Raw genomic sequence first — 55,952 nt, 5'->3', positions numbered from 1 at the left:
CGCCTGGTAGGCATCCTTGTAGGGCAGCTTCGGGTCACGCTTGTCCCACTCTTCGGCGAGGATGTTGTCCATGCGCTGGTAGGCCTGCTTCAGCAGGTCGACGTCCCGGGTGCCGCGGACGAAACGGTAGGTGTCCGGGAAGAACCGCCCCTCGGGAAAAACGCCCGGCTTGCCCAGCCTGGCCATCGCCTCGGCATCGCTGAGGCCGGCCAGGCTCTGGCCGAGCTTGGGCTGGCGGGCGAGCAGGTCGCGCACCTGGTGGAAGGTCCAGCCTTCGACCAGGGTCAGGTCGTACTGCACCACGTCGCCGTCGCGCCACAGCTCGAGCAGCTCGGCGGCGGTCATGCCGGGCTTGAGGCGGTATTCGCCGCTGTGCAGGGCCTCGCCGGACAGATTGAAGCGCCAGTACAGGCGCAGCCAGAACGCGCCATGCAGCACGTCCTCGTCCTGCAGCCGGGTCAGCAGCCCGCCCGGCGTCGCTCCGGAAGGCGCATCGAGCAGGCGCTCCTCGGTGAGCTGGAGCGGCTGTTGCAGCGCGCGGTGCTGCTCCCAGGCCGCCAGGCCCAGCACGAGCCCGACCAGCAGCAGGCCGCCTTCCAGCAGCACCAGCAATTTGCGCATCACGTGTCAGGAATCCAGAAGTTCGCGAAGTTGGTCTTGCAGTTTACGGGTCAGCGGCCCGACCGGCCAAGCACGGCCGGCGGCGCCGCGTACCGGCCAGATACCGTAGAGGCTGTTGCAGAGAAAGACCTCGTCGACCTGCGCCAGTTCGGCGAAGTCGATGTCCCGCACGATGACCGGTAGCCCGAGCCCGGCAGCGCGCTCGATCACCTCGGCGCGCATCACGCCGGCGACACCGCAGCGGCTGAGGTCGGCGGTGATCAGTTCACCGCCCCGGACCAGGAACAGGTTGCTGAACACGCCTTCGATGATCCGGCCGGACATATCGCGCATCAGACCTTCGGCAAAGGCCGGATCGTCCCACTCGGCACGGGCCAGCACCTGCTCCAGGCGATTGAGGTGCTTGAGACCGGCCAGCAGCGGTTGCTCGGCCAGGCGAGTGGCACAGGGGAAGAGCCGCACGCCCTCCTCCCGGTGCTGCGCCGGATAGGCCGGCGCCGGCGAGCCGAGCAACAGGCGGCGCACCTCGGCGTTCGCCTGTGGCGCATAGCCGCGCGCGCCTTCGCCACGGGTCAGCATCAGCTTGGCGACGCCGTCGCCCAGGGCCGTACAGAAGCGCAGCATCTCATCTTCGACCCGCTCCAGCGAGACCGGCAGGGACAGGCGCTGCACGCCCTCCTCCAGCCTCGCCAGGTGGCGTGCCAGCAGGCGCGGACGGCCCGCCGACACGCGGATGGTTTCGAACAGGCCGTCGCCGTAGGCCAGTCCGCGATCTCTCACGGACAGCGCCTCGGCGCAGCGGCCGTCGACCCAGCTCAGCATCAGCCGTGGAACCGGCGGAACACCAGGGAGCCGTTGGTGCCACCGAAACCGAAGGAGTTCGACAGCGCGACCTCGACCGGACGCTCCTTGGGATGGTGGGCGACCAGGTCCAGGTCGCAGCCTTCGTCGGGGTTGTCCAGGTTGATGGTCGGCGGAGCGATCTGATCGCGCATCGACAGCACGCAGAAGATCGCCTCCACCGCGCCGGCGGCGCCCAGCAGGTGGCCGGTCATGGACTTGGTGGAGCTCATCGACAGCTTGTAGGCGTGGTCGCCGAAGATCGACTTCACCGCGGCGATTTCCGCGATGTCGCCGGCCGGCGTGGAAGTACCGTGGGCATTGATGTAGTCGACCTGCTCCGGGTTCACGCCGGCATCGCGCAGCGCCGCCTTCATGCAGCGCGCGGCGCCCGCGCCATCCTGCGGCGGCGAGGTCATGTGGTACGCGTCGCCGCTCATGCCGAAACCGACCAGCTCGGCGTAGATCCGCGCGCCGCGGGCCTTGGCGTGCTCCAGTTCTTCCAGCACCAGGGCACCGGCGCCGTCGGAGAGCACGAAGCCATCGCGGTCCTTGTCCCACGGACGGCTGGCCTTGGCCGGCTCGTCGTTGCGGGTGGACAGCGCGCGGGCAGCGCCGAAGCCACCCAGGCCGAGACCGCAGGCGGCCATCTCGGCACCGCCGGCGACCATCACGTCAGCCTCGCCATAGGCGATATTGCGCGCGGCCATGCCGATGTTGTGGGTGCCGGTGGTGCAGGCGGTGGTGATGGCGTAGTTGGGGCCCTGCAGACCGAGGTTGATCGACAGGAACCCGGAAACCATGTTGATGACCGAGCCGGGCACGAAGAACGGCGAAATGCGCCGCGGGCCCTGCTCGAACAGCGAACGGCAGGTGTTCTCGATATTGGTCAGACCGCCAATGCCCGAGCCGATGGCGACGCCGATGCGCTCGCGGTTGGCGTCGGTGACTTCCAGGCCGGAATCGCGAACCGCCTGGTAACTGGCGGCCAGGCCGTACTGGATGAACAGGTCGAGTTTGCGAGCTTCCTTGGCGGACATGTACTGCTCGACGTCGAACCCCTTCACCGAGCCGCCGAAGCGGGTGGAAAAGGCGGACAGGTCCATGTGTTCGATCGGGGCGATACCACTGCGCCCGGCGAGAATGCCTTCCCAACTGCTCGGCACATCCACACCCAGGGGCGACAGCATGCCCATGCCGGTGATGACTACGCGTCTACGCGACACTGTGACTTCCTCTCTAGCGGTTCACCGCCGGCACCGTGCCGGCGTTAAAGAAAAGCCGCACGCCTTTGCAGGCCGTGCGGCTTCTTTCGTCGGGGAACCGACGACTACGTCTTATGCCTGGTGGGCAACGATGTAGTCGATGGCTTCCTGAACGGTGGTGATCTTTTCGGCTTGCTCGTCGGGGATTTCGGTCTCGAATTCCTCTTCCAGAGCCATCACCAGCTCAACGGTGTCAAGGGAGTCGGCGCCCAGGTCTTCAACGAAGGAAGCGCTGTTGGTGACTTCTTCTTCCTTAACGCCGAGTTGCTCAGCAACGATCTTCTTGACGCGTTCTTCGATGGTGCTCATACCTTGTTTTCACTCCTATGGAAAATCCGTACAGCTGGGCTGCGGGTAAGTGTATAGAAAGGGTTTTCTGCATTTCAAGCTGAACGCTGACGCCCCTTCGCGGCTACCCGAATGCTCTGTCTACTCCCAGTTGCAGTGCTGTGGGAATTTTAGACAGCGCATATGACATCGCCACGAAGGAACACGTCACATCAACTCATGTACATTCCGCCATTCACCGGCACCGTGGCACCCGTTACATAAGCTGCGCCCTCGGAAGCGAGGAATGCTACCACTTTGGCGATCTCTTCGGCTTGCCCCAGTCGACCCAGCGGAATCTGACCGAGCAGCGCCTCACGCTGCGCTTCGGGCAGCTCACGTGTCATGTCGGTGTCGATGAAGCCCGGCGCAACCGCGTTGACAGTGATAGCACGGGAACCGACTTCGCGCGCCAGGGCGCGGGTGAAGCCTTCCAGACCGGCCTTGGCGGCAGCGTAGTTGGTCTGCCCGGCATTGCCCATGGCGCCGACCACCGAGCCGATGTTGATGATGCGGCCCCAGCGTGCCTTGGTCATGCCGCGCAGCACGGCTTTCGACAGACGGTAGAGGCTGTTGAGGTTGGTGTTGACCACATCGAACCACTCGTCGTCTTTCATGCGCATCAGCAGGTTATCGCGGGTGATGCCTGCGTTATTGACGACGATCAGCGGCGCGCCGGCGTCTTTCTGGATGGCCTCGAGGGTGCTGGCCACGGACTCGTCATTGGACACGTCGAGCACCATGCCCACGCCCTCGATGCCGTTGGCCTTGAGGTATTCGGAAATCTTCTGTGCACCGGACTCGCTGGTGGCGGTGCCGATCACTTTGGCACCCATGCGGCCCAGTTCCAGGGCGATGGCCTGGCCGATACCGCGGCTCGCGCCGGTAACCAGTGCAACCTTACCTTGCAGACTCATGCTTTATCTCCTGTTAAGCCAGCGCCGCGCGTGCCGCCCCGAAGGCGTCCGCGGAGTCCAGATTGTGGGTGGTCACGCCCTTGGCGCAACGCTTGTTCAAACCTGCCAGCACCTTGCCCGGGCCGCACTCGACCAGGTCGGTGATGCCTTTCTCGGCCAGCAACTGCACGCTCTCCACCCAGCGCACCGGGCTGTACAGCTGCGCCAACAGGTCGCGCTTGAGCGCGGCCAGATCAGCCGGAACCTGGGCGGTGACGTTCTGCACCAGGGCAATCTGCGGCATCTGCCACTGGATGGCTTCGACGGCCTCGGCGAAACGCTCGGCAGCCGGACGCATCAGCTCGCAGTGCGACGGCACGCTGACCGGCAGCGCCACAGCGCGCTTGGCGCCACGCGCCTTGCAACCCTCGATGGCGCGCTCGACGGCCTTGGCCGCGCCGGCGATCACCACCTGGCCCGGTGCGTTGAAGTTCACGGCGCTGACCACTTCGCCCTGGGCCGCTTCGGCGCAGGCCGCCAGCACATCAGCGTCTTCCAGGCCGAGAATGGCCGCCATGCCGCCGGTACCGGCCGGAACGGCCTCCTGCATCAGCTGACCGCGGCGCTCCACCAGCTTCACCGCATCGGCGAAGGCCAGGCTGCCGGCAGCGACCAGCGCGGAATATTCGCCCAGGCTATGGCCGGCAACGTAGGCCGGCTGCGCGCCACCTTCGGCTTGCCACAGGCGCCACAGCGCAATGGAAGCGGCCAGGATCGCGGGCTGGGTCTTGTCGGTCTGGTTCAGGCGCTCTTCCGGCCCCTCCTGCACCAGAGCCCAGAGGTCATAACCCAGAGCGGCGGAAGCTTCGGCAAAGGTATCGCGCACGATGGCGTGCTGGGCGCCCAGCTCGGCGAGCATGCCGAGGGACTGCGAACCTTGACCGGGGAATACGAAGGCGAGGGATGCGGACATTGCAACAGGTCCCTTTTGTCTGATTCATCAAATGGATAACGCCGGCACAAGGCTGGCGTATCGAACTGACAGTTGGATGACGGCCTGACGGCCGCGGTCACACATTAGAGCAGATGTTCCAGGCGGCCATGCAGCCGCTGGGGCAGATTCTCGCGAACTTCCAGCAGCGCTCGACGCAATGCACTCTGGATTCCCTCCTCCTTCGCGCTGCCGTGGCTTTTCACCACGATCCCCTGCAAACCCAGGAAACTCGCGCCATTGTGTTGCGATGGCGTGAGATCGCCGCGCAGACGACGGAGAAACGGCATCGCCATCAGCCCCACCGCCTTGGCGGCCAGGCTGGAGTTGAACAACTCCTCCAGGCGCGACGCGACCATGGCCGCCAGACCCTCGCTGGACTTGAGCAGGATATTGCCGACGAAGCCGTCACACACCACTACATCCGCCAGCCCACGGTACAAGCCGTCACCTTCGATGTAGCCGATGTAGTTCACGCCCCGGGCCTGCTGCAGCAGACTGGCCGCCAGCTTCACCTGCTGGTTGCCCTTGATGTCCTCGGTACCGACATTCAGCAGCGCCACCCTGGGGTTCTGCTTGCCCAGCGTCTCGGCCGCCACGGCGCCCATGATGGCGAACTGGTACAGATGCTCGGCACTGCAATCGACATTGGCACCCAGGTCGAGCAGATGGCAGTGGCCGGTCTGCGTCGGCACGGCGGTGACCATTGCCGGCCGATCGATGCCGGGCAGCGTCTTCAACAGATAACGGGACAGCGCCATCAACGCACCGGTATTGCCGGCGCTGACGCAGGCATGGGCCTTGCCATCCCGAACCAGTTCGAGGGCAACACGCATGGAGGAATCGGGCTTGCCGCGCAACGCCTGGGACGGACGCTCGTCCATCGTGACGATTTCGCTGGCATGGTGAACATGAAGACGCTGGCGCTCGACCGCCGAGAGGTCGCGCAGGTGTTCTTCGATCAGGGAAGCCTGGCCGACGAGGACCAGTTGGAGAGAGGCATACTCGGCCAGAAAGGAAATGCAGGCCGGAACAATGCAGTGGGGACCGTAGTCCCCACCCATTGCATCAATCGCGATGATTGGTGCGGACAAGGATTACTCGTCGGAGCCCTTGTCTACGACCTTGCGGCCGCGATAGAAACCGTCCGGGGAGACGTGGTGGCGCAGGTGAACTTCACCGGTGCTCTTTTCCACGGACAGAGCGTTCGCGTCCAGGGCATCGTGGGAACGACGCATGTCACGAGCGGAACGGGATTTTTTGTTCTGCTGAACAGCCATGATTGATTAACTCCTAAACGTTTGGGTCACGCTTCAACTGCGCCAGTACGCTGAACGGGTTGGGTCGCTCTTCCTCGTTCTCGCTCGGATCGGGCGCTGTTGCATATCCCACCGGCTGCTGGCATTCCTCAGGGTCATGGACCGGCACGATGGGCAAGGCGAGCAGCAGCTCGTCCTCGACCAGCGAGGTCAGGTCGAGGGGGTCTTCCCCCACTTCCAACGCATCGTAGCCACTGGGCAGATCATCGATCGGCTTGCCTTCCGGGATGATGACGTAATCGTACTCACCACCCACATGGAATTTGGCCGGCTCGAGACAGCGCTGGCATACCATGCTCACCTCGGCGTCGAGTTCGACGTGCATGACCGCCAGCTTCTGCTCGTCACGGAAGAAGGAAAACTTCGCGTGAACATTGCCATCACTGCTGGTCAGTTGCTCGTTGAGACGTGGCATCCTGGCGATCGGCAGCTCACCTTCGAGGGTGGCGGCGCGCTCAACCAGTTTGCGCGGATCAACGTGAGGTGGTATCGGTCCATTCAACATAAGCGCGCCATTATAGGGATGCCCCCGAAGCTGTCAAAGGAATTTAGCCATAAACCGCTGTATGGACAGCCCTTTTCGCTAGAATCGCCGCGACGCTCCAAAGGAATCCCTCATGCTCCCCCTGATCCTTGCTTCCAGCTCACCCTACCGCCGCGAATTGTTGCAGCGCCTGCGCCTGCCGTTCGAATGCGCAAGTCCCGACATCGATGAAACCCCGCTCCCCGGCGAAAACGCAGAGCGACTGGTGCAACGTCTGGCGGAGAGTAAAACGCGCGCCCTGAGCCAGCGCTATCCCGGCCACCTGATCATCGGCTCGGACCAGGCCGCGGTGAACGGCACCCAGATCCTCGGCAAACCCCACACCCTGGAACGCGCCGCCGAGCAGCTGAACGCCGCCAGCGGCGCCAGCGTCAGCTTCCTAACCGGACTCTGCCTGCTGAACAGCCGCAGCGGCCGCAGCCAGGTCGACTGCGTGCCATTCACCGTGCATTTCCGCGAACTGGACGAAGCGCGCATCCGCCGCTACCTGGAAGCCGAACAGCCCTTCGACTGCGCCGGCAGCTTCAAGGCCGAAGGGCTGGGCATCAGCTTGTTCCGCTCGACCGAAGGCGAAGACGCCACCAGCCTGATCGGCCTGCCGCTGATCCGCCTGGTGGACATGCTGCTGGCCGAGCAGGTGCAAATCCCTTGAAACGGAAAGCCTGAAAACGCAGAAGGCCCGGCAATCACCGGGCCTTCCTATATATAGAAGGAAATCAGCGCAGAGCTGGCCCCTGCCAACCCATCCACAGCGCCAGGCGCTCGGCGACACTGGCACCCAGCTTCTTCGCAAAGCGGTCGAAAGGCGTTTCCTGGACGGTGTAATCCACCACTTCCTTCTCCTTGATGACCTCGCGCGCCACATAGCTGGTGCTGCCCAAGCCATCGACCAGCCCCAGCTGAAGAGCCTGCTCACCGGACCAGATCAGACCGGAGAACAGCTCCGGATGGCCCTTGACCTTCAGGCGGTCGCCACGCCCCTTCTTCACGCTATCGATGAACTGATTGTGCGTGGTGTCCAGCACCTGCTGCCAGAACGCGGTTTCATCTGGCTTCTGCGGCTGAAAGGGATCAAGGAAGGCCTTGTGCTCGCCCGAAGTGTAGATACGGCGATCCACCCCAAGCTTCTCCATGGTGCCGACGAAGCCGAACGTGGCCGCGGTCACGCCGATGGAGCCAACCAGACTGGCCTTGTCCGCATAGATCTCATCGGCGGCGCTGGCGATGTAATAAGCCCCGGAAGCACCGAGATCACTGATTACCGCATAGACCTTGATATCCGGATGCTCACCACGCAGACGCTTGATTTCATCGTAGATATAACCGGACTGCACCGGACTGCCGCCCGGACTGTTGATGCGCAGAACGATGCCCTTGGTGCCGGTATCCTCGAACGCCGAACGCAGCGCGCCGACGACGTTGTCGGCACTGGCCGGCTCATCGTCAGCGATCATGCCCTTCACTTCGATCAGCGCCGTGTGACTCGCACTGCGCGAAGCGGACTTGGACAGACCACCGAACGGACTGAACAACGCCAGGGCAATGAACAGATAAAGGAAGGTCAGCAGCTTGAAGAAGATGCCCCAGCGGCGCGCCCGGCGCTGCTCCTGAACCCCGGATAGCAGCGCTTTCTCCAGCAGCTTCCAACTCTTGTCGTCACCCGCCTTGGGCTCTTCAGCTTTCCATTCATCCGACATCGTTACCTACCTCGAGCACCGGCTTCACCGAGCGCCCGGCCAGCCAGGCGCGCAATTCATTGAAATGCTCCACTTCCAGCGCCGGAGCATACTCCCGCAGAGCCTCCAGCGACTGCGCACCATAGCCCACCGCCACCGAATCCATGCCGGCACGGCGCGCCATTTCCAGATCGAAAGGCGAATCCCCCACCATCAGCGCATCGCGCGCATCCACCCGGCAGTGCCGGAGGATTTCATGCAGCATGCGCGGATCGGGCTTGCTCGCCGATTCGTCGGCCGCACGGGTGATATCGAAGAAATCGGTCCAGCCCTGCCCCGCCAGCACGCGATCCAGACCACGGCGATTCTTGCCAGTGGCCACCGCCAGGCAATAGCCCGCACGGCGGAACTCGACCATCGCCTCGGCAACCCCCGGAAACAACGGCGACGGCCGCACTTCCAGTGCCAGATAGTGCTCACCGTAGTCACGACGGAAGCGCTCCAGCGGCTCACCTTCCTCCACTTCGGGGTAGAGCGTCTGGATAGCCTCGGGCAGGCCGAGCCCGATGATGCCCTTGATCGCCGCGTCGCTGCGCTCCGGCAGGCCGGAGTTGACCGCTGCGACACGCATCGACTCGACGATGCGGCCAATGGAGTCCACCAGCGTGCCATCCCAGTCGAAGATCAGCAGGGAATACTCACGCATCCAGACGCTCCAGGGTCTGCCGCCAGATTTCGTCCACCGGCGCATCCAGCTCCAGCACCGAGCCATCGGGCATCGGCACGCGCAGCTGCGCCGAATGCAGGAACAGGCGCTTGCCGCCAAGCTCGCGAATCTCGCGGGTGAACTCGTCGTCGCCGTACTTGGAGTCGCCGGCAATGGAATGGCCGGCGTGCTTGGCATGCACGCGAATCTGGTGAGTGCGGCCGGTGATCGGGCGCGCCTCCACCAGCGTGGCGAAGTCGCCGAAGCGGCGCAGCACCTTGAACTCGGTCAGCGCCTCCTTGCCCTCGGGGTTCACTTCCACCATGCGCTCGCCGGAGCGCAGATTGTTCTTCAGCAGCGGCACGGCGATCTGCTTCTTCGCCGCCGGCCAGCTGCCGCGCACCAGGGCGTGATAGCGCTTGTCCACCACCCGCTCGCTGCGCAGGGCATCGTGCAGATGGCGCAGCATGCTGCGCTTCTTGGCGATCATCAGCAGGCCGGAAGTATCACGATCGAGGCGATGCACCAGCTCCAGGTCCCTCGCTTCCGGGCGCAACTGACGGAAGGCCTCGATGACCCCGTAACTGAGACCGCTACCGCCGTGCACGGCGATGCCCGCGGGCTTGTTCACCACGATCAGCGCCTTGTCCTCGAAGACGATGGCAGCCTCGAGGCGCTCCAGCAGCCCCTGGGCGAGCGGCACGGGCTCGTCGCGCTCGGCCAGGCGCAGCGGCGGCACGCGCACCACGTCGCCGGCCTGCAGCTTGTACTCGGGCTTGATGCGCCCCTTGTTGACCCGCACCTCACCCTTGCGAAGGATGCGGTAGATCAGGGTCTTGGGCACGCCCTTGAGCTGGGTGCGAAGGAAATTGTCGATACGTTGGCCGGCATACTCCGGCGCGACTTCAAGCAGCTGAACGCCGGAAGTCGGAGAGGCGGGATTTGTCATCCGGACATAATAACAATTTTTCATTCAATTGAAGCACTTAATCATTGCTGCTATATTCGGGAGGCCGCCAAAAGTGGCCAGGCCCGCGGATGATCGCGTAATCGCCGTCCCCAAACCGCCTGCAAACACATTGAACGGACACGAGGCAGTCCCCTGAAGCGTTGCAACGGCATGAGCGATTCGCCCGCCGACAGCGCCTCGAAACCCAGGCCTTGAGACATGACCACGGCCACCAAGGTAGCCGTGATAAAAGCCAACCCCGCTCCCGGATTCTGCGAGCGGCACCCGGCTCTTAGGGAAATGTGCAGGGCGGAGATGCACAACTGTCGGATTGCGTTGCTTTCATGCCTTGATCGTAGACGCACTTCATCGTCCGCATCTGACAGTCGATTCCTCCTCCTGATGAGTGCTTGTTCTTACTCGACAAGCAGGAAACGTAGTCGCGGCACAGCAGAATTCGCCTGCTGCCGCTGGACACGGGAATGGCCCGCCATTCCTGAGTACGTGCCTTAGCACCGACCGTGAGAGTCGTGTGTGCCGATTGCCGTTTCCGGTGGCCCCGGAAACCATTGGTACTACATGAAAAGAATGCTGATCAACGCAACTCAACCCGAAGAGTTGCGTGTAGCGCTGGTAGACGGCCAACGCCTGTTCGACCTGGACATCGAGTCCGGCGCGCGCGAACAGAAGAAGGCCAACATCTATAAAGGGCGCATCACCCGCATCGAACCCAGCCTCGAAGCCGCCTTCGTCGACTTCGGCGCCGAGCGCCACGGCTTCCTCCCCCTCAAAGAAATCTCCCGCGAATACTTCAAGAAGAACCCCGAAGGCCGCATCAACATCAAGGATGTGCTCAGCGAGGGCCAGGAAGTCATCGTCCAGGTCGAGAAAGAGGAGCGTGGCAACAAGGGCGCAGCCCTGACCACCTTCATCAGCCTCGCCGGCCGCTACCTGGTGCTGATGCCCAACAACCCGCGCGCCGGCGGCATCTCCCGCCGCATCGAGGGTGAAGAGCGCAACGAACTGCGCGAAGCCCTGAACGGCCTGACCGTCCCCGGCGACATGGGCCTGATCGTCCGCACCGCCGGCCTGGGCCGCAGCGCCGAAGAGCTGCAATGGGACCTGGACTACCTGCTGCAACTGTGGGGCGCCATCAAGGAAGCCTCCGGCGAGCGCAGCGGTCCGTTCCTGATCTACCAGGAAAGCAACGTCATCATCCGCGCCATCCGCGACTACCTGCGCCAGGACATCGGCGAAGTGCTGATCGACAGCATCGACGCCCAGGAAGAAGCCCTGAACTTCATCCAGCAGGTCATGCCGCAGTACGCCAGCAAGGTGAAGCTGTACCAGGACAGCGTTCCGCTGTTCAACCGCTTCCAGATCGAAAGCCAGATCGAAACCGCCTTCCAGCGTGAAGTGAAGCTGCCGTCGGGCGGCTCCATCGTCATCGATCCGACCGAAGCCCTGGTCTCCATCGACATCAACTCGGCGCGCGCCACCAAGGGCGGCGACATCGAGGAAACCGCGCTGCAGACCAACCTGGAAGCGGCCGAGGAAATCGCCCGCCAGCTGCGCCTGCGCGACATCGGCGGCCTGATCGTCATCGACTTCATCGACATGACCCCGGCGAAGAACCAGCGCGCCGTGGAAGAGCGCGTGCGCGAAGCCCTGGAAGCCGACCGCGCCCGCGTCCAGGTCGGCCGCATCTCGCGCTTCGGCCTGCTGGAAATGTCCCGCCAGCGCCTGCGTCCGTCCCTCGGCGAGACCAGCGGCATCGTCTGCCCGCGCTGCAACGGCCAGGGCATCATCCGCGACGTCGAATCCCTGTCGCTGGCGATCCTGCGCCTGATCGAGGAAGAGGCCCTGAAGGACCGCACCGCCGAAGTTCGCGCGCGCGTGCCGTTCCAGGTCGCCGCCTTCCTGCTCAACGAGAAGCGCAACGCCATCACCAAGATCGAGCTGCGCACCCGCGCGCGCATCTTCATCCTGCCGGATGACCATCTGGAAACCCCCCACTTCGAAGTGCAGCGCCTGCGCGACGACAGCCCCGAACTGCTGGCCGGCCACTCCAGCTACGAGATGGCCCACGTCGAGCACGAGGAAGTCCAGCCGATCAGCTCCACCCGCACCCTGGTCCGCCAGGAAGCCGCGGTGAAGACCGTTTCCCCGCAGACTCCCGCTCCGCAGCAGACCGCTGTGGCCGAGCCGGTCGTCGAAGCGCCCAAGCCGATGCCGGAGCCGAGCCTGTTCCAGGGCCTGGTGAAGTCGCTGGTCAGCCTGTTCGCCGGCAGCAAGCAGGAGCAACCGCAACCTGCCGCCGCCGAGAAGCCGGCCGAGCGCAGCGAAGGCCAGGGCGAACGCCGCAACGGCCGCCAGCAGAACCGTCGCCGCGATGGCCGCGAAGGCGGTCGCCGTGATGACGAGCGCAAGGAACGCGGCGAGCGCCGCCGTGACGAGCGCGCCGAGCGTGGCGAGCGCCCGGCCCGTGAAGAGCGTCAGCCGCGTGAAGAGCGTGCCGAACGTCAACCGCGCGAGGAGCGCCAACCGCGCGAAGAACGCGCCGAGCGTCAGCCCCGCGAGGAGCGTCAGCCGCGTGAAGAACGTGCCGAACGCCAGCCCCGCGAGGAGCGCCAGCCGCGCGAAGAGCGTGCCGAGCGTCAGCCCCGCGAAGAGCGCCAACCGCGTGAAGAGCGCGCTGATCGCCAGCCGCGCGAAGAGCGTCAGCCCCGTGAGGAGCGTGCCGAGCGTCAACCGCGTGAAGAGCGCCAGCCCCGCGAAGAGCGCGGCGAGCGTCCGGCCCGCGAGGAACGTCAGCCGCGCGCTGAACGCGCCGAGCGTCAGCCCCGTGAAGAGCGCCAGCCGCGCGAGGAGCGTCAGGCCAGCGATGCCGCCGCCCTGGAATCCGAAGAGCTGCTGAACGAGGAACTGCTGGACCAGCAGGACGACCAGGAAGGCGCCGATGGCGAGCGTCCGCGTCGCCGCTCCCGTGGCCAGCGCCGTCGCAGCAACCGCCGCGAGCGCCAGCGTGAAGCCGGCGTGGATGGCATGGAAGGCGCCGAAGAGACCGGCGAGCAGGCCGAACCGGCTGCTGGCGAAGCTCCGGTCGCCGCTGCCGCAGTTGCCGCCGCCGTCGTTGCCGAAGTTGCCGCTGAACAGCAGCCGGCCGCCGAGGCGCCGACCGAAGCCACTCAGGTGGTCGAGGCCGTGCGTACCGAAAGCGCCCTGGAGCAGACCATCGAGTTCCTGGCCAAGCCCAGCGAAGCCGTCGAGCAGGCTGAAGCCAGCGAAAGCGTGGCCGTGGAAGCCGTCGCCGAAGCCGTAGCCCCGGCCGCCGAAACCCAAGTGGAAGAGGTCGCCCCGGCCGCCGCCGAAGCCCAGCCCGAGCCGGCCGCTGAAGCACCGGCCGAAGCTCCGGCCACCGACGCCGCAGTTCCGGCCAACGCCACCGGCCGCGCCTCCAACGACCCGCGCGAGCGTCGTCGCCTGGAGCGCCTGGCCCGCGAAGCCGCCGCAGCCGCGGCTGCAGCTCCGCAGGTTGTCGAAGCAGCTCCGGCCGCCGAAGCCGCAGCCGAAGAGACCGCTGCCGTGGAAGCTGAAGTCGAGGCCGAGCCGGCCACTGAAGCCGCCGCCGAAACCGTTGCGACTGAAGTGGTGAGCGAAACTGAAGCCGTCGAGCAGACCGAGCAATCGGTTGCCGAGCAGGCTGAACACGAGAAGGCCGAGAAGACCGAGGAAGAGGAAAGCAACGTGGTAGAAAAACACCACAGCTGATCGCTTCGGGCATGAAAAAGGGGATGCAGCTGCATCCCCTTTTTTATTGCCCGGCTATCGGGTTCAACCCACCTCTGTAGGAGCAACTGTCTTTTACTCGAAGTCAGTTCTCCAGCAAGTGCCGTCCCGGACCATCGCATTGAGCCGTACGATCAGAACTCGCATGCAGGCCACCAACGCGACTTTGGCGCATCGGCCGTTTTCGCGTAGGCCGTGATAACGAAGAGCGAAGCTCTTCTGGTAACGAATGACCGACCAGGTTGCCATGTAGAGGATGCGTCGAATCATGCCGCGCCCTCCGCGGATACGGCGTTGCCCCGATTTCTGGCCGCTGTCGCTGTTGTAAGGGGCCAAGCCGACCAGGGCGGCGATCTGGCGACGGTTGAGTTGTCCCAGTTCTGGCAGGTAAGCCAGTAATCCTGCGACGGTTACCGGGCCTACGCCCTTGACCTGACTGAGTTGCTGGACCTGCTCGGAGTCCACCGTAGCCATGGCCTCGGCGATTTGCTCGTCATAGCTGCAAATTCTGGCCTTCAAGGCCTTGATGGCGTCCTCCAGGCATTGGCGAACGAAGGGGTCGTTGGCCTGCTGCAGGCGCCGGCGCTCATCATCGCGCTGCCCAACCAGTTGCTCGCGACGTTGCACCAGCTCTCGCAGCCGCCGGCGCTCCGGCGAAAGAACCGTACTGGGGGCTTCCTCCAGCGTTTGGGCCAGATGCGCCAGGACGGCCGCATCGATGGGGTCGGTCTTGGCCAACTTGCCCATGGCGGTAGCAAACGCCCGAACCCGTGTGGGATTCAAGCGAGAGACTGCGTGGCCGGCTCGGGACAAGGCATGCAGGACGCCTCGCTCATATCCACCGGTAGCCTCCAGCACAATGCGGCCGGGCTTCTCCTCGGCGAAGAGCGTCACTAACTGCTGATGTCCCGCTTCGTCATTGGAAACGCTCAAGCTCCTGCCCTGTGGGCGGAACCATACGGCCAGCGAGTCCTTGGCAACATCGATACCGATCCAACACGTCATGCTTCAACCCTCGTAAACTACATGGCGAGAGCGCTCTGACTGCCCACGCTTGTGGTTCGAGGTTGTACTCGTTCAACTGTTCGGGCTTTGGTCAGAGGACGGCGGGAGGCAGCTTGGGCTCCTACTCGTGCTGCTAACACTGCGGACCTGCAGCTTGCTTCCCGCCGCTCTCACCTTCGATCCTACCGAAGTCAGCAGACACAAGCGGACCTTGTCCGCGATAGCCGGATACCCCGGCGCGACTCGCGGATAGGATCCGCTCCTACGAAAGCCCTCGCGCCGACGTCTTGGGGCGGTTCGCGAGCAAGCTCGCTCCTACGAGTACGCATGAAAAAGGGGATGCAGCTGCATCCCCTTTTTTGTAGAACCCGGCGCCGCTCTCAGTAGAGATTCGGCTCCATCTCCAGCTCTACGCCAAAGCGTTGCCGGATATCCTCGCGGATGCGCCCCGCCAGTGCATGCAACTGTGCGCCGGTAGCCCCGCCGTAGTTGACCAGCACCAGCGCCTGTTGCGCATGCACACCCGCCGCGCCGTCGCGGAAGCCTTTCCAGCCAGCCTTGTCGATCAGCCAGCCGGCCGCCAGCTTCACCAGGCCGTCGCCCTGCGGATAGGCCACCAGATCGCTGAAGCGCGCACGCAGCTCATCCACCTGCCCGGTGGACACCACGGGATTCTTGAAGAAGCTGCCGGCATTGCCGAGCACCGCCGGGTCGGGCAGCTTCTTGCGGCGGATGGCGCAGATCACCCGGGAAACGTCAGCCGGCGTCGGCGCGGTGACGCCCTCCTCCGCCAGGCGCTGGCGCACCGGACCGTAGTCCAGGTGCAGCTGCGCCGCACGGCTCAGGGCGAAGCGCACCCGCAGGATCAACCAGCGGCCCGCTTCGCGCTTGAAACGGCTGTCGCGGTAGGCGAAGGCACAGTCGTCCAGGCCGAACTCGCGCAGCTCGCCGCTTTCGCGGTCCAGGGCGGTCAGGCCGGCGAACACATCCTTGATCTCGACGCCATAGGCACCGATGTTCTGCATCGGCGCGGCACCCACGGTGCCGGGGATCAGGCTGAGGTTCTCCAGCCCGCCCAGGCCCTGGGCCAGGGTCCAGCGCACGAAGTCGTCCCAGACCTCGCCGGCCTCGGCCTCGACCACCACGCGCACGCCGTCATCGCCGAGGACGCGGATGCCACGGGAAGCCATGCGCAGGACCAGCGCCTCGACGTCGCGGGTCAGCAGCAGGTTGCTGCCGCCGCCGATCACCATCAGCGGCAGGCCCATTCCGGCAGCGGCGGCGAGACCTTCGCGCACCTCGGCGTCGTCATGGGCCTCGGCGAACCAGCGCGCGGAGACATCGACGCCGAATGTGTTGTAGGGCTTGAGGGACAGGTTTTCTTGCAGTTGCAGCGTCACAGGCGCCTCTTCACGTCCAGGAGCAGGCCGTCGCAGGCCCGCTCCACCAGGTCCAGCACCCGTTCGAAACCGTCCTCGCCGCCATAGTACGGGTCGGGCACTTCGTCGATTTCCAGCTCATAGCGGCGCAGGAACAGGTCCAGTTCGGCCTTGCCGTTGCCGGCGCGCAGGTGCTTCAGGTCGCGCAGGTTGGCGTGGTCCATGGCGAGGATCAGGTCGTAGCGGGAAAAGTCCGCCACGCTCACCTGCCGCGCCCGCAGGCTGGACAGGTCATAGCCCCGGCGCAGCGCGGCGGCGCGGGTGCGTGCATCCGGCGCCTTGCCCACGTGCCAGTCGCCGGTGCCGGCGGAGTCGATCTCGATCCGCGCCTCCAGGCCCGCCTCGCGGACCTTGTGGCGGAACACGCCCTCGGCGGTGGGCGAACGGCAGATATTGCCCAGGCAGACGAACAGGACCTTCATCAGGCCCCCAGGATGCGCCGTACGCGCTCCAGGTCTTCCGGGGTGTCGACGCCGGCCTGCGGCGCTTCCAGGGCGTCGGCCACGTGGATGCGCACGCCGTGCCAGAGCGCGCGCAGCTGCTCCAGGCACTCGGTGTCCTCCAGCCAGCACGGGCCCCAGGCGACGAAGTCGCGGAGGAAGCGCGCGCGGTAGGCATAGATGCCGATATGGCGGCGGTACGGCACGCCGGCCGGCAAAGCTTCGCGGTCCTTCGCGAAGGCGTCGCGCGCCCAGGGCAGCGTGGCGCGGCTGAAGGTCAGGGCCAGGCCGTTCCTGTCGCTGACCACCTTGACGATGTTCGGATTGAACAGCGCGGCCGGGTCATGGATCGGCTCGCACAGGGTGGCGATCCCCGCTTCCGGGTGCGCCGCGAGATTGGCGGCCACCTGGTCGATGATCGACGGCGGGATCAGCGGTTCGTCGCCCTGCACGTTGACCACGATGGCGTCGTCGGCCAGGCCCAGCGCATCGGCCACTTCCGCCAGGCGGTCGGTGCCGGAGTTGTGGTCGGCGCGGGTCAGCAGCGCCTGGGCGCCGAAGCCCTGGCAGGCGTCGAGGATGCGCGGATCGTCGGTGGCGACCACCACCCGGGTGGCGGCGCTCTTGCCGGCCTGCGCCCAGACGTGCTGGATCATCGGCTTGCCGGCGATGTCCTGCAGCGGCTTGCCGGGCAGGCGGGTGGAGGCGTAGCGGGCGGGAATGACGACGGTGTAGGCCTGACTCATGGGGTTACTTGTCCAGGCGCTCGTCGACGTTCAGGGTACGTGCCTCGCCTTCGAGCATCACCGGGATGCCGTCGCGCACCGGGTAGGCCAGGCCATCGACCTTGCAGATCAGCTCGGACTTGTCGTCGGTGAGCTTGAGCGGGCCCTTGCACAGCGGACAGGCGAGGATATCGAGGAGTTTCGGGTCCATGGTGCGTTCCTTGAACTTGGCAGGTAATGAATGCGTGCGCCGCCGGATCAGCGGGCGACCAGTCGCTCGAGCCGGGCGTCGAACCAGGCGACGAAGGCCGGCGAGGGCTGCGCTTCGACAGCGAGGTACCACCAGTCGGGCGCGGCGAAGGACCGGCATTTCACCGCATCCTTCTCGGTCATGACCAGCGGCAGCGTCGGGGTGAAGAGCAGCTGCTCGGCGCTGTAGGCCGCGTGGTCGGCGAAGGGATGCGGAATCGGCCGCCAGTTTAGCGCCTCGAGCGTCGTGAAGAAACGCTGCGGGTTGCCGATCCCGGCCAGGGCGTGGAGCGCTTGCCCTGCGGGGAAATACTCGACGCCGCGCCGTTCGCCGCTGGCCAGGTTGACCAGGGCGGAAGGTCGCAGGACGAAGGAGAAGGCCCCCGGCGGATCGGCCGGCGCGCCGTTGTGCAGCACGGCGTCGACTTCCCGCAGGCGCTCGGCCGGCTCGCGCAGCGGCCCGGCGGGCAGGCAGCGGCCATTGCCGAGGCCGCGCGCGGCATCGATCAGCACCAGTTCCAGGTCGCGGGCCAGGCGGTAGTGCTGCAGGCCGTCGTCGCAGAGGATCAGGTCCAACGGCTCTTCGGCGAGCAGCGCGCGCACGGCGCTGGCGCGGTCCGGGTCGATCATCAGCGGCACGCCGCTACGGCGGACGATCATGAGCGGTTCGTCGCCCGCCTCCGCCGCCGACTGCTCGGCGCGCACGCGCCAGGGCGTCTGCGGCGGTTTGGCGCCATAGCCGCGGCTGACCACGCCGACCTTCAGGCCACGGGCGCGGCAGTGTTCGATCAGCCAGAGGATCATCGGCGTCTTGCCGGTGCCACCGACGGTGATGTTGCCGACCACGATGATCGGCACCGGCGCGCGGTAGGCCGGCCTGGCGCCGGAGAGGAAGTCTTCCCGGCGGCCGCGGGCGACGCGCCGGTAGAGCAGTTCGAGCGGCCTGAGCAGGGCAAGGGCCGGGTGGCCCTTGTACCAGGCGTCGAGCAGGCGGTCGGAGAACGCCATCAGGACTTGTCCGGACGGGCCTCGATGGTGGTGATGCGCAGGTGGGTGAAGCCCAGCTTGCCTGCGGCGTCCATCGCGGTGACCACGGCCTGGTAATCGACCTTGCCGTCGGCGGTGATCACCACCGGCAGGCTGTTGTCCCCGCCGGATTCACGCTGCATGGCATTCATCAGGTTCTCCAGGTCGTCGCGGGCCAGGCTCTGGCCGTTCAGGGCGTAGTGGCCTTCGAGGCTGATGGAGATTTCCAGCTGCTTTATCTCGGTGGCTTCCGGCGGCGTGCCGCTGACCGCCTCGGGCAGTTCGACCTTGAGCTGCGACGGCTTGGTGAACGAGGTGGCGACCACGAAGAACAGCAGCAGCACGAAGATCACGTCGATCAGCGACGCCAGGTTGATGAAGACGTCCTCGCGGGCCGCTCCGCCCGCTCTGCGGCGGAATTTCACGCTTTGCCTTCCTCGACGAAGTCGACTTCGCGGTCGCCTTGGGTCACTTCCACCAGCTTGATGGCTTCCTGTTCCATGGCGATCACCAGCTCGTCGACGCGGCGCAGCAGGTAGCGGTGGAAGAACACCGCCGGGATCGCCACGATCAGACCGGCTGCGGTGGTGATCAGGGCCTTGGAGATACCGCCGGCGAGCATCGGCGCATTGGCCATGCCGTCGCCCATGAAGGCGCTGAAGATCTGGATCATGCCGAACACGGTACCCAGCAGGCCGAGCAGCGGCGCCATGGCGGCGATGGTGCCCAGGGCGTTGAGGTAGCGCTCCAGCTCGTGGATGACGCGGGATGCGGCCTCCTCGATGCACTCCTTCATGATGTCGCGGCCGTGCTTGGAGTTGGCCAGGCCGGCAGCCAGGACCTCACCCAGCGGAGACGACGCGCGCAGGTCCTTGAGGGCCTGGCTGTTCATCTTCTTGTCCTTGATCTGTTTCCACACCTGGCCGAGCAGCTGCGGCGGGGCCACGCGGCTCTTGCGCAGGGTCCAGAGACGTTCGGCGATGATCGCCATGGCAGCGACGGAGCTCAGCACGATCGGCAGCATCATCCAGCCGCCAGCTTTGACCAGTTCCCACACAGTGGTGAATCCCCTGAAAAAAAGTGGCGCCACTCTAGCACAGGGCCCGTTGCGAACCGACCGCCCCGGGCTCATTTTTCCTGCCAGAAATGTGCGCCTTCCCGCACTCCCCGGAGCTCGCCATGGGCACCGAGCATCAGGGTCAGCGCACCCTGTTCCGCCGTATCGTGAATCCGCATGCCCAGCGCCCGGAAGCGTTCGACGACCGACGGATGGGGATGACCGTAGGGGTTGTTGGCGCCACGCGAAATGAGCGCGGCGGCAGGCCGGATGGCGCGCAGGAATGCCGGACCGGACGAACCGCGGCTGCCGTGGTGGCCGGCCACCAGCCAGTCGACATGGATGCCCGGGTGCTGCGCCAGCCAGGCCAGCTCGGCGGGCTGCGGCAGGTCGCCGGTGAGCAGGAGGCTCTCGCCGTTGGCTTCGACCAGCAGCACGCAGGAGCGCTCGTTGCTGTCCCGCGCAGCGTCCCAGGACCAGGCCGACAGGCGCACGCCATCGATGAGCCACTCCGCCGTCCGGCAGGGCCGGGCGTGCAGTCCGGGGGACAGGCGATCCGGCTCGCCGCTGATCACCTGCGCGGGATGCAGCGAGCGCTGCACCGCCAGGGCGCCGCCGGCATGGTCGTTGTCGGCATGGCTGAGCAGCAGCAGATCAAGCTGCCCGATGCCCAGGCTGCGCAAGGTCGGCACCACCACCCGCTCGCCGATATCGAAGTCACCGTTGCGCGCGCCGGTGTCGTAGAGCCAGGTGTGGCCGTGGGTGCGGATCGACACCGAGAGCCCCTGGCCGACATCCAGCACGCGGACCTCGGCCATGCCCGCGGGAGGCAGCGCTACCGCAGGCCAGAACACCGGCAGGAGCATGGCCAGCCCAAGCCCCCGCAATGGCACGCCGGCCGGCGCCAGCAGCAGGAGCGCGCCGAGCATCGCCAGCGCCAACGCCCAGGGCGGCGCCGCCACCGGCTGCCAGGCGGGCGCCAGCGCGGCCATCCAGCCCAGCAGGTGGAACAGCCACTCCAGCAGGCCGCCGGCCACCCACAGCAGCGCCTCCCCCAGCCAGGGGATGCCGAGCAGCAGGCTGCCCAGCAGGGCCAGCGGCACCACCAGCATTTCCACCCAGGGCACGGCGATCAGGTTGGCCGCCACGCCGGAGACACTGAGCGGCAAGCCGAGGGCCATGGACACCGGCAGCAATCCGAGCACCATCAACCATTGCGCGCGCAGCCAGGTGCGCCAGGCAGTCCAGCGCCCGAGCCGCCCGGAGAAACCGAAGATCAGCAACGCCACGGCGGCGTAGGACAGCCAGAAGCCCGGCAGCAGCACCACCAGCGGCTCGGCCAGCAGCACCGCGAGCAAGGCACCGCACAGGGGCGTCCACAGGCCGCTGTGGCGATAGCGCAGGCGCCAGACCAACACAATCGACACCATGATGCAGGCGCGCTGCAGCGGGACATCGAAGCCGGCCAGCAGGCCGTATCCCCACGCACCGGCGGCAGCCAGCAGGCAGGCGCACGGCAACCAGGGCAGGCGCGGCGGCCAGCAACCGAATCGCGCCAGCCCGGCGACCAGCGCGTAAAGCAGGCCGGCCAGCAGGGAAACATGCGAGCCGGAAATCACCATCAGGTGCAGGGTTCCGGTGTCCTGCAGCACCTGCCAGTCCGCCGGGGTCAGTCCGGACGCATCGCCCAGCACCAGCGCCGCCAGCGCGCCGGAGCGCCCCCGGGCATCCACCGCCAGCAGACGCTGCCGCCAGGCCTCGCGCCAGGCCCGTGGACCGCTGGCCGCCTCCAGCCGCTGGCCGTCCTTCACGCTCCCCGTGGCGCCAATGCGCTGCGCGGTGAGCCAGGCTTCGTAGTCGAAGCCCGCGCCATTGGCCATGCCGTGGGGCCGCTTGAGCTTTACCGCCAGGCGCCAGCGCTCGCCGCCTTCGACCGGCGGCCCGCCAAACCAGGACAAGCGCAGCGTTCCAGGCACCGGCGCACGGGGACTGGAGACCTCGCCCAGCATGAAGCGCACGGAAGGCCCGGAACGATCGGGCAAGCCCTCCACCCTGCCCTCCAGCCACAACGTGCGGCCATCAAGGTCCCGGGCCAGCCGGTCATCCAGCGCCCATTGCGCGGATTGGCAGGCCCAGGCGAAGCCCAGCAGGAACAGGCCGATGAAATATCCACGGGTGAAGAGCAACGGCAGCGCGAACACGGCGAGCAGCCCGAGCACCCAGGCGGGCGGCAATGACGGCAGCCAGCGCAACGCCAGCAGCCCGAAGGCCAGCGCGAACATCCCTGTACGAGGCAAACGACTTTTCCCCAGAGCCCGGCGCAACCGCCGCTCCGAGGAGCGCTGGCGGTTACACACGGACATACTTGGCAACGAATGACTGTCATCCAGCTAGGCATAATGTCGTGTCGTCCGTCTGTCAGAGGCTTCCTCCATGCCGCGCCGAATCTTCAAGCGCTACATGCCGGATCCGGAAAGCATCAGGAACCACAAGGGCCTGCGCTTTCTCGGACCGCTGCTCCAGTCGCCCAACCTCTGGCACCTGAATCGCCGCTCCATATCGCGCGCCATGGGCATGGGGCTGTTCGCCGCGTTCATCCCGATCCCGCTGCAGATGCTGCTGGCCGCCTCGCTGGCGGTATGGGTGCGGGCCAACCTGCCGATCTCGGTCGGCCTGGTCTGGCTGACCAACCCGATCACCATGCCGCCGGTGTTCTACTGCACCTACAAGATGGGTGCCTGGGTCATGGGAACCCCCGCACGCGCCCTGCCCGACCACCTGACCTGGGAATGGATCAGCGGCGAGCTGGCGATGCTCTGGCAGCCCTTCCTGCTCGGCTCGGTGATCTGCGGCATCGCGGTGGGCATCCTCGGCTACCTGGCCACCGAGGGCTACTGGCGCTGGTGGATCGGCCGCAGCTGGCGGCGGCGCCGGGCGCTGCGCAATCTGCAGCGCGGGCTTTAACGTCTTGCTCTCGCAGGAGCGGATCTTATCCGCGATAGCCGAAATACCCGGCGCGATTCGCGGATAAGATCCGCCCCGACAAAAGCGCCGCGTCGCAGACATGAAAAAGCCGCCCCGAGGGGCGGCTTTTTCATGGGCCGGTGGATCACTCGTAACGCAGCGATTCCGCCGGCTGGGTGGAAGCGGCGCGCCAGGCCGGATAGAGCGTGGCCAGGAAGCTCATCGCCAGTGCCGCCACGCAGATCAGCACGATATCCAGCACCTGCGGGTCGGACGGCAGGTAGTTGATGAAATAGATGTCCGAGTTGAACACGTGGGTGCCGGCGATGCGCTCCAGGGCCGCGACGATGGTGGTGACGTTGTACGCCGCCAGCACCCCGAGCACGCAGCCGATGACGGTGCCGATGAGACCGATCACCGTGCCCTGGACCATGAAGATCGCCATGATCTCCCCCGGCGTGGCGCCCAGGGTGCGGAGGATGGCGATGTCCGCACGCTTGTCGGCCACCACCATGATCAGGGTGGCGATGATGTTGAAGGCGGCGACCGCGACGATCAGCAGCAGCAGCAGGCCGATCATGGTCTTTTCCATCTTCATCGCGCTGAACAGGCTGCCCTGGGTGTGGGTCCAGTCCACCGAACGGTAGCCGTCGCCCAGCTGCCCGGCGATGCGCGCGCCGACGTCCGGCGCCTGGAACAGGTCCTTCAGGGCGATACGCACGCTCTGCACCTGCCCCGGCTGCCAGCGCATCAGGCTGGCGGCGTCATCCATGTGGATCAGCGCCAGCGAGCTGTCCAGCTCGGCGCCGACCTTGAACACGCCGACGATGTTCAGGCGCTGCATGCGCGGGGTGATGCCACCGGGTGCGGAGCTGGCCTCCGGGACGATCAGCAGCAGGCTGTCGCCGACGTTGACGTGGAAGCGCCGCGCGGTGATCTCGCCGATGACCACGCCGAACTCGCCGGCCTTCAGGTCATCGAAACGCCCCTGGACCATGTGCTGGCCGATGATCGACACCTGGGTTTCCAGCGCCGGGTCGACGCCGTCCACCTCGATGGGCTGCATCATGCCCTTGTAGGACAGCATGCCGTCGACTTCGGTGAAGGGCACCGCGCCGGTCACCTGGGGATTGCGCTTCGCTGCATCGGCCACGCGCCGCCAGTCGTCCAGCGGGCCGCTGAGCGGCTGCAGCACGGCGTGCGGGACCATGCCGAGGATGCGCGAGCGCATTTCCTTCTGGAAGCCGTTCATCACCGAGAGCACCACGATCATGGCCAGCACGCCCAGGGCGAGGCCGATCATCGAGGTCAGGGAAATGAACGAGATGTAGTGGTTGCGCCGCTTGGCCCGGGTGTAGCGGGTGCCGATGAAGATCGATAGGGGTCTGAACATGGTGGGCGGTTCCCTCAGGCGGCGACCAGCCGGCCCTCCTCCAGGCGCAGCACGCGGTCCATCTGCTGTGCCAGGTGGGTGTCGTGGGTCACCACCAGGAAGGCGGTGCGCAGGGACTGCGACAGCTCCAGCATCAGCTCCTGGATACCGTGGGCGGTGTGCTGGTCGAGGTTGCCGGTGGGCTCGTCGAGCAGCACCAGCTGCGGGGTGTTCACCAGGGCGCGGGCGATGGCCACGCGCTGGCGCTCGCCGCCGGACAGTTCGGCCGGCTTGTGGCTCAGGCGGTGCTTGAGGCCGACGCGCTCCAGCAGCGCGGTGGCGCGCTGGCGTGCCTCGGGGATCGGCGTCCTGCCGATCAGCAGCGGCATGCAGACGTTCTCCAGGGCGGTGAACTCCGGCAGCAGGTGGTGGAACTGGTAGACGAAGCCCAGCGCGCGGTTGCGCAGCAGGCCGCGCTGCTTCTCGTTGAGCGCCGACAGTTGCTCGCCGGCCAGCCAGACGCTGCCGGTGCTGGGCGTATCGAGGCCGCCGAGCATGTTCAGCAGGGTGCTCTTGCCCGAGCCGGAGCTGCCGACGATGGCGACGCGCTCGCCGGGCAGCAGTTCCAGCTGCACGCCGGAGAGGACCTCGACCGACTGCGGGCCCTCCTCGTAGCGCTTGCCGAGGTCGCGGCAGCTCAGGACGGCCTGCTCGTTGGGGGTCGGCTTACTCATAACGCAATGCCTCCGCGGGCTGGGTGCGCGCCGCACGCCAGGCCGGATACAGGGTGGCGAAGAAACTCAGGATCAGCGCGGCGCTGCACACCAGGATCACGTCCTCGCTCATCAGCTGCGAGGGCAGGTAATCGATGAAGTAGACGTCCGCGTTGAGGAATTTGTGGCCGAGCAGGCGCTCCAGCAGGGCGATGGCGTCGCTGACGTTGAGCGCCGCGAGCACGCCGAGCACGCCGCCGATCAGGGTGCCGATCACGCCGATCACCGTGCCCTGGACCATGAAGATCGCCATGATCTGCCCCGGCGTGGCGCCCAGGGTGCGCAGGATGGCGATGTCGGCCTTCTTGTCGGTGACGACCATGACCAGGGTGGAAATGATGTTGAACGCGGCGACCGCGACGATCAGCAGCAGCAGCAGGCCGATCATGGACTTCTCCATGCGGATCGCCTGGTACAGGTTGCCGTGGCTGCGGGTCCAGTCACGGGCGAAGTAATCGTTGCCCTTCAGGGTGCGGGCGATTTCCCAGGCGGTACGCGGCGCCTGGAACAGGTCGTCGAGCTTCAGGCGCAGGCCTTCCACCTCGCCGTCCTTGAGGCGGCGCATGCGCGCGGCGTCATCGACGTGGACCATGGCGACGTAGCCGTCCAGTTCGCCGGCGCCGACGTGGAAGGTGCCGACCACGGTGAAGCGTTTCATGCGCGGGAACATGCCGGCCGGGGTGACCGAGATTTCCGGGGCGATGAAGGTGACCTTGTCGCCCAGCTTCACGCCGAGGTTCTTCGCCGCCTTGTCGCCGATCAGGATGCCGAACTCGCCGGGCTTGAGGCTCTGCAGCGAGCCCTCCTGGAAGAACTGGTCGATGATCGAGACCTTGCTCTCCTCGTTCGGGTCGATGGCGTTGATCAGTACCTTCTGCACCGTTCCGCCGGCGCTGAGCAGGCCCTGCATCTGGATGAAGGGCGCGACTTCCAGCACGTTGGGGTGCCGGCTCTTGATCTGGCCGGCGATGCCGCGCCAGTCCTCGATGGGCTGGTAGGACTCGACGGTGGCGTGGGGCACCATGCCCAGCACGCGCGTGCGCATCTCGTGGTCGAAGCCGTTCATGACCGAAAGCACGACGATCATCACCACCACGCCCAGCGCGAGGCCGATCATGGAAGTGAGGGAAATGAAGGAAACGAAATGGCTGCGGCGTTTGGCGCGGGTGTAGCGCGTTCCGATATAGACGGAAAGTGGTCTGAACATGAGGGGCCGGTTGAGAAGATGAAGAGTGCGTCGAGTCCTTCTGGCGATCGACTTCCGTGTGGCGAGGCTCGGCAGGCGGCTTTACACTCAGACCATCACTGCCGCCGTGGGTTCGCCATGTCCACTCCAGACGCGGATGACCGCCGCGAATACTATCGTATTGAAGACAGCCTCGCATTGGAATTTCGCCCGCTGCGCGAGGGCGAAATCCAGTCGGGAGAAGTGCTTCAGGATGATTCCGCGCTGTTCAATCTGCTCAGCGACCTGCACCTGGCCGACTTCGAGTCGCAGCACCTGCTGCGCCATATCAACGAGCGCGACCGCCCGCTGGCCAGCTACCTGAAGGTGCTCAACAAGCGCATCGACCTGATCGCCCAGGTCCTGGCCCAGAGCCTGCTGCGCGAGATCGGCCCGCCTCGCCGGGTCGCCCTGTCCGAGGGCGGCATCGACTTCCGCGACGCCCAGCCGCTTCCGCCCGGCCAGGCACTCGCGCTGAAGATCGTCCTGCTGCCCCAGGGGCTGGGCCTGCTGCTGCGCGCCCGGGTCACCCGCTGCCAGCAGCAGCCCGAGGGCGACTACGAGATCGGCACCGAATTCGAGATACTCGGCGATACCCAGCGCCAACTGCTGGCCCGCCACATCCTCCAGCGCCAGGCCCTGGAACGCCGCCTGGCCAAGGCACGCGGCGAATGAACGAAGGAACATCCATGCGCCACCTGCTGCTCCTGCTCTGCCTCGCCACGCCGCTGCCGGCACTGGCCGATACGCTGTCGATCCCCGTGGGCGAACAGGGCGATCCGCACATCGCCCTGCCCGCTCGCGGCGAGAGCCAGAACGCCGTGCTGGAGCGCTTCGGCCTGCCGGACGAGGAACATCCGGCGGTGGGCAAGCCACCGATCAACCGCTGGGACTATCGCGAGTTCAGCGTCTATTTCGAGAGCGGCCGCGTCGTCGACGCGGTGCGCCAGCACCATTCCCAATACCTCAAAGACCTTTCCCCCCGGAACCCGTCCCCCAAGGAGCCCCAGTGACTCTGATCTATGGCCATCGCGGCGCCAAAGGCGAAGCGCCGGAAAACACCCTGAACAGCTTCCTGCGCTGCCTGGAACACGGCGTGACGCGCTGCGAACTCGACCTGCACCTGTCCCGCGACGGCGAACTGATGGTCATCCACGACCCGACGCTCAAGCGCACCACCGGCCGCCGCGGCAAGGTCTCCGAGCAGCTGGCGGAAGACCTGGTGACCATGGACGCCCGCGCGGGCGGTCCGGGCTGGGTGCGCCCCTGCCCCATCCCGCGCCTGGCGGAACTGTTCGAGCGCTGCGAGTTCGAGCACTGGCAACTGGAAGTCAAGAGCGCCTCGAAGGACCGCGCGGGCCGCACGGTGCAGGCGATTCACCAACTGGTCGGGCGCTTCGGCCTGCGCGACCGGATCAGCGTGACGTCGAGCTCGCGCACGGTGCTGCGTGCGCTGGAAGAACTGGCGCCGGAGCTGTCCCGCGGGCTGGTGGCCGAATACGCCTGGCTCGACCCGCTGAAGGTCGCCGCGCACTACGGCTGCGATCTGCTGGCGCTGAACTGGATGCTGTGCACCCCGGAGCGGCTGCTCAAGGCGCAGAAGCAGGGGCTGCATGTCTCGGTATGGACGGTCAACGAGCCGGCCCTGATGCGCCGGCTCGCTGATTTTGGCGTGGATAGCCTGATTACAGACTTTCCCGGTTTGGCCACTGCCACGATCGGGAATCGCTGAGCAGATTCCCCCCGACCGGCTCAGGCCGCCGGTCGGAGTACTTCAAAAAAGCCGGTTCAGGCCGTCGAACGCCGCTACGCGGTAGGCTTCGGCCATGGTCGGATAGTTGAAGGTGGTGTTGACGAAGTACTTCAGGGTGTTCTGCTCGCCCGGCTGGTTCATGATCGCCTGGCCGATGTGCACGATCTCCGAGGCCTGGTCGCCGAAGCAGTGCACGCCGAGGATCGCCAGGGTGTCGCGGTGGAACAGGATCTTCAGCATGCCCACCGGCTCGTTGGAGATCTGCGCGCGGGCCATGCCCTTGAAGAAGGCCTTGCCCACCTCGTAGGGAATCTTCGCCGCGGTCAGCTCGTGTTCGGTCTTGCCGATGGAGCTGATCTCCGGAATGGTGTAGATGCCGGTCGGCACGTCGTTGACGAAGCGCCAGCCATCATGCTCGACGATGTTGCCGGCGGCCGAACGGCCCTGGTCGTAGGCGGCGCTGGCCAGGCTCGGCCAGCCGATCACGTCGCCGGCGGCGTAGATGTTCGACACCGAGGTGCGGTAGTTCTCGTCCACTTCGATCTGGCCACGGCTGTTGACCTTGATGCCGATGTTCTCCAGCCCCAGGCGGTCGGTGTTGCCGGTACGGCCGTTGCACCACAGCAGGGCGTCGGCCTTGATCTTCTTGCCCGACTTCAGGTGCAGGATCACCCCGTTGTCCAGGCCTTCCACGCGCTCGTATTCCTCGTTGTGACGGATCAGCACGTTGTTGTTGCGCAGGTGGTAGCTCAGCGCATCGGAGATTTCGTCGTCGAGGAAGCTCAGCAGCTGGTCGCGGGTGTCGACCAGGTCCACCAGCACGCCCAGGCCGCTGAAGATCGAGGCGTACTCGCAGCCGATCACGCCGGCGCCGAAGATGATCAGGCGGCGCGGGGTGTGGCTCAGGGACAGGATGGTGTCGCTGTCGTAGACGCGCGGGTGGTTGAAGTTGATGTCCGCCGGGCGATACGGGCGCGAGCCGGTGGCGATGACGAACTGGTCGGCCACCAGGCGCTCCACGGCGCCGCTGGGAGTCACCACTTCAACGGTGCGCTCGTCGATGAAGCTGGCGGTGCCGTTGAACATGTCGATGCGGTTGCGCGCGTAATAGCCGGTGCGCGAGGCGACCTGCTTGGAGATGACCTTCTCGGCGCTCTTCAGCACATCGGGGAAGGAGAACCAGCGCGGCTCGCCGATCTGACGGAACATGGGGTTGGTGTTGAACTCGATGATCTGCTTCACCGAGTGACGCAGCGCCTTGGACGGGATGGTGCCCAGGTGCGTGCAGTTGCCGCCGACCACGCGACGGCTGTCCACCACCGCCAGCTTGCGCCCGTACTTGGAGGCGTTCATCGCCGCCCCCTCGCCTGCCGGGCCCGTGCCGAGAATCACCACGTCGTAGTTGTAGACAGCCATGCGTACTCCTTCAGAACAGGCCGGGACGCCCGCTCGGCGCTCCCGGCGAAGCCCCGGCACCACATGCGCCGAGGCGGATCGAAATCATTGGCGCAGCTTAGCCCTGCGGCAAAAGGCTGCACATTAGCGCTTGGTCGGCAGGTAGGCGAATTTTGCCATCACTACAAACCATCCGGCCCGGCGAGCCGTTCATTCGGACTTCGCGAACAACGCCTCGAAGCGCGGCGTGGCGCGGGTGATGAAGCCCTCGCCCTGACGCACGATGAACAGCGCGGCCAGCCCGTTGCGCTCGGCGAAGGCATAGCCCTCCTCCGGCCCCAGCACCATCAGCAGGGTCGACAGGCCGTCGGCGCGCAGCGCCTGCACGTCGGCCACGGTGACCGCCGCCAGCGCGTGCCTGACCGGCGTGCCGCTGCGCGGGTCGAAGGTGTGCGAGTAGCGCTGCCCACCCTCCTCGAAATAGTTGCGGTAGTCACCCGAGGTGGATAGCCCGTAGCCGTCCAGCACCACCGCGCGCTCCACCTGGCGCTCGCGCTCGCCGTTGGGGACTTCCAGGGCGATGCGCCAGGGCGAGCCGTCCGGCTTGTGGCCCACGGCCTTGAGTTCGCCGGTGATCTCCACCAGGTAGTCCTTCAGCCCCAGTTCGGCCAGGCGCGCGCTGACCCGGTCCACCGCGTAGCCGGCGACGATGCTGTCGAAGTCCAGCTGCGCGTTCACCGACTTGCACAGGCTCTCGCCCTCCAGGTGCAGATGCTGGTGGCCGACCCGCGCCCGTTCGCGCTCCAGCGCAACGGCGTCCGGCACCCGCTCCTGGCGCGACTGCGGGCCGAAGCCCCAGAGGCTCATCAGCGGCTCGACGGTCAGGTCGAAGGCGCCGCCGCTCTGCTGTGCCAACTCCTCGCCGTAGCGCCAGAGCGTCAGCATGTCCGCCGGAAGCACCATGCAGGAGCCCGCCGGCAGGGCGTTGAAACGCGAGATCACCGAGTCGTCGCGATAGGTGGAGAACTGCTGGTCCAGGTCCGCCAGGATGGCGTCGACCTCGGCCTTGAGCTGCGCCGTCTGCGGCGACTGGCCCGTCGTCACGTACTGCACGGTGTAACTGCTGCCCATGGTCGGCCCACCGAAGCGCTCGACCGACTGCCCGCAACCGCCAAGGACCGTCACCAGCGCCAACACCAGCCAGCTCCCACGCACCACTCGGTACCTCCTGTCGCCCTCATCCGCCCGGCGCCGGGCATTCTACCGCAAGCCCCCTGCCGCACTGTTTCCGCTGCGGCAAAGGTGCGTTACCAAACAAAACGGGAGCCGAAGCTCCCGTTTTTCCTGCCGCGGCTCAGGCGTTGGCCTTCGCCAGGGACTTGTGCTTGAACAGGTAGCAGATACCCATCAGCACGACCCACACCGGGATCGCATACACCGACACATCGATGCCCGGGATCTGCAGCATGATGCCCAGGATGAACACCACGAAGGCCAGGCACAGCCAGTTGCCGAAGGGATACCAGAGGGCCCGGAAGACCGGCTGGACGCCCTTGGCCTGCATGGCCTTGCGGAACTTCATGTGGGCCAGGCTGATCATCGCCCAGTTGATCACCAGGGCAGCGACCACCAGGGACATCAGCAGCTCCAGCGCCTTCTGCGGGATCACGTAGTTGACCACCACGCAGGCCAGGGTGATGAAGGCGGAAACACCGATGGCCAGCAGCGGCACGCCACGGTCATCGACCTTGGCGAAGGCGCGCGGGGCGTTGCCCTGCTCGGCCAGGCCGTAGAGCATGCGGCTGTTGCAGTACACGCAGCTGTTGTAGACCGACAGCGCGGCGGTGAGCACCACGAAGTTCAGCACGTTGGCCGCCGTGTTGCTGCCCAGCAGCGAGAAGACCTTCACGAAGGGGCTGCCGCTGTACGCGTCGCCGGCACTGTTGATGCTCTGCAGCAGGGCATCCCAGGGGTACAGCGAGAGCAGCACGGCCAGGGCGCCGATGTAGAAGATCAGGATCCGGTAGATGACCTGGTTGATCGCCTTGGGGATCACCTTCTTCGGCTCCGCCGCCTCGGCCGCGGTGATGCCCACCAGCTCCAGGCCGCCGAAGGAGAACATGATGATCGCCAGGACCATCACCAGCCCCTTGAGGCCATTGGGGAAGAAGCCACCGTGGCTCCACAGGTTGCTCACCGAGGCCTGCGGGCCGCCGGTGCCGGTGACCAGCAGCCAGATGCCGAGCAGGATCATGCCGATGATCGCGCCGACCTTGATGATCGCGAACCAGAACTCGGTCTCGCCGAAGGCCTTCACGTTGAACAGGTTGATGGCGTTGATCAGGACGAAGAACACCGCCGCGGTCGCCCAGGTGGGGAAGTCCGGCCACCAGAACTGGATGTACTTGCCGACCGCCGTCAGCTCCGACATGCCCACCAGGATGTACAGCACCCAGTAGTTCCAGCCCGACATGAAGCCGGCGAAGCCGCCCCAGTACTTGTGCGCGAAATGGCTGAAGGAGCCGGCCACCGGCTCTTCGACGATCATTTCACCGAGCTGGCGCATGATCAGGAAGGCGATGAAGCCGCCGATGGCGTAGCCGAGGATCATCGACGGGCCGGCCGATTGCAGGACGCCGGCCGAGCCGAGGAACAGGCCGGTGCCGATGGCGCCGCCGAGGGCGATCAGCTGGATGTGGCGGTTTTTCAGGCCGCGCTTCAGCTCGCCTTCGTGCAGATGATGTCCTTCCATTTAGGGTCTTTCCACTTTCAGGAATTGGCAGATTTTATCGTTGGTATGGGAATGCCACTAACGAAAAACGGGAGCCCGAGAGCTCCCGTTTCCCTGGCCCGCCTGGATCAGCGCGGGAAAGCCGGCGGGTTGACGCCAGCCATGTCTTCCATCACGCGGACGACCTGGCAGCTGTAGCCGAACTCGTTGTCGTACCAGACGTACAGGACGACGCGGTTGTCGTTGCAGATGGTGGCTTCGGCATCGACGACGCCCGCGTGGCGGGAGCCGACGAAGTCGCTGGAGACCACTTCCTGGGAGGCGACGAAGTCGATCTGCTTCTGCAGGTCCGAGTGCATGGCCATCTGGCGCAGGTACTCGTTGATCTCTTCGCGGCTGGTGGACTTCTCCAGGTTCAGGTTGAGGATCGCCATGGAGACGTTCGGCGTCGGAACGCGGATCGCGTTGCCGGTCAGCTTGCCTTTCAGGACCGGCAGGGCCTTGGCGGCGGCGGTGGCGGCACCGGTCTCGGTGATCACCATGTTCAGCGGAGCGCTGCGGCCGCGGCGGCTGCCCTTGTGGAAGTTGTCGATCAGGTTCTGGTCGTTGGTGTACGAGTGAACGGTCTCGACGTGGCCGTTGACGATGCCGAACTCGTCATTCACCGCCTTGAGCACCGGCACGATGGCGTTGGTGGTGCAGGAAGCGGCGGAAACGATCTTGTCGTCGGCGCTGATCTCGCCATGGTTGATGCCATGCACGATGTTCTTCAGTGCGCCCTTGCCCGGAGCGGTCAGGATCACGCGGTCGATGCCCGGGCACTTCAGGTGCTGGCCCAGGCCCTCGGCGTCGCGCCACTTGCCGGTGTTGTCGACCAGCAGGGCGTTCTTGATGCCGTACTGGGTGTAGTCGATCGACGCCGGGTCGTTGGAGTAGATCACCTGGATCAGGTTGCCGTTGGCGGTGATGGTGTTGCTTTCTTCGTCGATGGTGATGGTGCCGTCGAACGGACCATGCACGGAGTCGCGGCGCAGCAGGCTGGCGCGCTTGACCAGGTCGTTCTCGGCGCCCTTACGGACGACGATGGCGCGCAGGCGCAGGCCGTCGCCGCCACCGGTCTTCTCGATGAGGATGCGCGCCAGCAGGCGGCCGATGCGGCCGAAGCCGTACAGCACGACGTCGGTGCCTTCGCGGGCGCCGCCGTTCTGCTTGCCGACCACGTCGGCCAGCTCGTCCTTGGTGAACTGCTCGATGCTGCGGCCGTTACCTTCGGTCTTGAACTTGGCGACCATCTTGCCCAGGTCGACGGAAGCGGCGCCGAGCTTGAGTTCGCTCATCGCCTTGAGGATCGGGAAAGTGTCGTGAACCGACAGCCCGCCTTCTTCGGCCAGGCGGTGACGGGCGAAACGGTGCGCTTTGAGGATCGCGATCACCGAACGGTTGATCAGGCCACGGCCGTAGATCGAGGTCACCACGTTGTTGTTACGGTAAAGCTGGCCGATCAGCGGAATCATCGCTTCCGCGAGGGCTTCACGATCGATCCACTCACCGAGACACTGGTCGGGCTTCTGGGTCACGGGCAATACCTTCCACATGTAGGAGAAGAAAAAAGGGGCTACATTATGACGGCGCGAACAATCGCCGGCAATCCGCAGCGGTCGTATGACTGACATCCGTCAATCGGGATAGTTACAATCCGACCGGTCAAATTCCTCGACCGGAGCCACGACCGCCCGTGTCCGTATTGCGCATTCCTTCGCTGCCGAGCGCCGCCGGCAAGCAATCCTGGGGCAACCTGCCGGGCGCCGCCCTGAGCCTTGCCATTGCCGAAGCCTCGGCGTCCGCCAATCGTTTCACCCTGTTGCTGACCGCCGACAGCCAGAGCGCCGAGCGCCTGGAGCAGGAACTGAGCTTCTTCGCCCCGGACCTGCCGGTGCTGCAGCTGCCGGACTGGGAAACCCTGCCCTACGACGTCTTTTCGCCGCACCAGGACATCATCTCCCAGCGCGTCGACACCCTGTACCAGCTCCCCGAGCTGCGCCGCGGCGTGCTGGTGGTGCCGATCACCACCGCCCTGCACCGCCTGTCGCCGGCCCGGTTCCTGCTCGGCAGCAGCCTGGTGCTGGACGTCGGCCAGAAACTCGACATCGAGCAGATGCGCGGCCGCTTCGAGGCCGCCGGCTACCGCTGCGTCGACACCGTCTACGAACACGGCGAGTTCGCCGTGCGCGGCGCGCTGATCGACCTGTTCCCGATGGGCAGCGAGCTGCCCTACCGCATCGACCTGTTCGACGACGAAATCGAGACCCTGCGCACCTTCGACCCGGAAAACCAGCGCTCCATCGACAAGGTGGACAGCATCCGCCTGCTGCCGGCCCGCGAGTTCCCGCTGCGCAAGGAGGCGGTGACCGGCTTCCGCGGCCGCTTCCGCGAGCGCTTCGACGTCGACTACCGGCGCTGCCCGATCTACCAGGACCTGGCCAGCGGCCTGACCCCGGCCGGCATCGAGTACTACATCCCGCTGTTCTTCGAGGACGGCGAGACCTCGACGCTGTTCGACTACCTGCCGCAGGACACCCAGGTGTTCTCCCTGCCCGGCATCGAGACCGCCGCCGAACAGTTCTGGAGCGACGTGCGCAGCCGCTACGAAGACCGCCGCTACGACCCGGAACGCCCACTGCTGCCGCCCGCCGAAGTGTTCCTGCCGGTGGAAGACTGCTTCGCCCGCCTGAAGCACTGGCCGCGCGTGGTGGTCAGCCCCGAGCCGATCGACAGCGGCGTCGGCCGCGAGCGCTTCCCCGCCGAACCGCTGCCGGAGCTGGCCATCGAGGCCAAGGCCAGCGAGCCGCTGGCGCGCCTGCGCCAGTTCATCGAGCAGTTCGACGGGCGCATCCTGTTCACCGCCGAATCCGCCGGCCGCCGCGAGGTGCTGCTGGAGCTGCTGGCGCGGCTGAAGCTGCGCCCGGTGGAAGTCGACGGCTGGCCGGGCTTCCTGGCGCACAAGGAGCGCCTGGCGATCACCATCGCGCCGATGGACGAAGGCCTGCTGCTGGACGCCGACAAGGGCCAGCCGGGCATTGCGCTGGTCGCCGAGAGCCCGCTGTTCGGCCAGCGCGTCATGCAGCGCCGGCGCCGCGAGAAGACCCGCGACGGCGGCGAGAACGTCATCAAGAACCTCACCGAGCTGCGCGAAGGCGCGCCGGTGGTGCACATCGACCACGGCGTCGGCCGCTACATCGGCCTGATCACCCTGGAGATCGACGGCCAGCACGCCGAATTCCTCGCCATGGAATACGCCGACGAAGCCAAGCTCTACGTGCCGGTGGCCAGCCTGCACCTGATCGCCCGCTACACCGGCAGCGACGACGCCCTGGCGCCGCTGCACAGGCTCGGTTCGGAAACCTGGCAGAAGGCCAAGCGCAAGGCCGCCGAACAGGTCCGCGACGTCGCCGCCGAGCTGCTCGACATCTATGCCCGCCGCGCCGCGCGCAAGGGCTACGCGTTCAAGGACCCGCAGGCCGACTACGCGACCTTCTCCGCCGGCTTCCCCTTCGAGGAAACCCCGGACCAGCAGACCGCCATCGAAGCGGTGGTGGCCGACATGCTCGCCGACAAGCCGATGGACCGCCTGGTCTGCGGCGACGTCGGCTTCGGCAAGACCGAAGTGGCCATGCGTGCGGCCTTCGTCGCCGTGCACAGCGGCCGGCAGGTGGCCGTGCTGGTGCCCACCACCCTGCTCGCCCAGCAGCACTACAACAGCTTCCGCGACCGCTTCGCCGACTGGCCGGTGACGGTCGAGGTGATGAGCCGCTTCAAGTCGGCCAAGGAAGTCGAAGGCGCGGTCGGGCAACTGGCCGAAGGCAAGGTGGACATCGTCATCGGCACCCACAAGCTGCTGCAGGACGATGTGAAGTTCAAGAACCTCGGCCTGGTCATCATCGACGAGGAACACCGCTTCGGCGTGCGCCAGAAGGAGCAGCTCAAGGCCCTGCGCAGCGAGGTGGACATCCTCACCCTCACCGCCACGCCGATCCCGCGCACCCTGAACATGGCCGTGGCCGGCATGCGCGACCTGTCGATCATCGCCACGCCGCCGGCGCGCCGCCTGTCGGTGCGCACCTTCGTCATGGAGGAGCAGAAGTCGGTGATCAAGGAAGCCCTGCTGCGTGAGCTGCTGCGCGGCGGCCAGGTGTACTTCCTGCACAACGAGGTGAAGACCATCGAGAAGTGCGCCCGCGACCTCGCGGAACTGGTTCCCGAGGCGCGCATCGGCATCGGCCACGGGCAGATGCACGAACGCGATCTCGAGCGGGTGATGAGCGACTTCTACCATAAGCGCTTCAACGTGCTGGTGGCCTCGACCATCATCGAGACCGGCATCGACGTGCCCAGCGCCAACACCATCCTCATCGAGCGCGCCGACAAGTTCGGCCTGGCCCAGCTGCACCAGCTGCGCGGGCGCGTCGGCCGCAGCCACCACCAGGCCTACGCCTACCTGCTGACCCCGCCGCGCAAGCAGATGACCCCGGACGCCGAAAAGCGCCTGGAAGCCATCGCCAACGCCCAGGACCTCGGCGCCGGCTTCGTGCTGGCGACCCATGACCTGGAAATCCGCGGCGCCGGCGAGCTGCTCGGCGAAGGCCAGAGCGGGCAGATCCAGGCCGTCGGCTTCACCCTCTACATGGAGATGCTCGAACGCGCGGTGAAGGCCATCCGCAAGGGCGAGCAGCCGAATCTGGAGCAGCCGCTGGGCGGCGGCCCGGACATCAACCTGCGGGTGCCGGCGCTGATCCCCGAGGACTACCTGCCCGACGTCCACGGCCGCCTGATCCTCTACAAGCGCATCGCCAACGCCCTCGACGAAGACGGCCTGCGCGAGCTGCAGGTGGAAATGATCGACCGCTTCGGCCTGCTGCCGGAGCCGGCGAAGAACCTGATGCGCCTGACGCTGCTCAAGCTGCAGGCGGAAAAGCTCGGCATCGTCAAGGTGGATGCCGGCCCGCAGGGAGGCCGGGTAGAATTCGCCGCCGATACCTGCGTCGACCCGCTGGTGCTGATCAAGATGATCCAGAGCCAGCCCAATCGCTACAAATTCGAAGGGGCCACCCTCTTCAAGTTCCAGGTGCCCATGGAGCGCCCGGAAGAACGCTTCAACACGCTGGAGGCGCTGCTCGAACGCCTCACGCCACAGACTCATTAAGGACCCTGTGCATGCGCCTGTTCCAACCCCTGCTGCTGTCCCTGGCCCTGCTCTCGCCGGCGGCCTTCGCCGAGCCCTACCAGGTGGAGCTGATCCTCTTCCAGCAGTCCGGCGACGTCGTGTTCGCCAGCCGCCCCGCGCCCGACGACTGGGCCAGGGGCGCGCAACCGCCGGGCCCGGACAGCGCGCGCCCCACCGCGCTGGACGCCCAGGTGGCCAAGCTCAAGCAGAACGAAGGCTTCCAGGTGCTGATGCACAAGGCCTGGCGCCAGGAGATCGACGCCAACCCGGTGAAGATCGCCCTGAACGAAGGCGAGAAGCGTGACGGCCACTTCCCGGTGGAAGGCACCGTCACCCTCAGCCAGCAGCGCTTCGTGAACACCCAGACCGACTTCTGGATCAACCAGTTCGACGCCAACGGCCTGCTCGCCGCCAGCCAGCACATGGTCCAGGACGCCAGCCTGAAGAACAGCGTGCTGACCTACCTCGACCACCCGAGCCTGGGCATGCTGATCAAGGTCAGCCCGCTCAACGCCCGGCCGGCCTCCCCGCCGCCGCCCGGTGTCGAGGACGAAGCGCCCGCCAGCCCGGACGCGCCGCAGCAGCCGGCTCCGGCCGCCCCAGCCGACGGCGGTTTCGACGCCCCGCCGCCCGCCCAGCAATAATCCCCCCGACGAACGCTGCGCCATGACCCGGTTCGCCGAGCACCTGCAACGCATCCCCTGGCGCCGCCTCTTCCCCGCCGTGACCCTGGTGCGCGGCGAGGCCTACGCCCGGGAAGGCCGGGCCAGCATCCTGCGCCTCGCCGAACGCTCGCTGGAGGGCCTCTGCCAGGGCTCGGGCAACAACCGCTATCGCCAGCGGATCACTTTTTCCAGAAGCGGCGACACGCTCGACTGCCAGTGCGATTGCCCGGTCGGGTTCGACTGCAAGCATTGCGTGGCCGTGTTGCTGCACCTGCTGGACGAACCGGACGCTAACCGCGGCAGCGCGCCCGCGCCCGTCGCGATGCCTGCCCCGACGCCCGTCGACAGCCTGTCCAGCAGCCTGCGGACCTGGCTGAAGAACGCGCCGGCGGCGCTCAAGGCGCAGCCGGAGGTCGGGACGCCCCACAGCGGCCCGCTGCATTATCGGCTGACCAAAGGCGGCCGGATATTCATCCACACCGCCCTGCGCAGCGAGAACGGCCAGCTCCAGGGTTACCCGCGCATAGCCTCCATCGCCCGCGCCCTGGGCCGGGGCGTCACCGAACAGGACCAGCGCATCCTGCTTCGCGCGCTTGGCGCGGCGGGCGTGGAGCCACATCACAACGAAATATCCCTGCAAGGCCACGACGGCGCCGAACTGCTGGAACTGATCCTGCGGCACGGGCAACTCTTCCTGGAACTCGAAGACCCTTCCAGCCAGTTGCACCTCGGCGCGGCACTGCCCGCCCGGCTCGGCTGGCACACCCGCGACGACGGCCATTTCGTCGTCAGCTGGGAGACGGACGCGAACCCCAAGCCGCAGTTGCTGACCCAGCTGACACCACCGTGGTACGTCGATCGCCAGGGCCTGCGCGCCGGCCCGCTGCACCACGACCTGCCCGATGCGCTGGCCAGCTACCTGTCGAGCGCCCCAGCGATACCGCCGCAAGAGGCCGCGCTCTTCGGCCTGCAACTCAAGGCCCTGGCCCCGCAGGCGCCGCTGCCGATGCCCGCCCGGGAGCGCCGGCTGGAGCTGCAGCCCGTGCCGCACCTGCTGCTGAGCACCTATCGAGACGAGATTTATGGCGATAAGGATGAGCACCAGGCCTGCCTGGTCTTCGGCTATGGCAAGGAATACACCCATGGCCCGGTGCGCAGCGGCCAGCCGATCCGCTACCTGGAGGATGGCGCGTTCGTCGTCATCGAACGGCAGCCCAAGGCCGAGCAGGCCCTGCGCAGGACGCTGCAGAAACTCGGCCTGAAGAAGCTCGACAAATACTCCACGCCCTACGACCTGCGCGACCACTATGAAAGCTACCGCCCCGCCGACGAAGCGCACTGGGTGCAGATCGTCCGCCAACTGCCCAAGCTGCGCGCCCAGGGTTGGGTGGTGGAGTTCGACGAGGACTTCCCCTTCGACTTCAGCGAAATCGAGGACTGGTACGCCCATATCGACGAGGAGCCCGGCCACGCCTGGTTCGATCTGGAACTGGGGATAGTGGTCGATGGCCAGCAGATCAGCCTGCTGCAACCGCTTCTGGAGCTGATCCGCAAGAGTCCACCGGCACTGCGCAACGCTACCGACGACGCCGAACTGCCCTTCCGCCTCGACGCCCGGCGCCAGGCGGATGGCCGGCCGCTGACCGTGAGCCTGCCCGTAGCGCGAGTGCGCGCCATGCTCCAGCTGCTGGAAGGGCTGCTGCTGAGCAGCCTGCAACGCGACGAAGACCGCCTGCGAATCCCCAGCACCGATGCCGGCCTGCTGAGCCAACTCGACCCATACCCGCTGCGCTGGCAAGGCGGCGAGCAGCTGCTGCGCCTCGCCCGGCGCCTGCGCGACTTCCAGCAACAGCCCTGTGCGGCACCGGACGGCCTGCGGGCGGCGTTGCGCCCTTACCAGTTGCAGGGCCTCGCCTGGATGCAGGCGCTGCGCGAGCTGGAGCTCGGCGGCATCCTGGGCGACGACATGGGGCTGGGCAAGACCTTGCAGGTGCTGGCGCACCTTCTCGCGGAAAAACGCGCCGGGCGCCTGGACCGTCCCGCCCTGGTGCTGATGCCCACCAGCCTGGTGGCCAACTGGCAGGACGAGATCGCGCGCTTCGCCCCGGAGCTGCGCGTGCTCACCCTGCACGGCAGCGAGCGCCAGCGGCACTTCGACGACCTTGCGCAGTACGACCTGCTGCTCAGCACCTACGCCCTGCTGCCCCGGGACATCGACGCGCTGGCCAAGCAACCGCTGCACCTGGCGGTGTTCGACGAAGCGCAATACCTGAAGAATGCCAGCAGCAAATCAGCCCAGGCCGCGGCCCGCCTCGACGCCCGGCAGCGCCTGTGCCTGACCGGTACGCCGCTGGAAAACCACCTGGGCGAACTGTGGTCGCTGTTCAACCTGGTGATGCCGGGCTGGCTCGGCGATGCGCGCCACTTCGCGCGCCTGTACCGCCACCCCATCGAAAAGGCCGGCGACAGCCAGCGCCTGGCGCACCTGAACGCGCGCATCAGGCCCTTCCTGCTGCGCCGCCGCAAGGATCAGGTCGCCACCGAGCTGCCGCCCAAGAGCGAAATCACCCACCGGGTGGAGCTCGACGAGCGTCAGCGCGACCTCTACGAAACCGTGCGCCTGGCCATGGACCGCAAGGTCCGCGAGGAAATCCGCCTGAAGGGCCTGGCCAGCAGCCAGATCGTGGTGCTCGACGCCCTGCTCAAGCTGCGCCAGGTCTGCTGCGACCCGCGTCTGCTGCAGGCGGATTTACCCGCGGCACATTCGGGCAAACTGAGCGCCCTGCTGGAGATGCTCGACGAACTGCTCGCCGAAGGACGCCGCGTCCTGCTCTTCTCGCAGTTCACCTCGATGCTCGAACTGATCCAGGCGCAGCTGCGGGCACGGAACATCCCCTATGCACTCCTCACCGGCGAGACCCGCGACCGCCGCCAGCCGGTGGAGGACTTCCAGCAGGGCCGCGTGCCGCTGTTCCTCATCAGCCTGAAAGCCGGCGGCACCGGCCTGAACCTCACCGCCGCCGACACCGTGATCCACTACGATCCCTGGTGGAACCCGGCGGTGGAACAACAGGCCACCGACCGCGCCTACCGCATCGGCCAGGACAAGCCGGTGTTCGTCTACAAGCTCATCGCCCGCGGCACCCTGGAAGAGAAGATCCAGCAGTTGCAGGCGCGCAAGGCGGCATTGGCCGCCGGCGTGCTGGAAGACGGCAAGGACGGCGGCCTGAGCCTGCAGCAAAGCGACATCGACGCCCTCTTCGCCCCCCTGCCGAAACCGTAAGCGGACTTCGTCCGCGATGGCCCACGGTTCCGGCGCGATTCGCGGACAAGGTTCGCTCCTACGGTTCAGGCTCTGTGCGGGATTGCTCTCGTAGGAGCGGATCCTATCCGCGATGGCCCGAAGCCCCGCACGATTCGCGCCCTCGTCAGCTCACCAACACCCGCCCCAGCACCTCGCGCACCTTGCCGATGCCCTCGTGCAGCGCCTGCTCGATCTCGGCCATGGTGATGATCCCGCTGGACTTGCCGGCGGCCGGGTTCACCACCAGCGACAGGCAGGCATAGGGCAGCTCCAGCTCGCGAGCCAGCGCCGCCTCGGGCATGCCGGTCATGCCGACGATGTCGCAACCGTCGCGCTCCAGCCTGACGATCTCCGCCACGGTTTCCAGGCGCGGCCCCTGGGTCGCGGCATAGACGCCGTGGCTGCTGTGCGGATAGCCCAGCGCCTGCAACGCGGTGATCAGCTTCTGGCGCAGCCCCTCGTCGTAGGGATGGCTGAAGTCGATGTGGGTGACGTGATCGATGTCCCCGGCGAAGTAGGTGTGCTCGCGACCCCAGGTGTAATCGACGATCTGGTGCGGCACGCACAGATGCCCGCTGCCCATGGCCGCATGGATGCCGCCCACCGCGTTCACCGCCAGCACGGCTTCCGCGCCGGCCTGCTGCAACGCCCAGAGGTTGGCCCGGTAGTTCACCTGGTGCGGCGGGAAGCGGTGCGGATGGCCGTGACGGGCGAGGAACAGCACCTCGCGACCGGCGAACTCGCCGCGCTGGATGGCTGCCGAGGGCGCGCCGTAGGGCGTGTCCAGTGCGACGGAATCCTTCAGGGTCAGGCCTTCCAGTTGGGTCAGGCCGGTGCCGCCGATGATGGCGAAGACAGTCATGGCAATTCCTTAATCGATCAATTGTGCGGCGCGCAGTTCACCCACGGCCTGCTGCCAGCGCGGCAGCTGCTTGTATTCGATGCCCGGCCAGGCCCTGGCGCGCATGCGTTGCAGACGCTGCGGCGCGCTGACCTTGAGGCGCTGCAGGGCGCTCAGGGCCAGCTCGGCGGAGGCGCGGTCGTTGCACACCAGGCCCATGTCGCAGCCGGCATTCAGCGCGGCCTCGATGCGGTTGGCGGCGTCACCCACCACGTGGGCGCCGGCCATGGACAGGTCGTCGCTGAAGATCACCCCGTCGAAGCCCAGCTCGCCGCGCAGGATGTCCTGCAGCCAGCGGCGGGAGAAGCCGGCGGGGTTCGGGTCGACCCGCGGGTAGATCACGTGGGCCGGCATCAGCGCATCCAGCTCGCCGGACAGGCGCTGGAACGGGACCAGGTCGCAGGCGCGGATCTGCTCCAGGCTGCGCTCGTCCTCGGGGATCGCCACATGGGAATCCGCCTCCGCCCAGCCGTGGCCGGGGAAGTGCTTGCCGGTGGCGGCCATGCCGGCGCCGTGCATGCCGCGGATGAAAGCGCCGGCCAGCGCCACGGCGCGCTCCGGATTGCCTTCGAAGGCGCGGCTGCCGACCACGGCGCTGCGCTGGTGATCGAGGTCGAGCACCGGGGCGAAGCTGAGGTCCAGCCCCGCCGCCAGCACTTCGGTCGCCATCAGCCAGCCGCACTGCTCGGCCAGGCGCTCGGCATTGGCGTTGTCGGCGATGGCGCGCATCGCCGGCAGGCGCAGGAAGCCCTGGCGCAGGCGCTGCACCCGGCCGCCTTCCTGGTCCACCGCCAGCAGCAGGTCCGGGCGCAGCGCGCGGATGGCCGCGCAGAGCTCGCGCACCTGGCGCGGCGACTCGATGTTGCGGGCGAAGATGATCAGGCCGCCCACTTCCGGGTGGCGCAGGATCTGGCGGTCCTCGGCGGTCAGCCAGGTGCCGCCGATGTCGAGCATCAGGGAGCCTTGCATGTGCATTCCTTAGTTCAGTTGCGGGGCCTGCCAGTGGGGGCAGGCAGCCTCTTCGATACGGACCCGGCAATGGAGCGGAACCCGGGGGAAGAGTTCCAGCAGGTCGTCATTGCGCAGGCGGATACAGCCGTGGGACAGCGGCGTGCCCATGGGCTCGCAGTCCGGCGTGCCGTGCAGGTAGATGTAACGGCGGAAGGTATCGATCTCGCCCATGCGATTGCGTCCCGGCTCGCAGCCGCTGAGCCAGAGGATGCGCGTGAGGATCCAGTCGCGGCCGGGAAACTCGTCGTGCAGCGCCTGGCTCCAGACCTCGCCGGTCCAGCGCCGCCCCTTGAGCACCGCGCCCCTGGGCAAACCTTCGCCGATACGCGCGCGAACCTGGTGCAGGCCACGCGGCGTGCAGCCGGACCCGCTCAGTTCGCCGGCACCGTTGGTCGCGGTGGAAACAGGCAGACGCAAGCGCAGACGCTCGCCGGCAAAGCCGTAGAGCATCTGGTCGGACAGGGAAATATGGAGGAAATCGAGGTCAGCCATGGCCGGCTACTTTAGCCGATCAGGACCGCACCGCCCAGCACGCGGCCGGGCGTCGTTCAGACCTTGGCTGGCGCGGCGGACGCCTTGGCGCGCGGCTTGAGCTGGGCACCGGCCAGCGACGGGTCGCTGATGCCGCTGTCGGCACGCATCCCGGCGGCGAGGAACGGCACCATCAGGCGCATCACCTGCTCGATGGAGGTGTTCACGCCGAAGTCGGTCTCGGCCATGGCGCGCAACGCCTTGATGCCGGACATGCTGAACGCCGCCGCCCCGAGCATGAAGTGCACGCGCCAGAACAGCTCCAGCGGCGGCAGGCGCGGCGAGGCTTCGTTCACCAGCAGCATGTAACGGCGGAACACCTTGCCGTAGACTTCCTCGAGGTATTTGCGCAGGTGGCCCTGGCTCTGGCTGAAGGCGAGGCCCAGCAGGCGCATGAAGATCGACAGGTCGTTGCCGCTGCGCGGCTTCACCGCCATGGCCTGGACGACGAGCAATTCGAGCAGCTCTTCCAGAGTGGCGCGCGGTGCGTCGGGCTTGGCCTGGCGACGATCCAGCTCCTTTTCGAGGCTGGCGCAGAACGGGCCGAGGAAGCGCGAGAAGACCGCCTGGATCAGCGCCTTCTTCGAGCCGAAGTGATAGTTCACCGCCGCGAGGTTCACCCCCGCCTTGCTGGTGATAAGACGCAAGGAAGTCTCAGCGAAGCCCTTCTCCGCGAACAGCTGTTCCGCAGCATCCAGGATGCGTTCGACGGTTTCCGACTGGGCCATGGCTACTCCGCCTGACAAACACTTGTTTGAAACATACGTTTCAGCCTCTTGCATTGTCAAGCAAAGCGCGATCGATTGTTAACAAAATCATAGGCAATGCGACGAGCTGACTTCAATCCCAGCAGGACGCTCGCCAGCCGGCACAGGTTACATCTCCCCGACCGCCGCGCGAAATTAGGCATTGCCAGGGCGCTTTCACTGTATATAATTCCAGTCACTGTATAAAAAGCCAGAGTATGGACATGCTGAAGCTGACGCCGCGCCAAGCCGAGATTCTCGCCTTCATCAAACGCTGCCTGGAAGCCAACGGCTATCCGCCCACCCGCGCGGAAATCGCCCAGGAACTCGGCTTCAAGTCGCCCAACGCCGCCGAGGAGCACCTCAAGGCCCTCGCCCGCAAGGGCGCCATCGAGATGACCCCGGGCGCCTCCCGCGGCATCCGCATCCCCGGCTTCGAGCCCAAGGCCGCCGCCAACGAGGACGAACTGCCGATCATCGGCCGCGTCGCCGCCGGTGCGCCGATCCTCGCCGAGCAGAACGTCGACGACACCTGCCGCATCAACCCCACCTTCTTCAACCCGCCGGCCGACTACCTGCTGCGCGTGCGCGGACAGAGCATGAAGGACGTCGGCATCCTCGACGGCGACCTGCTCGCCGTGCACGTCACCCGCGAAGCGCGCAACGGCCAGATCGTGGTCGCCCGCCTCGGCGAGGAAGTCACGGTGAAGCGCTTCAAGCGCGAAGGCAGCAAGGTCTGGCTGATCGCCGAGAACCCCGAGTTCGCCCCCATCGAGGTCGACCTCAAGGAACAGGAACTGGTCATCGAAGGCTTGAGCGTCGGCGTGATCCGTCGCTGAACAGGAGACATCCATGCAGTACCCGCAGCCGCTGAACCTGCCGCAACTCCCGCTGTTCCAGGAAGCACTCTGGGCGAGCGGTACTGCTCCCCTGCTCCCGGAGCTGATGGAAGACGAACCGGCCGATGACGAGAGCGCCTTCAGCGAGATCGCCCTGCGCGGCCTCCCCGGCCAGTGCCTGACCCTGCTGGCGCCGATGCTCCGCGAACTGAGCGAGGAAAGCGACTCGCGCTGGCTGACCCTGATCGCCCCGCCCGCCAGCCTGACCCCGGACTGGCTGCGCAAGGCCGGCCTGAACCGCGAACGCATCCTGCTGCTGCCGGCGCGTGACCAGACCGCCGCCCAGGCATTGGCCTGCGAGGCGCTGCGCCTGGGCAACAGTCATACGGTGGTGAGCTGGCTGAATCTCAACGCCAGGGCGCGCGCGCAGCTGTCCCGCGCCGCCGTTGCCGGCCAGGCGCAGAGCCTGAACATTCGCCTGGGATGAGGAAGAGGCTTCGCCGCGAGCGCCGCGAAGCCGGAACGAGCCTTAGTGCAGGACGCGCGGACCTTCGTCCATGCCGGTGTCGCCGCCTTCGGCGAGGCGGCCGGCCATCTGCACGCCAACATTGAACATCGCCTTGGCGATCTCGATGTGCTGGCCTTGCAGGAAGCCCTTGGCATCTTCGGAGAACTCCAGGGTCACCAGCGCCTCCTCATCCTCCGCACGACGCAGCACGATACGCCCGTCAGGCAGTTCCACGATTTCCAGAAATGAGGTTGGCATAGCGAAGGTTCTCCACAGCAGAACGCGTAGTGTAACAGCCACACCCGCTACACCCTAGCGCAACGTTCCGCCGGCCGACCGATTGGTCGCGGCTATGCGTATCGGAGCCTGCGTCAGAGCTCGGTCAGCGATGCGCGGAAGCGCAGCACCAGCTCTTTCAGGGACTTGCGCCAGGCCTCGAGCTCTTCGTTGCCCAGCTCGACCGGCTTCTCTTCGTCGATATTCACCGCCTGGATCAGCGGCTGGGTCGGGTCGACCTTGGCCTTCTTCGGCTCGCTCGGCGGCTGGAACAACGCGGCGTATGCGGCCAGCAGGCGGCCCAGCCAGGCTTCCGGGGACTGTGCCAGCTCGACCATTTCCGCCAGCTCCGGGCTCGGCGCGGCAGCCAGCACCTCTGCGTTCAGCAGCATGTCGACGCGCGGCGCACCCGCCTGCGGCAGACGGTAGTAGCCGGCGATCTCGTGGGCCACCCCCAGCACTGCACCATAGAGATGGAACAGCGCCGCTTCGCGCTCGGCCTGGATGCGTGCCTGGGCATTCATCGCGCGTGCCGCCTCGGCGTTGCGCCAGGCTTCCAGGGCCAGTCCGGCGAAGAACAGTTTCTGGTTGGTACGGGTATAGAGTTCGTGCGCCATGGCCAGGCCCTCTCGCAATCGACGTCGGCAGTATAAGCGCGCCCCGCCTCAGCGGGGCGCGCCTTCCATCAGCGCTTGTCTTCGGCCTTCCACTTGCCGCCGTCGTAGAACGCGCGCCAGCCGGTGGGTTTGCCCTCGACCTCGGACTGCACGTACTGCTCCTTGGTCTTGCGGCTGAAACGGATCACCGCCGGGCGGCCATCCGGGTCCTTCTGCGGGGCGGCGAGCAGGAAGTGGTACTTCGGATCCAGCTCTTCCTTGTGCGGCACCAGCTCGCTGACCAGCGGCGCGCGGGTCTCGCGGTTCTTCGGGAACTGGCTGGCGGCCAGGAACAGGCCGGAAGCGCCGTCGCGCAGCACGTAGATGTCGTCCACCTTCTCGCACTTGAGCTCCGGCATGCGGATGGCGTCCATCTTCGGCGGCGCGGGCTCGCCGTTCTTCAGCAGCTTGCGGGTGTTCTTGCAGGTCGGGTTGGTGCAACCGAAGAACTTGCCGAAACGGCCGGTCTTGAGCTGCATCTCGCTGCCACACTTGTCGCATTCCAGGCTCGGGCCTTCGTAGCCCTTGATCCGGTACTGGCCTTCCTCGATCTCGTAGCCCAGGCAGTCCGGGTTGTTGCCGCAGATATGCAGCTTGTGCTTCTCGTCGACCAGGTAGGCGTCCATCGCGGTGCTGCAGATCGGGCAGCGGTGCTTGCCGCGCAGCACACGGGATTCGGACTCGCCCTCGTCATCCGCGGCGATTTCGTCGCCCGGGATCAGGTTGACCGTCGCCTTGCAGCGCTCCTTCGGCGGCAGGCTGTAGCCCGAGCAACCGAGGAACACCCCGGTGGAGGCGGTGCGGATCATCATCGGCCGGCCGCACTCGCGGCAGGGGATGCTGGTCAGGGTCGGCTGGTTGGCGCGCATGCCGTCGTTGGCGGCCTCGGCCAGGTCGAGCTTCTTGCGGAAGTCGCCGTAGAACTCGTCCAGCAGGTGCTTCCAGTCGCGCTCGCCCTGGGCCACGTCATCGAGGTGCTCTTCCATGCCGGCGGTGAAGCCGTAGTCCATCAGGTTGGAGAAGCTCTCGTTGAGTCGGTCGGTGACGATGTCGCCCATCTTTTCCGCATAGAAGCGGCGGTTGTGGGTGGTGACGTAGCCGCGCTCCTGGATGGTGGAGATGATCGCCGCGTAGGTGGACGGACGGCCGATGCCGCGCTTTTCCAGCTCCTTGACCAGGCTGGCTTCGGAGAAGCGCGCCGGCGGCTTGGTGAAGTGCTGGCTCGGATCGAGCTTGAGCAGCTTCATGCTCTCACCCTGGTTCATCACCGGCAGGACGTCGTCCTCGCCCGGCTTGCTCTGCTGCGGCAGCACCTTGGTGTAGCCGTCGAACTTGAGGATGCGGCCCTTGGCGCGCAGCTCGAAGTCGCCGGCGGCGACGCTGACGGTGGTGGACAGGTATTCGGCCGGCGGCATCTGGCAGGCCACGAACTGGCGCCAGATCAGGTCGTACAGGCGCTCGGCGTCGCGCTCCATGCCCGACAACTGGGTCGGACGCAGGTTGACGTCGGACGGACGAATCGCTTCGTGCGCTTCCTGGGCGCCTTCCTTGCTGGAGTAGAAGTTCGGCTTGGCCGGCAGGTACTTCGTGCCGAACTCGCTGTCGATGAAGCCGCGCACCATGTCGATGGCGTCGGCCGACAGGTTGGTCGAGTCGGTACGCATGTAGGTGATGTAGCCCGCCTCGTAGAGACGCTGGGCCATCATCATGGTCTTCTTCACCCCGAAGCCCAGGCGGTTGCTCGCGGCCTGCTGCAGGGTGGAGGTGATGAACGGTGCCGAGGGCTTGCTGGAGGTCGGCTTGTCCTCGCGCTTGGCGACGCTGTAGGTGGACGCCTTGAGTTTCTCCAGGGCGGCCATGGCCTGGGCTTCGTTCAGCGGCTTGAAGGCTTCGCCCTTCTCGCGCACCACTTCGAAGCGGGCCTTCTGGTCCAGCGGCGTGCCGAGGTCGGCGTGCACTTCCCAGTATTCTTCAGGGACGAAGGCGCGGATCTCACGCTCGCGCTCCACCACCAGCTTCACCGCCACCGACTGCACGCGGCCAGCGGAGAGGCCGCGGGCGATCTTCGCCCACAGCAGCGGCGAGACCATGTAGCCGACCACGCGGTCGAGGAAGCGGCGCGCCTGCTGGGCGTTGACGCGGTTGATGTCCAGCTCACCGGGCTGGGAGAAGGCCTCCTGGATGGCCTTCTTGGTGATCTCGTTGAAGACCACGCGCTTGTAGCGCGAGTCATCGCCGCCGATGGCCTCGCGCAGGTGCCAGGCGATGGCCTCCCCTTCGCGGTCCAAGTCGGTTGCGAGATAGATGGTGTCGGCATCCTTGGCCAGGCGGCGCAGTTCGTCGATCACCTTTTCCTTGCCGGGCAGGATCTCGTACTTGGCCTTCCAGCCGTGCTCCGGGTCGACGCCCATGCGGGTGAAGAGCTGGCGCTTGGCCTTTTCCTTCGGCGACAGGGCCGGGGCTTCCGACGCAGCCTTGCGTCCTTTGGCCGCAGGCTCCTTGGTAGCGGAAGAACCGCTCGTGGGCAGGTCGCGGATGTGGCCGATGCTCGACTTCACCACGTACTGGTTGCCCAGGTACTTGTTGATGGTCTTGGCCTTGGCCGGTGATTCCACGATGACCAGCGATTTACCCATGGATCGGAAGATTCCTGCGTCGAATAGATGAATTTATAAGGAGGGAGGCGCTTGGAGCGGCACCGCTATATATAGTGGCGGTCACGCCAAGGTCAAGCCTGGCTTTCGCCGCATGGGCCGTCCTGGAGCCCCAGCGGATCGTTTTCCGCGGCGACCAGGGCGAAGCGCGGAACCCGCTCGCCGTTCACTTCCACGGCCTCGGTGAACATGCTTAGCGGACGCACCCAGAGACCGAATTCGCCGTACAACGCCTGGTAGATCACCAGCGTTTCCTCGGTTTCGGAGTGCCGTGCCAGGCCGAGCACACGGTACTGCCGCCCCTTGTAGTGTCGATACAGTCCGGTCTGCAGTTGCATGGCTAACCCTCTTGCGGCTGGCAGAAAAAGGCCGCGATTGTCCATGTTGCCCTTGTCCCGGGCAATCCCCAGCAAAAACGAAAGCCGGGGCACAGGGCCCCGGCTCGTCCATCTTCGAGAGCTTAGACGCTATCGCCTCAGATGCGCTCGAAGATGGTGGTGATGCCCTGGCCGAGGCCGATGCACATGGTGGACGCACCCAGGGTGCCGCCGTTCTGCTTCATCACGTTCAGCAGGGTGCCGGAGATACGCGCACCGGAGCAGCCGAACGGGTGACCCAGGGCGATGGCGCCGCCGTGCAGGTTGACCTTCTCGTCCATCTTGTCGAGCAGCTTGAGGTCCTTCAGCACCGGCAGGGACTGGGCGGCGAAGGCTTCGTTGAGCTCGACGAAGTCGATGTCGTTGATGGTCAGGCCGGCGCGCTTGAGCGCCTTGTTGGTCGACGGAACCGGACCGTAGCCCATGATCGCCGGATCGACACCGGCCACCGCCATGGCGCGAACCACGGCCATCGGCTGGATGCCCAGGTCCTGGGCGCGCTGGGCGCTCATGACGATCATGCAGGAAGCGCCGTCGGTGATCTGCGAGGAAGTACCCGCGGTCACGGTGCCGCCTTTCGGGTTGAACGCCGGCTTCAGGGCCGCCAGGCTTTCCAGGGTGGTTTCCGGACGGATGGTTTCGTCGAAGTCGAAGACCTTCAAGAAGCCGTTCTCGTCATACCCTTCCATCGGGATGATTTCGTCCTTGAACTTGCCTTCCTGGGTGGCCTTCCACGCCAACTGGTGCGAGCGCACGCCGAACTGGTCCTGGGCCTCGCGGGTGATGCCGTGCATCTTGCCCAGCATCTCGGCGGTCAGGCCCATCATGCCGGACGCCTTGGCGGCGTACAGCGACAGGTGCGGGTTCGGGTCGACGCCGTGCATCATGCCGACGTGGCCCATGTGCTCCACGCCGCCGATGACGAAGACGTCACCGTTGCCGGTCTGGATCGCCTGCACGGCGGTGTGCAGGGCGCTCATGGACGAACCGCACAGGCGGCTGACGGTCTGGCCGGCGCTGGTGTGCGGGATCTGGGTCATCAGCGACACCATGCGCGCGATGTTCCAGCCCTGCTCCAGGGTCTGGTTCACGCAGCCCCAGATCACGTCCTCGACTTCCGCCGGGTCGATCTTCGGGTTGCGTTCCAGCAGCTTGCTGATCAGGTGCGCGGACATGTTCTCCGCGCGGGTGTTGCGGTGCATGCCACCCTTCGAACGGCCCATCGGGGTGCGGCCGAAGTCGACAATGACGGCGTCTCTCGGATTCAGGCTCATAAATTCACTCTCGCTCTATTCGTTGCGCACTCAACCGAAGAACTTCTGGCCGTTCCTGGCCATTTCACGCAGCTTCGCGGTCGGGTGGTACAGCGGACCCAGATCGGCGTACTTGTCGGCCAGGGCGACGAATTCGGCTACACCGATGGAATCGATGTAACGCAGGGCACCGCCACGGAAGGGAGGGAAGCCGATGCCGTAGATCAGGCCCATGTCGGCCTCGGCGGCGGTCTCGACGATGCCGTCTTCCAGGCAGCGCACGGTTTCCAGGCACAGCGGGATCATCATGTAGTTGATGATGTCCTCGTCGGTCAGCTCGCGCTGCTCGACCAGGATGGACTTCAGCAGCTCGTAGGCCTGCGGATCGGAGACCTTCTTCGGCTTGCCGCGCTTGTCGGTCTCGTAGGCGTAGAATCCCTTGCCGTTCTTCTGGCCCAGGCGGTTGGCGTCGTACATCACGTCGACGGCGGTCTTGCCTTCCACGGCCATGCGGTCCGGGAAGCCTTCGGCCATCACGTCACGGCCGTGGTGGCCGGTGTCGATGCCGACCACGTCGGACAGGTAGGCCGGGCCCATGGGCCAGCCGAACTTCTCCATGATCTTGTCGATGCGCACGAAGTCCACGCCGAAGCCCAGCAGCTTGGAGAAGCCGCCGAAGTACGGGAACAGCACGCGGTTGACCAGGAAGCCGGGGCAGTCATTCACCACGATGGGGTTCTTGCCCATCTTCTTGGCGTAGGCCACGGTGGTGGCGACGGCCTGCTCGCTGGACTTCTCGCCACGGATGACCTCGACCAGCGGCATCATGTGCACCGGGTTGAAGAAGTGCATGCCGACGAAGTTCTGCGGGCGCTTCAGGGCCTGGGCCAGGTAGCTGATGGAGATGGTCGAGGTGTTGGAAGCGATGATGGTGTCTTCCTTCACCTGGCCTTCCACCTCGGCCAGCACGGCGTGCTTGACCTTCGGGTTCTCGACCACGGCCTCGACGACGATGTCGACGTTGCCGAAGTCGCCGTAGGACATGGTCGGGCGAATGGCGTTCAGGGCCTCGGCCATCTTCGCCGGGGTCATGCGGCCTTTCTCGACGCGCTTGCCGAGCAGCTTGGAGGCTTCGTCCAGGCCCATCTGGATACCCTCTTCGCGGATATCCTTCATCAGGATCGGGGTGCCCTTGGAAGCGGACTGGTAGGCGATGCCGCCACCCATGATGCCGGCGCCCAGCACGGCGGCCAGTTTCACGTCCTTGGCGATCTCGTCGTACTGCCTGGCCTTCTTCTTCAGGTCCTGGTCGTTCAGGAACAGGCCGATCAGGCTTTGCGCGACGGAGGTCTTGGCCAGCTTGACGAAGCCCTGGGCTTCGATTTCCAGCGCCTTGTCACGGCCGAAGTTGGCGGCCTTCTGGATCGACTTGATGGCTTCCACCGGCGCCGGGTAGTTCGGGCCGGCCTGGCCGGCGACGAAGCCCTTGGCGGTTTCGAAGGCCATCATCTGCTCGATGGCGTTCAGCTTGAGCTTTTCCAGCTTCGGCTGGCGGCGGGCCTTGTGGTCCAGCTCGCCGGCGATGGCGCGCTTGACCAGGTCAAGGGCGGCGGCCTGCAGCTGTTCCGGCGCCACGACGGCGTCGACGGCGCCGACTTTCAGCGCGTCCTCGGCCTTGTTTTCCTTGCCCGAGGCGATCCACTCGACGGCGTTGTCGCAACCGATGATGCGCGGCAGGCGCACGGTGCCGCCGAAGCCCGGGTAGATGCCCAGCTTCACTTCCGGCAGGCCGACCTTGGCGGTGAGGCTCATGACGCGGAAGTCGGCGGCCAGGCACATTTCCAGGCCGCCGCCCAGGGCGATGCCGTTGATCGCGGCCACGGTGGGGACGTTCAGGTCTTCGAAGTCGCTGAAGATCTTGTTGGCTTCGAGGTTGCCCGCCAGCAGTTCTTCGTCGGGCAGGTTGAAGTTCTCGACGAACTCGGTGATATCGGCGCCGACGATGAACACTGCCTTGCCGCTGCTCACGATCACGCCCTTGACGGACGCATCGGCCTTGATGGCATCCACTGCCTGACGCAGTTCATTCAGGGTGAGTCGGTTGAACTTGTTGACGGACTCGTCCTTGAGGTCGAACTTCAGCTCGACGATGCCGCTCTCAAGAGCCTTAACCGTGATGGCTTTACCTTGGTAAATCATCAACTGATCTCCACGCTAGGGAAGCTTGAAATCACACGTCGGACGCCGTGTATCGAGACTGCCCGGCAGTCGCCGAGGATAGTCCCAAAGCTTGCGGCACACCCGTCGACGCGATAGCCGGGGCGCGCTGTCCGAACCTTCGCACATAGCAAACGCTCGATTCATACGCCCGTTTGATTTGGGTGCGCCCACCTTCTAGGAAAAGCCGTTGCTTGTCAATCGGCGAGACGCAACGGTCGCAAAGCGGCCGGGGCGTCTGGGCCGGAGCATTCAGCAAGCTCACCCGCCTCCATTCACCACGCCTATCGTGACAATTTCAATCTGGCACCCCCGTGCACGAACAGCCGGCAGGCGGCTGTTCAAACGCCGGAGCGCACGCTAGAGTCCGACGGCAATGGCGATCTGCCTGCCGCCGGCGGAGGAAAGGACATCGCCAGCCGGACCGCCTGGAACCGGTGGAACACAACAACAAGAAGCCCATGGCTCCAAGGAGATGGAACGATGACAAGCCGTCCGCTTGTACGTCTGCTGTCCACGCTCGCGCTCAGCGCCCTTCCCCTCTTCGCCGCGGCCGACGCCGCCGGCGACCTGCTCAGCCTCCACCAGATGCGCCTGGCCGCCCAGCACAGCCTCGGCGACTTCTTCATGTTCAATGCGATGCAAGGCGACCAGAAATACGCCAGGCTGGTCGAGGCTTCGTCACGGAATGCCGGCGAAGCCCTGGGCAGGCTGGGGGCAATGCCCGGCAACGAATCCACGCAGCTGAAAGCGCAACTGCAGGATCAGTGGAAAGGCTATGCGGCCCAGTTGCAGACGCTGACCGGCGCACTGGATAAAAGTGGCTATACCGACCTGCAGCCGGTGGCCGACCTCGCCACGCAGAACCGCACGCTGCTGGAGACCGTCGACCAGCTCTATTCGAAGATCCAGGACGAAAGCGGCAGCAAGGTCCCGCCGCTGACCCAGCAGACCCGCGAACAGAGCCAGCTGATGCAGGACATCGCGGTGGACTACGCCTCGCGCAACGCCTCGGTCGGCGCGAGCGTCCCCGGCGGCAGCGAGGAACGCCCGCTGGACGACCTGGCCAACCGCTTCGCGATCAACCTGGTGAAGTTGCAGCAGGCGCCGCAGACCACGCCGGAGATCGGCAGGGCACTGCGCTCGGTGGCGATCAAGTGGCACTACATCGAGAAGTCGCTGCAGAACTACGACCAGAACAGCGTGCCGTTCCTGATCAACAAGTATTCCGACCGCATCATCGAAGACCTGGAGGCCGCTTCCAGCCTCTATGCCGCGCAGCAGAGCTGATCGTTTCAGGCATGCCGCTTGATGAATTCGGCGACCCGTTGCAGGTCGTCGCTGTCGCCCCGCTCGCCCCAGTACAGCGCCAGGAACTGGGGTGTCGCCTCGACCATGTAGACGTCCGCCGGCAGGCCGGCCAGCGCCTCGGCCAACTCGCCCTCGGCGCTCGCCTCGCGCCAGCGGTCCAGCCAGACACCCGGCTCGCTCTGCCAGTAGCACCAGACATCGCGGTTCCGGCCACGGGCCCGGTGGTACTGCGCGCACTGGCGCGGCGGCTGCCGCTCCAGCCAGTGCGGCCAGTCCTGGCGCGCGATCTGCATGGCCAGCCCCAGGCGCCGCGCCTGCATGCGCATGTCCATCTGGCCGCGCTGGCCCCGCGAGGGAATCAGCCAGGTCAGCGGGCTGAGCGCAACCGCAATGAGCAGGATCACCATCCAAACGGTCATATCGGGTATACCGGTCAAACATGGCCTGGCAGGCCATACTGATACTAACAAGTCCCCCGGAGGAGACGCCCATGCTCTACCAACACGTTCTGGTCGCCGTCGACCTTACCGAAGAGTGCGATCCGGTGATGAAGCGGGCCGTCGCCCTGGCCAACAGCGCCAAGGCCCGGCTCTCGGCGGTGCATGTCGTCGAACCCATGGCCATGGCCTTCGGCGGCGACGTGCCGATGGACCTGTCGATGCTGCAGCAGCAGCAGTTCGAACAGGCCAAGGAACGCCTGCACCAGTTCACCCTCACCTACTCGGAAATCACCAGCTCCCAGTGCCACCTGGTCTACGGCCAGCCGCGCCAGGAAATCCACCGGCTCGCCGCCGAGCAGGGCTGCGACCTGATCATCGTCGGCAGCCACGGCCGCCATGGCCTGGCGCTGCTGCTGGGTTCCACCGCCAACGATGTGCTGCACGGCGCGCCCTGCGACGTCCTCGCCGTGCGCCTGCTGAAAACCAGCTGACAGCCGCGGCGGGCCCCACGAGGCCCGCCGCCGCCATGCCTCAGAGCATATCGCCGCTCATCAGCAGCGGACGTACCTTCTGCAACTGCGCCTCCAGCGAATAGCTCATGCTCGACGCCATGGAGAAGAAGCTGAGGAAAGCCTTCAGGTTCGAGTCGCTCTCGCAGGTCTCATGGATACGCTGCCAGAACGCCTGGTTCACCAGCTGCAACTGCTGGAACTGCTTCACCAGCCCCTTGAGTTCCCAGTCCGCGTGGCGCCCCTCGCGGAAGTTGAAGTACTGCCGCATCAGGTACAGCGATACCGCGCGCAGGATGAACTCCTGGTTGCTGGCGAACGGCAGGTGCTGCTGCGCCATGGGCTTGAGCTTGCCCAGCAACGGGCAGGCGCTGGTGGCCATGATCACCCCGAGCAGCGCGCGCAGCCCCTCTTCCAGCCCCGCGTGCTTGGTGTATTCGCGCTCCGGCGTAACGA

At 66.2% G+C, this 55,952-nt stretch carries 53 protein-coding genes (2 of these 53 running past the window's edge); 13 read left to right on the top strand and 40 right to left on the bottom strand.

Annotated features, from left to right (window positions below; translation table 11 throughout):
• From mltG to AC3B6A_RS09450, 9 genes are all read right to left on the bottom strand, one after another.
• A protein-coding gene (gene mltG / locus AC3B6A_RS09490; protein WP_488403554.1) for an endolytic transglycosylase MltG crosses the window boundary here: on the bottom strand, positions 1-621 show its 5' portion. 456 nt of this gene lie to the left of the window's left edge; the window shows 621 of its 1,077 coding nt (coding positions 1-621); the start codon lies at positions 619-621; its stop codon lies off the left edge, out of view.
• 6 nt (positions 622-627) lie between these two features.
• Positions 628-1,443, bottom strand: coding sequence for an aminodeoxychorismate lyase (gene pabC, locus AC3B6A_RS09485; protein WP_488402268.1), 816 nt, complete (start codon positions 1,441-1,443; stop codon positions 628-630).
• Positions 1,443-2,687, bottom strand: a complete 1,245-nt coding sequence (gene fabF / locus AC3B6A_RS09480; protein ID WP_488402266.1) for a beta-ketoacyl-ACP synthase II — start codon at positions 2,685-2,687, stop codon at positions 1,443-1,445. Before fabF ends, pabC begins: the two co-directional genes overlap by 1 nt.
• Before the next feature lie 111 nt (positions 2,688-2,798).
• Positions 2,799-3,035 (bottom strand): acyl carrier protein, encoded by a 237-nt coding sequence (gene acpP / locus AC3B6A_RS09475; RefSeq protein WP_015477931.1) that lies wholly within the window; start codon positions 3,033-3,035, stop codon positions 2,799-2,801.
• Positions 3,036-3,226: 191 nt separating this feature from the next.
• Positions 3,227-3,970 (bottom strand): 3-oxoacyl-ACP reductase FabG, encoded by a 744-nt coding sequence (gene fabG, locus AC3B6A_RS09470; protein ID WP_488402264.1) that lies wholly within the window; start codon positions 3,968-3,970, stop codon positions 3,227-3,229.
• Positions 3,971-3,983: 13 nt separating this feature from the next.
• Positions 3,984-4,922: an ACP S-malonyltransferase gene (gene fabD, locus AC3B6A_RS09465; protein ID WP_488402263.1), complete on the bottom strand. Its 939-nt coding sequence runs from the start codon at positions 4,920-4,922 to the stop codon at positions 3,984-3,986.
• 104 nt (positions 4,923-5,026) lie between these two features.
• Positions 5,027-6,034, bottom strand: coding sequence for a phosphate acyltransferase PlsX (gene plsX, locus AC3B6A_RS09460; protein WP_488402262.1), 1,008 nt, complete (start codon positions 6,032-6,034; stop codon positions 5,027-5,029).
• A gap of 3 nt (positions 6,035-6,037) precedes the next feature.
• Positions 6,038-6,220 carry a 50S ribosomal protein L32 gene (rpmF, locus tag AC3B6A_RS09455; RefSeq protein ID WP_009621425.1) on the bottom strand — a complete coding sequence of 61 codons (183 nt, stop codon included), beginning with the start codon at positions 6,218-6,220 and terminating at the stop codon, positions 6,038-6,040.
• Between the two features lie 13 nt (positions 6,221-6,233).
• Entirely contained in the window at positions 6,234-6,764 is a 531-nt protein-coding gene (locus AC3B6A_RS09450; RefSeq protein WP_488402260.1) for a YceD family protein, read from the bottom strand.
• Between the two features lie 112 nt (positions 6,765-6,876).
• Between AC3B6A_RS09450 and AC3B6A_RS09445 the strand changes: the two genes are divergently transcribed.
• The gene (locus AC3B6A_RS09445) at positions 6,877-7,455 is read left to right on the top strand and encodes a Maf family protein (RefSeq protein WP_488402259.1); all 579 of its coding nucleotides are present in this window, start codon (positions 6,877-6,879) and stop codon (positions 7,453-7,455) included.
• Between the two features lie 64 nt (positions 7,456-7,519).
• On the opposite strand, the gene sppA is transcribed toward AC3B6A_RS09445, so the two are convergent.
• The 3 genes from sppA to rluC are packed head-to-tail and all read right to left on the bottom strand — an operon-like array spanning position 7,520 to position 10,134.
• Positions 7,520-8,500, bottom strand: a complete 981-nt coding sequence (sppA, locus tag AC3B6A_RS09440) for a signal peptide peptidase SppA (protein ID WP_488402258.1) — start codon at positions 8,498-8,500, stop codon at positions 7,520-7,522.
• Entirely contained in the window at positions 8,490-9,185 is a 696-nt protein-coding gene (locus AC3B6A_RS09435) for an HAD-IA family hydrolase (RefSeq protein WP_488402257.1), read from the bottom strand. The genes sppA and AC3B6A_RS09435 overlap by 11 nt, the downstream gene beginning before the upstream one ends.
• The gene (rluC, locus tag AC3B6A_RS09430; protein ID WP_488402255.1) at positions 9,178-10,134 is read right to left on the bottom strand and encodes a 23S rRNA pseudouridine(955/2504/2580) synthase RluC; all 957 of its coding nucleotides are present in this window, start codon (positions 10,132-10,134) and stop codon (positions 9,178-9,180) included. The genes AC3B6A_RS09435 and rluC overlap by 8 nt, the downstream gene beginning before the upstream one ends.
• Positions 10,135-10,713: 579 nt before the next feature.
• On the opposite strand from rluC, the gene rne reads away from it, so the two are divergent.
• Positions 10,714-13,905 carry a ribonuclease E gene (gene rne, locus AC3B6A_RS09425; protein ID WP_488402254.1) on the top strand — a complete coding sequence of 1,064 codons (3,192 nt, stop codon included), beginning with the start codon at positions 10,714-10,716 and terminating at the stop codon, positions 13,903-13,905.
• Between the two features lie 93 nt (positions 13,906-13,998).
• On the opposite strand, the gene AC3B6A_RS09420 is transcribed toward rne, so the two are convergent.
• The 9 genes from AC3B6A_RS09420 to AC3B6A_RS09380 all read right to left on the bottom strand — a co-directional run bounded on the left by AC3B6A_RS09420 (position 13,999) and on the right by AC3B6A_RS09380 (position 22,146).
• Entirely contained in the window at positions 13,999-14,928 is a 930-nt protein-coding gene (locus AC3B6A_RS09420) for an IS110 family RNA-guided transposase (RefSeq protein WP_488399089.1), read from the bottom strand.
• Positions 14,929-15,308: 380 nt separating this feature from the next.
• Entirely contained in the window at positions 15,309-16,328 is a 1,020-nt protein-coding gene (gene murB, locus AC3B6A_RS09415; RefSeq protein ID WP_488402252.1) for a UDP-N-acetylmuramate dehydrogenase, read from the bottom strand.
• On the bottom strand, positions 16,325-16,789 hold the full coding sequence (locus tag AC3B6A_RS09410) for a low molecular weight protein-tyrosine-phosphatase (protein ID WP_488402250.1): 465 nt from the start codon (positions 16,787-16,789) through the stop codon (positions 16,325-16,327). The genes murB and AC3B6A_RS09410 overlap by 4 nt, the downstream gene beginning before the upstream one ends.
• Positions 16,789-17,553, bottom strand: coding sequence for a 3-deoxy-manno-octulosonate cytidylyltransferase (kdsB, locus tag AC3B6A_RS09405; RefSeq protein WP_488402248.1), 765 nt, complete (start codon positions 17,551-17,553; stop codon positions 16,789-16,791). Before kdsB ends, AC3B6A_RS09410 begins: the two co-directional genes overlap by 1 nt.
• 4 nt (positions 17,554-17,557) lie before the next feature.
• On the bottom strand, positions 17,558-17,743 hold the full coding sequence (locus AC3B6A_RS09400; protein ID WP_090260663.1) for a Trm112 family protein: 186 nt from the start codon (positions 17,741-17,743) through the stop codon (positions 17,558-17,560).
• A gap of 47 nt (positions 17,744-17,790) precedes the next feature.
• Entirely contained in the window at positions 17,791-18,789 is a 999-nt protein-coding gene (lpxK, locus tag AC3B6A_RS09395) for a tetraacyldisaccharide 4'-kinase (protein WP_488402246.1), read from the bottom strand.
• Positions 18,789-19,232 carry a flagellar polar localization protein PocB gene (gene pocB, locus AC3B6A_RS09390; RefSeq protein WP_488402244.1) on the bottom strand — a complete coding sequence of 148 codons (444 nt, stop codon included), beginning with the start codon at positions 19,230-19,232 and terminating at the stop codon, positions 18,789-18,791. Before pocB ends, lpxK begins: the two co-directional genes overlap by 1 nt.
• Positions 19,229-19,864, bottom strand: coding sequence for a flagellar polar localization protein PocA (pocA, locus tag AC3B6A_RS09385; RefSeq protein WP_488402242.1), 636 nt, complete (start codon positions 19,862-19,864; stop codon positions 19,229-19,231). Before pocA ends, pocB begins: the two co-directional genes overlap by 4 nt.
• 71 nt (positions 19,865-19,935) lie before the next feature.
• Positions 19,936-22,146 carry a DNA internalization-related competence protein ComEC/Rec2 gene (locus AC3B6A_RS09380; RefSeq protein ID WP_488403552.1) on the bottom strand — a complete coding sequence of 737 codons (2,211 nt, stop codon included), beginning with the start codon at positions 22,144-22,146 and terminating at the stop codon, positions 19,936-19,938.
• A gap of 151 nt (positions 22,147-22,297) precedes the next feature.
• Here AC3B6A_RS09380 and AC3B6A_RS09375 point away from each other — a divergent pair, with 151 nt between their 5' ends.
• A complete protein-coding gene (locus tag AC3B6A_RS09375; protein WP_488402240.1) occupies positions 22,298-22,828 on the top strand; it encodes a DUF2062 domain-containing protein in 531 nt (176 codons plus the stop codon).
• A 145-nt stretch (positions 22,829-22,973) separates the two neighbouring features.
• Here AC3B6A_RS09375 and AC3B6A_RS09370 read toward each other — a convergent pair whose 3' ends face one another.
• The 3 genes from AC3B6A_RS09370 to AC3B6A_RS09360 are packed head-to-tail and all read right to left on the bottom strand — an operon-like array spanning position 22,974 to position 26,180.
• A complete protein-coding gene (locus tag AC3B6A_RS09370) occupies positions 22,974-24,221 on the bottom strand; it encodes a lipoprotein-releasing ABC transporter permease subunit (protein WP_488402238.1) in 1,248 nt (415 codons plus the stop codon).
• A 14-nt stretch (positions 24,222-24,235) separates the two neighbouring features.
• On the bottom strand, positions 24,236-24,934 hold the full coding sequence (lolD, locus tag AC3B6A_RS09365) for a lipoprotein-releasing ABC transporter ATP-binding protein LolD (RefSeq protein WP_488402236.1): 699 nt from the start codon (positions 24,932-24,934) through the stop codon (positions 24,236-24,238).
• Positions 24,927-26,180 carry a lipoprotein-releasing ABC transporter permease subunit gene (locus AC3B6A_RS09360; protein WP_488402234.1) on the bottom strand — a complete coding sequence of 418 codons (1,254 nt, stop codon included), beginning with the start codon at positions 26,178-26,180 and terminating at the stop codon, positions 24,927-24,929. The genes lolD and AC3B6A_RS09360 overlap by 8 nt, the downstream gene beginning before the upstream one ends.
• A 117-nt stretch (positions 26,181-26,297) precedes the next feature.
• On the opposite strand from AC3B6A_RS09360, the gene AC3B6A_RS09355 reads away from it, so the two are divergent.
• Genes AC3B6A_RS09355 through AC3B6A_RS09345 form a run of 3 tightly spaced genes read left to right on the top strand, consistent with a single transcriptional unit; the run spans position 26,298 to position 27,930 of the window.
• Entirely contained in the window at positions 26,298-26,873 is a 576-nt protein-coding gene (locus tag AC3B6A_RS09355; protein ID WP_488402232.1) for a PilZ domain-containing protein, read from the top strand.
• A 14-nt stretch (positions 26,874-26,887) separates the two neighbouring features.
• A complete protein-coding gene (locus AC3B6A_RS09350; protein WP_488402231.1) occupies positions 26,888-27,211 on the top strand; it encodes a phosphodiesterase in 324 nt (107 codons plus the stop codon).
• On the top strand, positions 27,208-27,930 hold the full coding sequence (locus AC3B6A_RS09345; protein WP_488402230.1) for a glycerophosphodiester phosphodiesterase: 723 nt from the start codon (positions 27,208-27,210) through the stop codon (positions 27,928-27,930). The genes AC3B6A_RS09350 and AC3B6A_RS09345 overlap by 4 nt, the downstream gene beginning before the upstream one ends.
• A gap of 42 nt (positions 27,931-27,972) precedes the next feature.
• Here AC3B6A_RS09345 and sthA read toward each other — a convergent pair whose 3' ends face one another.
• From sthA to AC3B6A_RS09325, 4 genes are all read right to left on the bottom strand, one after another.
• Complete coding sequence (sthA, locus tag AC3B6A_RS09340) at positions 27,973-29,367, bottom strand: Si-specific NAD(P)(+) transhydrogenase (RefSeq protein WP_488402228.1); 1,395 nt, start codon at positions 29,365-29,367, stop codon at positions 27,973-27,975.
• A gap of 189 nt (positions 29,368-29,556) precedes the next feature.
• Positions 29,557-30,564 carry an FAD:protein FMN transferase gene (locus AC3B6A_RS09335; RefSeq protein ID WP_488402226.1) on the bottom strand — a complete coding sequence of 336 codons (1,008 nt, stop codon included), beginning with the start codon at positions 30,562-30,564 and terminating at the stop codon, positions 29,557-29,559.
• A 136-nt stretch (positions 30,565-30,700) separates the two neighbouring features.
• Entirely contained in the window at positions 30,701-32,098 is a 1,398-nt protein-coding gene (locus AC3B6A_RS09330) for an amino acid permease (RefSeq protein ID WP_488402224.1), read from the bottom strand.
• Positions 32,099-32,205: 107 nt separating this feature from the next.
• Positions 32,206-33,672, bottom strand: coding sequence for a glyceraldehyde-3-phosphate dehydrogenase (locus tag AC3B6A_RS09325; protein WP_488402223.1), 1,467 nt, complete (start codon positions 33,670-33,672; stop codon positions 32,206-32,208).
• 140 nt (positions 33,673-33,812) lie between these two features.
• Between AC3B6A_RS09325 and mfd the strand changes: the two genes are divergently transcribed.
• From mfd to AC3B6A_RS09310, 3 genes are read left to right on the top strand one after another with little or no spacing between them, the layout of a single operon-like run.
• Positions 33,813-37,277, top strand: coding sequence for a transcription-repair coupling factor (gene mfd, locus AC3B6A_RS09320; protein ID WP_488402221.1), 3,465 nt, complete (start codon positions 33,813-33,815; stop codon positions 37,275-37,277).
• Between the two features lie 11 nt (positions 37,278-37,288).
• Positions 37,289-37,942: a CsiV family protein gene (locus AC3B6A_RS09315; RefSeq protein ID WP_488402219.1), complete on the top strand. Its 654-nt coding sequence runs from the start codon at positions 37,289-37,291 to the stop codon at positions 37,940-37,942.
• Positions 37,943-37,964: 22 nt separating this feature from the next.
• Positions 37,965-41,246 (top strand): DEAD/DEAH box helicase, encoded by a 3,282-nt coding sequence (locus tag AC3B6A_RS09310; protein WP_488402217.1) that lies wholly within the window; start codon positions 37,965-37,967, stop codon positions 41,244-41,246.
• Positions 41,247-41,391: 145 nt separating this feature from the next.
• Here the strand turns inward: AC3B6A_RS09310 and AC3B6A_RS09305 are convergent, their stop codons facing one another.
• From AC3B6A_RS09305 to AC3B6A_RS09290, 4 genes are read right to left on the bottom strand one after another with little or no spacing between them, the layout of a single operon-like run.
• Complete coding sequence (locus AC3B6A_RS09305; RefSeq protein ID WP_488402216.1) at positions 41,392-42,129, bottom strand: S-methyl-5'-thioinosine phosphorylase; 738 nt, start codon at positions 42,127-42,129, stop codon at positions 41,392-41,394.
• A 9-nt stretch (positions 42,130-42,138) separates the two neighbouring features.
• On the bottom strand, positions 42,139-43,137 hold the full coding sequence (gene nagZ, locus AC3B6A_RS09300; protein ID WP_488402215.1) for a beta-N-acetylhexosaminidase: 999 nt from the start codon (positions 43,135-43,137) through the stop codon (positions 42,139-42,141).
• 9 nt (positions 43,138-43,146) lie between these two features.
• The gene (locus AC3B6A_RS09295) at positions 43,147-43,671 is read right to left on the bottom strand and encodes a L,D-transpeptidase family protein (protein ID WP_488402213.1); all 525 of its coding nucleotides are present in this window, start codon (positions 43,669-43,671) and stop codon (positions 43,147-43,149) included.
• 56 nt (positions 43,672-43,727) lie between these two features.
• Entirely contained in the window at positions 43,728-44,438 is a 711-nt protein-coding gene (locus AC3B6A_RS09290) for a TetR/AcrR family transcriptional regulator (RefSeq protein WP_488402212.1), read from the bottom strand.
• 242 nt (positions 44,439-44,680) lie between these two features.
• Between AC3B6A_RS09290 and lexA the strand changes: the two genes are divergently transcribed.
• On the top strand, positions 44,681-45,295 hold the full coding sequence (lexA, locus tag AC3B6A_RS09285) for a transcriptional repressor LexA (RefSeq protein WP_488402210.1): 615 nt from the start codon (positions 44,681-44,683) through the stop codon (positions 45,293-45,295).
• A 13-nt stretch (positions 45,296-45,308) separates the two neighbouring features.
• Positions 45,309-45,782, top strand: a complete 474-nt coding sequence (gene sulA, locus AC3B6A_RS09280; protein ID WP_488402209.1) for an SOS-induced cell division inhibitor SulA — start codon at positions 45,309-45,311, stop codon at positions 45,780-45,782.
• A gap of 42 nt (positions 45,783-45,824) precedes the next feature.
• Here the strand turns inward: sulA and AC3B6A_RS09275 are convergent, their stop codons facing one another.
• The 6 genes from AC3B6A_RS09275 to fadB all read right to left on the bottom strand — a co-directional run bounded on the left by AC3B6A_RS09275 (position 45,825) and on the right by fadB (position 53,218).
• Positions 45,825-46,061 carry a hypothetical protein gene (locus AC3B6A_RS09275; protein WP_488402208.1) on the bottom strand — a complete coding sequence of 79 codons (237 nt, stop codon included), beginning with the start codon at positions 46,059-46,061 and terminating at the stop codon, positions 45,825-45,827.
• A gap of 113 nt (positions 46,062-46,174) precedes the next feature.
• Positions 46,175-46,696, bottom strand: coding sequence for a DUF6586 family protein (locus AC3B6A_RS09270; RefSeq protein WP_488402206.1), 522 nt, complete (start codon positions 46,694-46,696; stop codon positions 46,175-46,177).
• Between the two features lie 68 nt (positions 46,697-46,764).
• Positions 46,765-49,371: a type I DNA topoisomerase gene (topA, locus tag AC3B6A_RS09265; protein ID WP_488402205.1), complete on the bottom strand. Its 2,607-nt coding sequence runs from the start codon at positions 49,369-49,371 to the stop codon at positions 46,765-46,767.
• 92 nt (positions 49,372-49,463) lie between these two features.
• Entirely contained in the window at positions 49,464-49,727 is a 264-nt protein-coding gene (locus AC3B6A_RS09260; RefSeq protein WP_488402203.1) for a DUF1653 domain-containing protein, read from the bottom strand.
• Between the two features lie 137 nt (positions 49,728-49,864).
• Positions 49,865-51,040, bottom strand: coding sequence for an acetyl-CoA C-acyltransferase FadA (gene fadA / locus AC3B6A_RS09255; RefSeq protein ID WP_488402202.1), 1,176 nt, complete (start codon positions 51,038-51,040; stop codon positions 49,865-49,867).
• A 30-nt stretch (positions 51,041-51,070) separates the two neighbouring features.
• Complete coding sequence (gene fadB / locus AC3B6A_RS09250; RefSeq protein WP_488402200.1) at positions 51,071-53,218, bottom strand: fatty acid oxidation complex subunit alpha FadB; 2,148 nt, start codon at positions 53,216-53,218, stop codon at positions 51,071-51,073.
• A 501-nt stretch (positions 53,219-53,719) separates the two neighbouring features.
• On the opposite strand from fadB, the gene AC3B6A_RS09245 reads away from it, so the two are divergent.
• Positions 53,720-54,526, top strand: coding sequence for a hypothetical protein (locus AC3B6A_RS09245; protein WP_488402199.1), 807 nt, complete (start codon positions 53,720-53,722; stop codon positions 54,524-54,526).
• Between the two features lie 5 nt (positions 54,527-54,531).
• On the opposite strand, the gene AC3B6A_RS09240 is transcribed toward AC3B6A_RS09245, so the two are convergent.
• Positions 54,532-54,966: a hypothetical protein gene (locus AC3B6A_RS09240; RefSeq protein ID WP_488402197.1), complete on the bottom strand. Its 435-nt coding sequence runs from the start codon at positions 54,964-54,966 to the stop codon at positions 54,532-54,534.
• A gap of 71 nt (positions 54,967-55,037) precedes the next feature.
• Between AC3B6A_RS09240 and AC3B6A_RS09235 the strand changes: the two genes are divergently transcribed.
• The gene (locus AC3B6A_RS09235; RefSeq protein ID WP_488402196.1) at positions 55,038-55,478 is read left to right on the top strand and encodes a universal stress protein; all 441 of its coding nucleotides are present in this window, start codon (positions 55,038-55,040) and stop codon (positions 55,476-55,478) included.
• Positions 55,479-55,518: 40 nt separating this feature from the next.
• Here AC3B6A_RS09235 and AC3B6A_RS09230 read toward each other — a convergent pair whose 3' ends face one another.
• Positions 55,519-55,952, bottom strand: partial view of a DUF6901 family protein gene (locus AC3B6A_RS09230; protein ID WP_488402194.1) — the 3' portion only. Its footprint extends 247 nt past the window's final position; 434 of the gene's 681 nt are visible here — the last part of the coding sequence; the start codon falls outside the window, past its right edge; it ends in the stop codon at positions 55,519-55,521.

This window comes from Pseudomonas sp. B12(2026), assembly GCF_057767015.1.
The sequence above is the reverse complement of the archived record's forward strand: the minus strand, read 5'-3'. Positions and strand labels throughout refer to the sequence as shown.

Bases quoted from the DNA above. Each gene is read 5' to 3' on its own strand.
- AC3B6A_RS09380 (WP_488403552.1), bottom strand. From the start codon at position 22,146: ATGTTCGCGCTGGCCTTCGGGCTGCTGGCGTTGCGCTGGCTGCCGTCA.
- AC3B6A_RS09370 (WP_488402238.1), bottom strand. From the start codon at position 24,221: ATGTTCAGACCCCTATCGATCTTCATCGGCACCCGCTACACCCGGGCC.
- AC3B6A_RS09420 (WP_488399089.1), bottom strand. From the start codon at position 14,928: ATGACGTGTTGGATCGGTATCGATGTTGCCAAGGACTCGCTGGCCGTA.
- AC3B6A_RS09350 (WP_488402231.1), top strand. From the start codon at position 26,888: ATGCGCCACCTGCTGCTCCTGCTCTGCCTCGCCACGCCGCTGCCGGCA.
- AC3B6A_RS09375 (WP_488402240.1), top strand. From the start codon at position 22,298: ATGCCGCGCCGAATCTTCAAGCGCTACATGCCGGATCCGGAAAGCATC.
- kdsB (WP_488402248.1), bottom strand. From the start codon at position 17,553: ATGAGTCAGGCCTACACCGTCGTCATTCCCGCCCGCTACGCCTCCACC.
- AC3B6A_RS09400 (WP_090260663.1), bottom strand. From the start codon at position 17,743: ATGGACCCGAAACTCCTCGATATCCTCGCCTGTCCGCTGTGCAAGGGC.
- AC3B6A_RS09245 (WP_488402199.1), top strand. From the start codon at position 53,720: ATGACAAGCCGTCCGCTTGTACGTCTGCTGTCCACGCTCGCGCTCAGC.
- AC3B6A_RS09435 (WP_488402257.1), bottom strand. From the start codon at position 9,185: ATGCGTGAGTATTCCCTGCTGATCTTCGACTGGGATGGCACGCTGGTG.
- AC3B6A_RS09270 (WP_488402206.1), bottom strand. From the start codon at position 46,696: ATGGCGCACGAACTCTATACCCGTACCAACCAGAAACTGTTCTTCGCC.
- rpmF (WP_009621425.1), bottom strand. From the start codon at position 6,220: ATGGCTGTTCAGCAGAACAAAAAATCCCGTTCCGCTCGTGACATGCGT.
- AC3B6A_RS09260 (WP_488402203.1), bottom strand. From the start codon at position 49,727: ATGCAACTGCAGACCGGACTGTATCGACACTACAAGGGGCGGCAGTAC.
- AC3B6A_RS09305 (WP_488402216.1), bottom strand. From the start codon at position 42,129: ATGACTGTCTTCGCCATCATCGGCGGCACCGGCCTGACCCAACTGGAA.
- sppA (WP_488402258.1), bottom strand. From the start codon at position 8,500: ATGTCGGATGAATGGAAAGCTGAAGAGCCCAAGGCGGGTGACGACAAG.
- AC3B6A_RS09315 (WP_488402219.1), top strand. From the start codon at position 37,289: ATGCGCCTGTTCCAACCCCTGCTGCTGTCCCTGGCCCTGCTCTCGCCG.
- AC3B6A_RS09330 (WP_488402224.1), bottom strand. From the start codon at position 32,098: ATGGAAGGACATCATCTGCACGAAGGCGAGCTGAAGCGCGGCCTGAAA.
- rne (WP_488402254.1), top strand. From the start codon at position 10,714: ATGAAAAGAATGCTGATCAACGCAACTCAACCCGAAGAGTTGCGTGTA.
- lolD (WP_488402236.1), bottom strand. From the start codon at position 24,934: ATGAGTAAGCCGACCCCCAACGAGCAGGCCGTCCTGAGCTGCCGCGAC.
- AC3B6A_RS09360 (WP_488402234.1), bottom strand. From the start codon at position 26,180: ATGTTCAGACCACTTTCCGTCTATATCGGAACGCGCTACACCCGCGCC.
- acpP (WP_015477931.1), bottom strand. From the start codon at position 3,035: ATGAGCACCATCGAAGAACGCGTCAAGAAGATCGTTGCTGAGCAACTC.
- lpxK (WP_488402246.1), bottom strand. From the start codon at position 18,789: ATGGCGTTCTCCGACCGCCTGCTCGACGCCTGGTACAAGGGCCACCCG.
- fabG (WP_488402264.1), bottom strand. From the start codon at position 3,970: ATGAGTCTGCAAGGTAAGGTTGCACTGGTTACCGGCGCGAGCCGCGGT.
- AC3B6A_RS09295 (WP_488402213.1), bottom strand. From the start codon at position 43,671: ATGGCTGACCTCGATTTCCTCCATATTTCCCTGTCCGACCAGATGCTC.
- AC3B6A_RS09355 (WP_488402232.1), top strand. From the start codon at position 26,298: ATGTCCACTCCAGACGCGGATGACCGCCGCGAATACTATCGTATTGAA.
- AC3B6A_RS09325 (WP_488402223.1), bottom strand. From the start codon at position 33,672: ATGTGGAAGGTATTGCCCGTGACCCAGAAGCCCGACCAGTGTCTCGGT.
- fabD (WP_488402263.1), bottom strand. From the start codon at position 4,922: ATGTCCGCATCCCTCGCCTTCGTATTCCCCGGTCAAGGTTCGCAGTCC.
- nagZ (WP_488402215.1), bottom strand. From the start codon at position 43,137: ATGCAAGGCTCCCTGATGCTCGACATCGGCGGCACCTGGCTGACCGCC.
- fadA (WP_488402202.1), bottom strand. From the start codon at position 51,040: ATGAGCCTGAATCCGAGAGACGCCGTCATTGTCGACTTCGGCCGCACC.
- topA (WP_488402205.1), bottom strand. From the start codon at position 49,371: ATGGGTAAATCGCTGGTCATCGTGGAATCACCGGCCAAGGCCAAGACC.
- AC3B6A_RS09275 (WP_488402208.1), bottom strand. From the start codon at position 46,061: ATGCCAACCTCATTTCTGGAAATCGTGGAACTGCCTGACGGGCGTATC.
- AC3B6A_RS09445 (WP_488402259.1), top strand. From the start codon at position 6,877: ATGCTCCCCCTGATCCTTGCTTCCAGCTCACCCTACCGCCGCGAATTG.
- sthA (WP_488402228.1), bottom strand. From the start codon at position 29,367: ATGGCTGTCTACAACTACGACGTGGTGATTCTCGGCACGGGCCCGGCA.
- AC3B6A_RS09410 (WP_488402250.1), bottom strand. From the start codon at position 16,789: ATGAAGGTCCTGTTCGTCTGCCTGGGCAATATCTGCCGTTCGCCCACC.
- AC3B6A_RS09235 (WP_488402196.1), top strand. From the start codon at position 55,038: ATGCTCTACCAACACGTTCTGGTCGCCGTCGACCTTACCGAAGAGTGC.
- pabC (WP_488402268.1), bottom strand. From the start codon at position 1,443: ATGCTGAGCTGGGTCGACGGCCGCTGCGCCGAGGCGCTGTCCGTGAGA.
- rluC (WP_488402255.1), bottom strand. From the start codon at position 10,134: ATGACAAATCCCGCCTCTCCGACTTCCGGCGTTCAGCTGCTTGAAGTC.
- AC3B6A_RS09290 (WP_488402212.1), bottom strand. From the start codon at position 44,438: ATGGCCCAGTCGGAAACCGTCGAACGCATCCTGGATGCTGCGGAACAG.
- fadB (WP_488402200.1), bottom strand. From the start codon at position 53,218: ATGATTTACCAAGGTAAAGCCATCACGGTTAAGGCTCTTGAGAGCGGC.
- AC3B6A_RS09240 (WP_488402197.1), bottom strand. From the start codon at position 54,966: ATGACCGTTTGGATGGTGATCCTGCTCATTGCGGTTGCGCTCAGCCCG.
- lexA (WP_488402210.1), top strand. From the start codon at position 44,681: ATGCTGAAGCTGACGCCGCGCCAAGCCGAGATTCTCGCCTTCATCAAA.
- AC3B6A_RS09450 (WP_488402260.1), bottom strand. From the start codon at position 6,764: ATGTTGAATGGACCGATACCACCTCACGTTGATCCGCGCAAACTGGTT.
- sulA (WP_488402209.1), top strand. From the start codon at position 45,309: ATGCAGTACCCGCAGCCGCTGAACCTGCCGCAACTCCCGCTGTTCCAG.
- AC3B6A_RS09310 (WP_488402217.1), top strand. From the start codon at position 37,965: ATGACCCGGTTCGCCGAGCACCTGCAACGCATCCCCTGGCGCCGCCTC.